This window comes from Rubrivirga litoralis (assembly GCF_031846415.1).
GTDB classification, from domain to species: Bacteria; Bacteroidota; Rhodothermia; order Rhodothermales; family Rubricoccaceae; genus Rubrivirga; species Rubrivirga litoralis.
In genome coordinates, this window is record NZ_JAVRHT010000026.1 from 1 (window position 1) to 53,853 (window position 53,853).

Genomic DNA, 53,853 nt, shown 5'->3' on the forward strand with positions numbered 1-53,853 from the left:
ACCCCGGCATCGCAAAAAACTGGAGGTCCGCCAGGTCGCCCTCCAGGACCGCCCCGCCCGCCGGAGCGGGGAGGTCGCGGGCGAGGGACTGGGCGTCGGCGAGCGCGCTCGCGTAGAGGGCGCGGCGCTCGGCGCCCGAGCACGACTCAGCGTAGGCCGCCCCGCCCAGGGCCGCGTCCAGGCTGAACGCGGGCGGGGCGGACCGCAGGCCGGCGGGGCAGCCGTCGCGGTGCGTCCACGTGCCGGCGGCCAGGTCGAAGTCGTAGAGCGCGAGGAAGCGGGCGCCGTGCGCGGCCACGAAGCGGACGGCGTCGATCACGTAGTCGACCTCGGCCTCGTCCATCGAGTAGTGGAGGCCGACGCGCGCCCACCCCGGCTTTAGCCCGTGGTGGCCGTCCAGGATGCACTGGCGGAACCGGGCGCTCTCCTCGGCCCCGATCCCCAAGAGCCGGTGGCCGTACGGCCCGGCGCACGAGCACCCCGCCCGGCTCTGGATGCCGAAGAGGTCGTCCAGGAGGACCGTCACGAACCGGGGGTGGAGCACGCCGCCCCGCCCGTCGCGGACGTTGAACGAGACGATCGACAGGCGCTCGACGTCGGCGGCCTGGGGGCCGAGGATCTCGACGCGGTCGTCGTCGGCCCAGGCGGCGAGGGCGCGGGCGAGGTGCGCGCGCTCGCGGTCGTGGATGGCGTCGACGCCGACGGCCCGCTTGACTTCGAGCGCGTAGGCCGCGCGGAGCGTCTGGAACAGCCCGGGCGTGCCGGCCGTCTCGCGCGCCTCGACGTCGTCGGTGTAGTCGTGGTCCGCCTCGTTCACGTACGAGACCGTCCCGCCCCCGCCGACGGTCGGCGCCAGGTCGCCGCGGTAGAGCGACTCGTCGAAGACCAGGAGCCCGCACGCGCCCGGCCCGCCGAGGAACTTGTGGGGCGAGAGGAAGACGGCGTCGATCCGCCCGTCCGGGTCGCCCTCGGGCGCCATGTCGATCTCGACGTACGGCCCGGTCGCCGCGTAGTCGAAGAGCGCGAGCGCGCCGCGCGCGTGGAGCGCCCGCGCGATCTCGCGGACCGGCGCGAGGATGCCGGTCACGTTCGACCCGGCCGAGAACGACCCGACGAGCGGCCGCCCCGCCCAGCGCGGGTCGTCCAGGCGCTCCGCGAGGGCGTCGAGGCAGACCTGGCCGCGGCCGTCGAGCGGCACCTCGACGACCGTGCACAGCCCCTCGCGCCACGTCACCTCGTTCGAGTGGTGCTCGTACGGCCCCACGAACACGACCGGCCCGCGCGCGCGGAGCGCCTCCGCCCCGCCCGGGACGAGCGGGGCGAGGGCGTCGAGCGTGGCCGGCGGAATCGCGATCCCGAGGATCTCCTGGAGCTTGTGGATGGCGCCCGTCGAGCCGGTCCCCACGCACACGACCTTCCCGCCCGGCCCGGCGTTCACGGCCCGCTTGATGGCGGCCTCGGCGTCGTGGAGGAGGCCGGTCGCCGCCCGGCCCGTCAGGCTGTCCTCGGTGTGGGCGTTGGCGTAGAGCGGGGCCAGCGCGCGCAGGTGGTCCTCGACGAACGCGAGCTGGCGGCCGGACGCCGTGTAGTCGGCGTAGACGAGCGGGCGCCGGCCGAACGGGGTCTCGACGACGGCGTCGGCGCCGATCGTCTGGGCGCGGAGCGCGGCGGGCGTGAGGGCGGGCAGGGTCATGGGCGGGGCGGCGGGCGTCCCGGAAGGTAGGCCGCCCCGCCCGTTCGTCCGAGACGGCTACCGTCACGCCCCGCCGAGGCCGATCGGGGCGGGGCGGGCGCCGTCGGAGCTCGCGTGGGGCGGGGCGGCGTTTACGCCTCCAGCGCCCGGCGCAGCACGTCGGCCGAGGCGGCGTCGTAGCCCACGAGGAGCACGCGCGGCGACGGCCCGTGCGCGTCCTGCCACGCCCGCACCGCGTCGACGGCGACATGCGCGGCGTCCGCCGGCGGGTAGCCGTAGACGCCGGTCGAGATGGCCGGAAAGGCGACCGACGACGCCCCGCTCTCGGCCGCGAGGTCGAGGCTGCTCCGGTAGCACGAGGCGAGGAGGTCGGCCTCGCCGGCCGCCCCGCCCCGCCACACCGGGCCGACGGTATGGATCACGAACCGGGCGGGGAGGCGGAACCCCGGCGTGACGCGGGCCTCGCCGGTCGGGCACCGGACGCCCGGGCGCACCTCGGGCACGGCCCGGCACGCCGCGAGCAGCTCCGGCCCGGCCGCGCGGTGGATGGCGCCGTCGACGCCGCCGCCGCCGAGCATCCGCTCGTTGGCCGCGTTGACGACGGCGTCGACGTCGAGCGTGGTGATGTCGGCCTGGACGACGGAGAGGGCGGGCATGGGCGGGGACAAATGGGGGCGGGGCGGCGCCGCGCGTGGGGACGGATTAGCGCGTGACGGCCGGCGCCACCTCCCGGCCGACGTCCCGCAAAAACTCCGGGGCGAGGTCGGCCCCGTTCGGCCACGCGACCGTCCCCGTCTCGGCGTCCACGTACACCTCGGCAAACGCGGACTCGTCCCGCAACGGCGCGAACACCTCCCCGTCCAGCTCGCCGCTGAGGTCCACTTCCCGCTCGGTCCCGTCCGTGAACGAGACTGCGAGCCGGTAGCCGCCCAGGTGCTCGACGCTCACGACGTGAAGGAAGGGGTACGGCATCGGTTCGGGAATCAGGTCAGCGGCTCGATCGGTTCCAGCGGCTTACGTGCTCGGGCGAGGTCCCAGTTCCGCATCAGCTCGTCCTCGTGGAGCGCCGCCCATTCGAGCACGAGCCGGAGCGCCCGCTTCGACATCCGCCCCGTTACAGCGCCGCCCCCAATCTCGACCGTCACCTCGTCTTCGCCGTAGCGGACGTGGAAGTGGGGCGGGGGGTGGTCGCGGTAGTTGAGGAAGACGACGATGCCGAAGAAGCGGGAGACGGTGGGCAACGCGACGCTGGGCGGTACGAGGGACCCGAACGTACCGCGCCCTTGACTGAGGGCGGGGCGGCCGCCGCGGGCCTCCGCCCCGCCCCGCTCAGTCCGCCTCCACGAGCTGCCCGTTGTTCACGACGGCCCACGCGCGCCCGACCATCGGGCTCCCCACGAACGGCGTGTTGTGCGACTTCGACCGGACGTGCTCGCGCCCGAACGTCCACTCCGTCGTGTCGTCGAAGACGGTCAGGTTGGCCGCCCCGCCCACGTCGAACGTCGGCACGTCGAGGCCGAGGATCTCGCGCGGCGCCACGGCCAGCTTGTGGACGACCTGGGCCAGCGTGAGCACGCCGGGCCGCACGAGGTCGCGGACCGTCAGGCCCCAGCAGGTTTCGAGGCCGAGGATGCCGAACGGGGCCTCGATAAACTCGACCTCCTTCTCGAAGGCCGCATGCGGCGCGTGGTCCGTCGCGATGGCGTCGATCGTGCCGTCGGCCAGGCCGTCCTTGATCGCCTGCACGTCGGCCGCGGTGCGGAGCGGCGGGTGCATCTTCGTGTTCGTGTCGTAGCCACTCGTCTCGACGGCCTCGTCGGTCAGCGCCCAGTGGTGCGGGCACGCCTCGGCGGTCACAGGCGCGCCCCGCCGCTTCGCCTCGCGGACGACATCGACGGCCCGGGCCGTCGAGATGTGGCAGACGTGGAACCGGCCGCCCGTGAACTCGGCGAGCAGGCAGTCGCGGGCGATCATGGCCTCCTCGGCGAGCCCGGGGATGCCGGGCAGCCCGAGCCGCGTGGCGACGGCCCCCTCGTTCATGTGCCCGTGCGGGTTGAGCGTCAGGTCCTCCTCGTGGCCCAGGACCGGCCGCCCGACCGTCCGCGCGTACTCGAGCGCCCGGCGCATGAGGCCGCCGTGCTGGACCGGCGAGCCGTCGTCGGAGAACGCGACCGCCCCGCCCGCGGCCATGTCCGCCATCTCGGCCAGCGCCTCGCCGCGGCGGCCCTTGGTGACGGCCCCGATGGGGTAGACGTCGACGGCCAGCCCCTCGGCCCGCTTGCGGACGAACTCGACCACGTCGCGCGTGGCAATCGGCGGGTCGGTGTTGGGCATGCAGGCGACGGCCGTGAACCCGCCCCACGCGGCCGCCCGCGCGCCGGTCTGGATCGTCTCCTTGTGCTCCTGGCCCGGCTCCCTCAGGTGGACGTGCATGTCCATCCAGCCCTGCGAGACCGTCTTGCCGGCCGCGTCGTACACGTCCGCCCCGCCCGCGTCGAGGGCGTCGCCGACGGCGGCGATCTTCCCGTCGCGGATGAGGACGTCGGCGCGGCGGGACGCGCCGGTCACGGCGTCGAGGACGGTGCCGCCGGAGATCAGGAGGTCGAGGGACACGGGCGGGGTGGCGAGGACGAGAAGAGGGAGGCACAGAGGCGATCTCCGCGCCCCTTCTCGGTGAGGGCGGGGCGGCCCCGAAGCTACCGCGGGCGGGCGGGGCGGCGCCCGGGACCCTCCCGCCGCCGCCGCGGTTGGGCACCCCTCCCCCACCCCGCCCCATGCCGACCGCGCGCCTCCGCCCCGCCCTCGCCGCCGCCGCGCTCGTCGGCTGCCTGACGGCCCACCCGCGCGTGCCGGCCCCGCCCCGCCCGCCGGGGGCGCCGGCGTTCACGCCCGACGTGTTCTTTGCCGGCTGGACGCGCGGCCTCGGCGTCCTCGACGTGCGGCTGCGCTCGCCCGAGCTCCTGTGCGTGGTCGGCTACGGCGAGGCGCAGCCCGACGGGACGTTCCGGCTCGACCAGACCGTCACGCACGCGGACGGACGGGCCGAGGAGCGGACGTGGACGATGCGCCGCGAGACGCCGACCCGCTACACGGCGACGCTCACCGACGCGGACGGCGAGGTGACGGCTACGGTCGAGGGCGGCGAGCTGTTTATCCGCTACTCGATGGGCGGCGGCCTCTCGATGCGCCAGCGCCTGATCCTCCAACCCGGCGGCCAGACGGCGCTCAACCTGTCGACGGTCTTTGCTCTCGGCGCCCTCCCCGTCGCGCGGCTCAACGAGCAAATCCAGAAGACCGACGCGCGCGTCCCGTGTGCGGGCGGGGCGGGCTCGTAGCGGGCGGACCCAACGGTAACGGGAAACGTAAAATCTCTCCACCCACGGCACCTAGATGTCCGTCACTGTCCAGTTCGACCTGCCCGAGAGCGTGTTCTCCAGCATCCGGAGCGCGCCCGATGACTTCGTGAGCGAGCTCCGCCTCGCGGCCGCCATCAAGTGGTTCGAGAGCGGCCGGATCTCCCAAGGGAAGGCGGCCGAAGTGGCCGGCATCAGCCGCCAGGCGTTCCACGACGCGCTCTCTGAATACGGCGTCTCCGCGTTCCAGGTCTCCTCGGAGGACCTCCGCGACGAGCTGCGGACGCTCTGAATGAGGCGCTGGGTCTTCGACGCCTCTCCCCTCATCGCGCTCGGGAAGATCGGGCTTCTGGATCTCCCAGCGCGGCTCCGAATCGGTGGTGCGATTCCAGAAGCGGTGGCCGCCGAAGTCGCAGCCGGCGACGACGCGGACCCCGCGAAGGTCTGGCTCCTCGGCGCCTCCCCGTTCCCCATCGTACCGGTTCCCGTCTCGCCCGCTGTCGCCGCGTGGGGCTTGGGCGAGGGCGAGAGCGCGGTGGTCTCGTACGCGCTCGACCACCCGAGCGCCGAGACTGTGTTGGACGACCGGGCAGCGCGGGCGTGCGCCCGGACGTTTGGCGTGGGCTCGCGCGGCACGCTCGGCCTCCTCGTGCTTGCCAAACGAGAGGGGGCCATCGCCGGAGTCCGCCCGTACGTGGACGCTCTGCTCGCCGCCGGCTACTACCTGGGAGACGACCTCGTTGCCGCCGTGCTGGCCGAGGCTGGGGAAGCCGCTCCCTGACCCCGCCCGGGCGGGGCGGCCTACCCGCCCACCGCCCCGCCCCGGCCGCCCGCGTCGAACGCCGCGTCCACGCGCGCGGCGACGTCGAGGAGGTGGTCGCGCGTCGCCGCGTCGCGCGTCCGCCCCGCACCGGCCTCGGCGCCCTCGCGGACGCGGCGGAGCGCGCCGCGCGCGGCGGCCCGCACGTCGGACTGGCTCACGTCGACGCCCAGGTGGCGGAGCCCCGCGGGAAGGTCCGGCCCGTCTTCGGTGAGGAGCGCGACGAGCCGCTCGACGTAGCCGCGCTGCAGGTTCCGGCGGTACACGTCGATGGCGGGGCGGCGGGCGTCGAGCTCGGCCCACACGTCGGCGCGGAGGTCGTCCATGAACGCGGCGAGCGGGTACGGCGCCGCCCCGCCCCGCCCGCCGTCGACGGCCTCGGCCTCGACGAGCCGGCCCAGCCGCATCGGGTCGAGGAGCCCGTTCAGGACCGCGACCTGGGCGCGGCGAAGGCCGTCGACGGCGCCCGTCGGCCGAATGCGGCGCAGGATCTCCGGGTCGAGCAGCCACGTCGGCGTCTCGAACACGTTCGCGTCCAGGAACGCGAGCGCCCGCTCCTGCTCCTGGCGCCCTACGGGCTCGAACACCACGCCCGCCTGGTCCGACGCCTTCGGCGTCTCGCGCACGCCGCCGACGACCGTCACCACGTGGCCCATGTAGCGCCGCCACATGCCGAGCGTCTCGCCGTAGATCTCGGCCAGGTCGTCGTAGCCCTCGCCCGGCGTCGACGTCCAGGCCACGAGGTTCGGGACCATGCGCTTCAGGTTCTCGACCGCGTAGCCGCTCGCCGCGACCGGATCGTCGCCCATGTCCTCGGTCTGCGCGTCCGGGTTGTAGCCGCCCCGCCCCGTCGAGAAGCGGTACACGGGGTCGCCCGCGCGCGCTGCCACGAGCGCGTCGAGCGTCGCCGTCTCGTCGTCGGGCGTCGCCACGTCGGGGTACCAGCGGTAGGCCCAGTTGATGGCGTAGTCGTCGTACGGGCCGATCTGGCGCACGAACCGCGTCACGCCGTCGCCGGGCTGGGCGACGTAGTTCTGGCGCGTGTAGTCCATGATCGTCGGGGCCACGCCGAACTCGCTCGTGAACGTCGGGCTGCGGAGGCTGTCGACCGGGAAGGCGCTCGACGCGATCATGTTGTGGGGGAGCCCGAGCGCGTGGCCGATCTCGTGGGCGATCACCTGGCGCATGGTCTCGCCGATGAGCGCCTCGTCGATCTGGAGCGACCGGGCGGCCGGGTTGGCCGCGCCCGTCTCGATCATCAGCCGGTTCCGGTACGAGCGGATGTGGTTGTGGTACCAGATGATGTCGCTCTCGATGATCTCGCCGCTCCGCGGGTCGCTCACGCTCGGCCCCGTCGCGTTCCGCGTCTCCGACGCCACGTAGCGGACAATCGAGTAGCGGACGTCCTCGGGGTCGAACGCCGCCGAGTCGCCCGGCGCCGGCGGCATCTCGCAGCGGATGGCGTTTTGGAAGCCGGCGACCTCGAACGAGCGGTTCCAGTCCTCGACGCCCTGGCAGAAGTACGGCCGCCAGCGCTCGGGCGTGGCCGGGTCGAGCGTGTAGACGATGGGCTCGACGGGCTCCACGAGCTCGCCGCGGAGGTACGCCGCCGTGTCGCGCGGGACGAGCCGCCACCGGCGGACGTACTCGCGCTCGGCCGCCTTCTGGTCGTCGCGCCCGTAGTCGATCTGGCGGACCGTGAAATAGCCCACGCGGTCGTCGGCGAGCCGCGCCGTCATGGGCTCGCGCGGGAGGAGCACGAACGAGTGGAACATCTGGAGCGAGACGGTCCCCGTGCCCGCGTTCGAGGGCGGGGCGGCCGCGTCGTACGTCGTCGTGTAGCGGACGTTGACGTTCTCGGGGAAGCTTTTGGCGCCGTCCACGAACGACCGCGCCTCGTCCAGCCGGCGGACCTTGAACCGCGTCCGCTGCGCGACGGTGAGGCCACTCAGCGCCGGCGTGTCCTTCCCGTACAGGTCGGTCACGTCGACGACCACGCCCGCGCCGTCCGGCGCGACGGCGGCGACCGGAAACGCGGCCACGACCGGCTCGAAGTTGTTGACGCGGACCGACTGCGCGATCGGCAGCGCCTCGTCGGCGACGGCCGCGTACGACTGGGTCCGCAGGAGCACGCGGTCGCCCACGCGCTCCCACCGGAGCACGCCCTCGGCGCGCTTGGCGCCGGCCGGGATGAACCCGCCCAGGTCCGCCGGCACCTGCGCGATGCGGACGACCGAGAGGAGGTCGCGGCCCATGAGCGAGTCCGGAACCTCGAACAGGAGTTTCTCCCCGACCCGGTGGACCGTGAACAGGCCGGCGTCCGTGACCGCCTCGTCCGTGACGACCTCGGCGTACGGCTTCGGGCCGCCCGTTTTCGCCGCCCCGCCCCGCCCGTTCGCGGCCTGCGAAGCGGGCGGGGCGGCGGCCGGCCGGGTGCCGGCGCAGCCGGCGAACAGAACGAGGGCGAGGGCGAGCGGGGCGAGGCGCACGGGCGGACCCAGAGGGCGGGGTGAGCGGGCTCGGATGGTACGGGCCGCCCCGCCCCCGTCGCCAGTCGGCCGCGGGCCAAAGATGCCCCACCCCGCCCACCCCGCGTGAGGGCGGGGCGGTCGTCGTAGCGGCGTTGCATGCAACGCCGTCGGGCCGGCCTCTGGGCGGGGCGGATCCGTAGGGACACCACGCGTGGTGTCCGCATGCGCGGCACGCCGCCCCGCCCCCCGTGTGGGATGGCCGCGCCGGGCCTCAGCCCCTGAACGCGCAGGCGGGGTGGCGGCGGCGACCGCCCCGCCCCGCCCACAAGACGCGAGGGCGGGGCGGTTGGGGCGGCACGCGGACGGCGGGGCGTGGGCGCGCGGCTCAGGGAAAGACCCCCAGACGGGTCAGGGGCGCCGGCCGAAACCTCCACCCTCCGCTCCCCTTCAAGCCCGCACCTCCCTCAGACCACGGCGGCTCCGCCCGTCCACCCCGCCCCCTCGACATGAGCGTTCTCCAGCCCCGCGACACCGTCAGCGACTTCGTCCTCGACCGCCTGATGGAGTGGGGCGTCGACACCGTCTTCGGGTACCCCGGCGACGGGATCGGCGCCTTCGACGGCGCCCTCGCGCGGGCCGACCACGACGACCTCCCGCTCCGCTACATCCGCCCGACGCACGAGGAGATCTGCGGGCTCATGGCGACGGCCTACGCCAAGTGGACGGGCCAGCTCGGCGTGTGCACGGCGACGTCGAGCCCGGGCGCGTTCCACATGCTCAACGGGCTCTACGACGCCAAGATGGACAACCAGCCCGTCGTCGCCGTCATCGGCCAGCAGAACCTGGCGTCGCTGGGGAGCGGCTACCAGCAGGAGTCGAACCTCGAGCGGACGTTCGCGGACGTGGGCGCCTACGTCCAGACGATCGTGACGCCGGAGCAGGCCCAGGTCGTCGTCGACCGGGCGTGCCGGACGGCCCTCACGCACCGCCAGCCATGCGTGATCGTGATCCCCCACGACGTGCAGGCCATGACGCGCGAGGAGCCGCCGCAGAGGATGGAGGTCTCGCGGAGCAGCTCGGCCCCGACCTCGACGGCCATCGCCCCGCCCCCGGACGAGCTCCGGCGCGCGGCCGACGTCCTCAACGCGGGTAAGAAGGTGGCCTTCCTCGTCGGCGCCGGCGCGCTCGGCGCGACCGACGAGGTGCTGGCGCTCGCCGAGAAGACCGGAGCCGGCATCACGACGGCCCTCCGCGGCAAGGACGTGGTCCCGGGTGACGTCCCCTACAACACGGAGCAGCTGGGGCTCCTGGGCACGCTCCCCAGCTACAAGATGATGCAGGAGTGCGACACGCTCCTCATGATCGGGTCGAACTACCCGTACGGCGGCTACCTCCCGGCGACCGGCCAGGCGCGGGGCGTCCAGATCGACCTCCGGCCGAGCCAGCTCGGCGTCCGCTACCCGATGGAGGTCACCCTCTGGGGCGACGCCAAGACGACGCTCCAGGCGCTCCTCCCGCTCGTCGAGCAGACGGCCGACACGTCGTTCCAGGACACGACGGCCGAGCGGATGCGGGAGTGGGAGGGCGTGCTGGCGGCCCTGGCCCAGAACGAGGCCGAGCCCATCAACCCGCGCCAAGTGTTCCACGAGATGAACGAGCGGCTGCCCGCGGGCGCCGTCGTCACGTGCGACGCCGGCTCGACGGCCGACTGGTACGGCCACCACGTCCGCCTCAAGCGCGGGATGCGCGGCGACCTCTCGGGGCGGCTCGCGACGATGCTCGCGGCCATGCCCTACGCCGTCGCCGCCAAGTTCGCGCTCCCCGGCCGGCCCGTCGTGTGCACGATCGGCGACGGCGCCTTCCAGATGCTGGGGATGAACGAGCTCATCACGGTCAAGAAGTACCAGCACCTGTGGGAGAACAAGCAGCTCGTCGTCCTGGTGCTCCACAACGACGACCTCACGCAGGTCTCGTGGGAGATGCGGACCGAGGACGGCAACCCGCGCTGGACCGGCTCGCAGGCCGTCGAGTCGATGGACTACGCGGCCTTCGCCGAGACGCTCGGGTTCCAGGGCCTCAAGGTGACCGACCCGTCCAAGGTCGGCGAGGCGTGGGACGCCGCGTTCGCCCACGACGGCGTGACGGTCCTCGACGTGCACACGGACAAGAACGTGCCGCCGCTGCCGCCCCACATCTCGTTCAAGTTCGCCGCGAACATGGCCGAGGCGCTCCTCAAGGGCGACCCCGACGAGTGGGACGTGGTCAAAAGCTCGGCCAAGGCGCTCGTGACCCAGAAGGCCGCCGAGGTCAAGGAGGCCCTCCACCTCGGCGACGACGACGACGACGCGTGACGCGCGCCGAGGGGGAGACCGCCCCGCCCCCGGCGCCCGCCGCCGCCCGCGAGCGGCCATGCACCACCCCGCCCTCTCGCTCCACGCCTGACGCCCCCGCCCCCATGACGACCGCCCCGCCCACGGTCTCCGACGCCCACCGCGCCGTGGCGCGCGACGCCCGCCGCCTGCTGTCCGAGCAGGCCACGCTGGCCGAGCTGGCGCCGAGCACCGGCCCGCTCGCCGGCGCCGCGGCGACCCCGTTCGGCTGGGGCTACGTGCTCGGCGTGGTCGACGCGCTGTGCGGGGTCCACGGCGCCCCGTTCGACGCGACGGCGCTCGGCGTGTGGGCGGCCGTGCTGGAAGAGGCGGCGGGCCGCCCCGCCCCCGACGCGCTCGACGCGGCGCTCGACGCGCTCCGGGGCGGGGCGGACACGGGCGGGGCGGGGCGGGAGCCGTACGGCTTCGCCGCAGGGCGCGAGTACGGCGGGAACGAGGCGCTGGGGTGGTCGCAGGGCGCGTGCGTGCCCGCCGCGCTCGTCCACCTGTCCCGGGTCCGGTCGTGAGCCCGATTTTTTTCACGCGGGCGCCACGCGCTCGGCGCCCTCCACCCCGCCCCTCGATGCCTCGCCTCCTTCCCCTCTCCCTGCTGCTCGCCCTCCTGCCGCGGCCGGGTGCGCCTCGACGGCTCCGCCGCTGGACGCCTCCGACGTAGCCGACGCGACGGCCAGCGTGGCCGGCCTGCGCGGCTACGTTCAGAATCAAGGCTACACCCTCTTTCCCGACGCGTCGTTCGACCCCGGCCTGTTCTCGACCAACCGCGAGTCGTTCTCGGTCGACGGCGGGCGCGGCCGGCTGAGCGTGTACGCGTTCGAGTCGGAGGCGGCGATGGAGCAGGCGGCGCTCCGGCTCTCGACGGCCGCGTTCTCGCCGGTCTGGAACGTCTACGAGGGCGGCAACCTCGTCGTCGTGTATCTCGGCCGCGACCCCGGGATGCTGGCCGCGCTGGGCCGGGTGATGGACCCCATCGCCTGACGCCCCGCCCCTGGCACCCGCCCCGCCCGAGCGGGGCGGGCGCTGCCCGAAGGTCCCTGTCGCTCGTGTTGTTTCCTCGTCCGTTGCCGTGGGCGGGGCGGCGATCCACCCTGCCCCATCAGGAGGGCGGGGCGGGCCACGACGGAGCGATCACCGACGGCCCCGCCGCGCCCCGTTTTCTCACGCCCCTCTTTCCCGTGTTCTCCAACAAACGCTACCGCTGGTGGCAGGCCGCCGCCGTCGGCCTCCTCGCCAACGCCCCGACCGCGCTCGGCCTCACCGGGCAGAACTCGAAGCCGTTCTACCAGGACCTCGACCAGCCGCCGGGCGCGCCGCCGGCGTGGGCGTTCGGGCCGGCCTGGACGCTCAACAACGTGACCACGCTCTGGAGCAACCTCCGCGTGGCGAACGCGCCCGAGGGGACGCCCGGGCGCCGGGCCTACCTCGCGCTCGAAGGCGTCGGCTGGGGGCTCTTTGCCGCCTTTACGCCGACCTTTTTCGGCCTCCGCAGCCCGGTCCTCGGCGCCGTCGACTCAGTCGCCTTTTTCGGGACGACGCTGGCCAGCACGGCGCTCGCCACGCAGATCGACAAAAAGGCGGCGCTCGCCCTGCTCCCGCGCCTGGCGTGGACCGGCTTCGCGAGCTACCTCGCCCTCGGCGTCGCCCGCCGCAACGACGACCCGCTGTTCGACGGCTGAGCGCCACGAGCCGCCCCGCGCCCGCCCCGTGACCACCCCGCCCGCCGCCCCGCTCCCCGCGCGGCAGATCCGGTTCCGCCGGCTCCTCCTGCTCGCACTCAGCGCCGTCGCGGGCTACGTCGACGTGCTGAGCTACACGCAGTTCGACCGCGTGTTCGTCGCCAACATGACCGGCAACACGGTCCTGCTCGGCATCTCGCTCGTCGACGGCGACCGGGGGGCGCTGCTTCAGCACGCCCTCGCGATCGTCGGCTTCATGGGCGGGGCGGCCTTCGGGACGTGGGTCGGGCACGGGCGGGACGCGCGGAGCGGGCTCCGCCGCGGGCTGACCGTCGAGATCGTCCTCCTCGTGGTGGTGGCGGCCGGCTGGACCCTCAGCGGCGACGCCACGCCGGGACCCGCCGTGCGCGAGGGGCTCATCGCCGCGGCCTCGGCGGCGATGGGCGTCCAAAGCGCGGCGGCCCGGCGGATCGACGTGCTGGGGATCTCGACGACCTACCTCACGGGCATGCTCACGCGCCTCTCGACGCTCGCCTTCGACCGTGCCGTGGGCGAGGCGCCGCCCGGGGAGCCGGTGCCGCGCTGGACGCCGCCGCCGGACGCCGTGCTCCTCGCGGCCACGTGGGGCGTCTACGTGGGCGGGGCGGCGGCGGCGGCGGCCGTGCTCCTCGTCACGAAGTCGTGGGCCGTGGTCGTCCCCATCGTCGTCCTGCTGGCGATGGTGGTCCGGTGGCCGGCGTGGCGGCGGCCGGCCGCCGCCGGGTAGCGCCCGCCCCGCCCTCGCCTGCCCCGAGACTGAGGAGCTGGGCGGGGCGGCCGCAGCACCGTTCATGCTCCCCAGAGTACGTTTACGGCCCTCTTCTCGCGCGGGACGCCCCCGCCCCCTCACGACGCGCGGGCGGGGTGGCCTCGACCTCCCCGCCCTCTCCTTCTCCATGCTCCTCTCCCTACTCCTCCAAAGCGGCGACTCCGGCGGCCTCACGATCGACTGGACGCAGATGCCGACCTACAACACGATCATGGCTGTGGCGACGGGCCCCGGCCTGATCCTCGTCGTGCGCGCCGGCCGCCTGCTCCGCTCGACGCTCCCCGAGCGGGCGCTCGAAGGCTACGCGATGGCGTTCGCCGTGCTCGGCACGATCCTCACGGCCACGGGCCTCCACATGACGCTCACGTGGCCGCTCGCGCGGTACTTCCCGTTCGACAACATCGTCTTCGGCGAGCCCAGCCTCGCGTTCGGCGTGCTCCTGCTGTGGGTCGCGTTCTACGCGTGGACCCGCGGACCGCGGCTGCTCGCCGAGGCGGACCCCGGCGCGGCGTTTACCGAGGTGCTCCGGCCGGTCTCGGTGTTCGTGTTCGGGATGGGGCTGGGCCTGTTCGGGATCGCGGCGGCCGGCGTGGGCTACCAGCTGTTCGCCGCCCCGCCCGAGGAGCCCATCGCGGGCTGGTTCGCGGCGTACCCCTGGATCGAGGCCACGTTCATCTCGGGCCTGTACGCGCTCGTCGGGCTGGGCGCCGTCCTGCTGCCGTGGTCGTTCCGCGAAGGCGTCCGCCGCGTGGTGGGGACAGCGTGGACCGTCGCCGGCGTCGTGTTCCTCCTGTTCGGGGCGCTCAACTTCTTCACCCACATCGGCCTCATCGTGAACACGATGCCCCACGCGCCGTGACGCGCGGAGGCGGGGCGGCGAATTCGGCGTCGAGGCCAGACAAACGAGAGCCCCGCGCCTCGGGGAGACGCGGGGCTCGGCCGGCGGGGACCGCCGGGATGCGGGTGCTCGGGTGAGCTACTCGCAGGTGCCGCCCGGGACGGGGTTCGGCGAGACGCAGGCGTCGAGCGAGCCGGTGCTCGTCCCGATCTGGGCGCCCATGTCGAGGATCGAGTCGGTCTGGGTCGACATCTGGTCCGCCGCGGTGAGCGTGCGGACGTCGCCGATGACCGAAAGGGCGGGGCGGGTGTAGGTCTTCATTGTAGCAGTTGGTTATGTGAGCAAAAAGCCGTCTCCCCAGCGCGCCAGGGCAACGAGCGGAGAGTGTACTGCAAGGGTACGGAAACGCCGATTCGGCCGCCGTAGGGGAATCGCTTTGGCCTCTCCGTTTCTCTCCTCACTCCCCGGTGCTCTTTTGGCGCACATATCCGCACGCGCCGCCCCAGTCGAACAGGGGAATCCCTGGGACCTCAAACGTGCTCGGCTCCGGCTCGCGCGCTACCGCCCCGCCCCGCCCACCGGGAAGTCGATCGAGATGGTGCCGGGGTAGCGGATGGGGCCGACCGGCGTCGACACCGTCGGCCGCGCCTCCAGGCGGACCGTTTGGCGCCGCGTGTCCGCGCCGGCCAGGTTGCGGACGAGCGTGGTGAGGTCGCCCACGTTGCGACCGAAAAAGCGGACGAGGTCGAGCTCCATCTCGATGGGCAGGTCGGCCACCCCGCCCGGCGGGACGAGGCGGTCGTCGTTGTAGACACCCGAGACGGTCTCGGTGCCGTCGAGGAACAGGGTCCAGTCGAGCGACACGAGCTGGGCCGCGGCCGGGTTGTCGGCCGGGTTCTCGGCGCCCACGTGGAGCGTGAACCGGAGCGGCACCTCGCCGCGCGCGGCGGCCGTCCCCAGCCGGGCGAGGTCGGCCGGGCCGAGGTCGCCGCCCCGGGCGATCCGGTCGAGGTCGACGCCGGCGACGAGCCCGTTCGACACGCGGTCGAGGTCGAACTGGACCTGGCGGAGCGCGGCGAGCTGCTGGATCGTCGTGCAGCCCGGCGCGACGAGGAGCGCGGCGAGGAGGGCGACGAAGAACGGGACCGTTCGGGGCATGGGCGGGCGTGGGGTGCGGGGAGCGTGCATACTAACCGAGCGACAACCGTGCCGGCCTCGGCGCCCGCCCCGCCCCCGACTCCGTGGTCCCGCTCCCCCACCCCCTCGTCGTCGTCGTCCACGACGTGCGCTCGGCGTACAACGTCGGCGCCGTGTTCCGCACGGCCGACTCGGCGGGCCTCGCCCGCGTCGTCCTCACCGGGTTCACGCCGACGCCCGCGCACCGCGGCGTGGCCAAGACGGCGCTGGGCGCCGAGGGCGCCGTGCCGTGGGAGCGCTACGACACGGCCGAGGACGCGTTCGCCGCGCTCCGCGCCGAGGGCTTCGCCGTCGCCGCCCTCGAACGGACGCCAGAGGCCGTGGCGCCGGGCGACGTGCCGGCCTCGGCGTTCCCGCTCGCGCTGGTCCTGGGCAACGAGAAAACGGGCGTGCCGCGCTACGTGCTGGACGCGGCCGACCTCGTCGTCGGGCTCCCGCAGTACGGCGCGAAGGCGTCGCTGAACGTGGCCGTCGCGTTCGGGGCCGCGGCCTACCGGCTCGTCGAGCGGTACCAAGAGGTCGGGCGCGGCGAAGGCGGACCGCCCGAGAGGGCCACCTCCCGTTGACCGAGCGGGCGGGGCGTGCGTAGCCCCTTGCCGGCGGGGCGGCGTACCTTGACGGCCGAAGCCAGGGGTGCCGCCCCGCTCCCGCCGCGCGCGGGCCGGGCGGCTGAGACAGACCCTCCGCACCTGATCCGGTTCGCACCGGCGTAGGGAGAGCTTCCGGTCGTGCCCGGCGGCACCCCCGGCTTCCAGACCCCCTCACCTCTGGACCGCCGCCATGGACCTCGCCACCCCGCCCGCCGCCTCGGCCCGCCGCGCCGCCGACGCCGCCACCCACGCCCGCATCGAGGAGCTCTCGGACGAGGTCCGACGCCCGCTCCCCGGCTCGCGCAAGGTCTACGTCGAGGGCTCCCGCCCCGACCTCCGCGTGCCGATGCGGCTCGTCGCGCAGGCGGACACGCCGGCCAGCTTCGGCGTCGAGGAGAACCCCGCGTTCCCGGTGTACGACGCTTCCGGGCCGTACACCGACCCTGACGTCCCGATCGACCTCCGGCGCGGCCTCCCGAGCGTGCGGGGCGCGTGGGTCGAGGAGCGCGGCGACACGGAGCGGCTCGGGGATCCGTCGAGCGCGTTCGGCCGCGAGCGGGCCGCCGACGCCGCGACGGCTCACCTCCGGTTCGAGCACGTCCGCCCGCCCCGCCGCGCCCGGGCGGGGCGGACGGTGACGCAGCTCCACTACGCCCGGCGGGGCGAGGTCACGCCCGAGATGGAGTTCGTGGCCATCCGCGAAGGCCAGCGGCTCGGCGCCCTCCGCGAGTCCCACCCCGCCCTGTTCCAGCAGCACGCCGGCCACGCCTTCGGCGCCGCCATCCCGCGCGAGATCACGCCCGAGTGGGTCCGCGACGAGGTCGCCCGCGGCCGGGCCATTATCCCGGCCAACGTGAACCACCCGGAGCTCGAGCCGATGGCGATCGGCCGGAACTTCCTCGTCAAGATCAACGCCAACATGGGCAACTCGGCCGTCACGTCGAGTATCGCCGAGGAGGTGGACAAGCTGACGTGGGCCATCCGGTGGGGGGCCGATACGGTCATGGACCTCTCGACCGGGAAGCACATCCACGAGACGCGCGAGTGGATCCTCCGGAACAGCCCGGTCCCGATCGGGACGGTCCCCATCTACCAAGCCCTCGAGAAGGTCGGCGGCACGCCCGAGGACCTCACGTGGGACCTGTTCCGCGACACGCTCGTCGAGCAGGCCGAGCAGGGCGTGGACTACGTCACGATCCACGCCGGCGTCCTCCTCCGGTTCGTCCCGCTGACGGCGGGGCGGCGGACGGGGATCGTCTCGCGGGGCGGCTCGATCATGGCCAAGTGGTGCCTCGCCCACCACCGCGAAAGCTTCCTCTACACGCACTGGGACGAGATCTGCGAGATCTGCGCAGCCTACGACGTCTCGTTCTCCATCGGGGACGGGCTCCGGCCGGGCTCGATCGAGGACGCCAACGACGACGCCCAGTTCGCCGAGCTCTACGTGCAGGGCGAGCTGACGAAGCGGGCGTGGGCGCACGACGTCCAGGTCATGAACGAGGGGCCGGGCCACGTCCCGATGCACCTGATCCAGGAGAACATGCAGAAGCAGCTCGACTGGTGCGGGGAGGCCCCGTTCTACACCTTGGGGCCGCTGACGACCGACATCGCTCCGGGCTACGACCACATCACGTCGGGGATCGGCGCCGCCATGATCGGGTGGTTCGGGTGCTCCATGCTGTGCTACGTGACGCCGAAGGAGCACCTCGGGCTGCCAGACCGCGACGACGTCCGCGAGGGGGTCATCACGTACAAGATCGCGGCGCACGCGGCCGACCTCGCCAAGGGCCACCCGGGCGCGCAGGCCCGCGACAACGCGCTCTCGAAGGCCCGGTTCGAGTTCCGCTGGCAGGACCAGTTCAACCTGGGCCTCGACCCGGAGCGGGCCTGCGCCTTCCACGACGAGACGCTCCCGAAGGACTCGGCAAAGGTGGCCCACTTCTGCTCGATGTGCGGGCCGAAGTTCTGCTCGATGAAGATCACCCAGGACGTCCGCGACTACGCGGCCGCGCACGGGGTCGACGTCGAGGCGGCCATCCCCGAGGGGATGCGCGAGAAGGCCGGGGAGTTCGCGGCCGGCGGCGGCACGCTCTACCCCCGCGCCTGACCACCCCGCCCGCGGCGTGTGCGGGCGGGGCGGCCCGGGCGGGGTGGGACAACTCCAGGCGGGACGTCCCGGACGGGGCGGCGCTCGCGCTAAGTTTCCGCTCCCCTTCCACCCGCCCCGCCCCGCCCATGCTCATCAAACCCGGCCGTTCGAGCGGCAACCTCATCGACCGCCGCGGGGGGCGGGGCGGGCGCGGCGGGCGGGTCGGCCTCGGGCTGGGCGGCCTGGTGGTGGTCCTCATCGCGGCCTTTTTCGGGCTCCCCGTCGACCAGTTCCTCGGCGGGGGCGGGGCGGCGACGGGGCCGGTCGAGACGACGCCGAGCGCGCCGCAGGACGAGGCCTCGCAGGTCGTCGACGCCGTGCTCGCCTCGACCGAGGACGTCTGGGGCGCCCTCTACCGCCAGACCGGCGACGTCTACCCCGAGCCCAACCTCGTCCTCTACGAGGGCGCCACGCCGACCGGGTGCGGCTACGGGCAGGCGGCGACGGGGCCGTTCTACTGCCCGTCCGACCAGACGGTGTACCTCGACCTCTCGTTTTTCCGCCAGCTCGCGGCGCTCGGCGCGCGGGGCGACTTCCCGCTCGCCTACGTCATCGCCCACGAGGTCGGCCACCACGTCCAGAACGTCGAGGGGCTCCTGGGCCGGTCGCGCTCGAACGCCATGTCGGTCCAGACCGAGCTCCAGGCCGACTGCCTCGCCGGCGTCTGGGCGCACTACGCCCAGGACGAGGGCGGGGCGGTCACGCTCGACGACGCCGACATTGAGGAGGGCATATCGGCCGCCGCCGCCGTCGGCGACGACCGCCTCCAGGAGCGGGCCGGCGGCGTCGTCCGGCCCGAGTCGTTCACGCACGGCTCGTCGCGCCAGCGCGCCGAGGCGTTCCTGGCCGGCTACCAGGGCGGCGACTACGCCGTGTGCTTCCGGTAGTCCGCCCCGCCAGCGGCCGCCCCGCCCTCGGCGTCACGCGGGAGGCGCCGCCCCGCCCTCGGCCCACGCCACGACCAGCCACAGGCCGCCGACGCGGCCGTAGCGGAGCCGCCACGGCCCGGAGGCCTCGGCCCAGGCCCGCGCCGCCCCGCTCGCGGCAGCCGGGGCGGGGCGGTCCAGCGTCAGGCGGACCGACCGGGCGCCGGCGCGCAGCCCCGTCCGCTGCCCCTTGAGGACGGCCTCCTTCATCGACCACAAGAGCGTCTGCGCCTCGTCGGTCGGGCCGCCCAGGGCGTCGAGCGCGCCCAGCTCGTCGTCGCGGAGCATGCGCCGCCACAGGGCGGGGTGGCGCGGGGCCACCGCCTCGACGTCGACGCCGACCGGGCGGTCGGCGAGGGCCGCCGCGCCGACTGCCGCCCCGCCCCGCCCGGCGTGGGCGATGGACACGAACGCGGGCGGAGCGGGCGGGGCGCCGTCGTGCGCGAGGTCGAGGCGCGAGAGGTCGAGGCGCGGGGCGCCGTCCGGGCCGACGACGAGCGGGACGTCGGGCGGGGCGCAGCCCAGGCGGCCGGCGGCGAGCCTGCGCAGGGCCTCGCGGCCGAGCGCGAAGCGGAGCCGGCGGTCGGCGCTCCCGAACGCGGCAGCCCGCGCGCGCTCGGCGGCCGAGAGCGCGTCGGGGTCCGCCCCGCCCCCGGCGAGGGCGACCTCGACGCCGGATGGGAGGCCGCGCCGGAACGTTTTCAACCCTGACTGAAAGTTATTCGCACGGGCGGGACCGTCTGGAGCAGGAAGAGAGTACGGAGCCACTGGGGAAGTCCACTACACGGCCCGACGGGGAAACCGCTGTCGGACTGGTACCGACGCACTACGGCTCCCCGTTCCTCCCCCGCTATCTTCCGCTCCTCCACACCTCCGCTATGAGCGACTTGCCCGTGCCGCCCCTCGCGCCCCCGATGGACTCCTCCGGAGACGGAGCCGACGTGGCCCCCGGCGCCCTCGGCCGTGTCCGCGAGTCGTTCACCGACTTTCTCGCGGCGTACCGCGAGCGGCTCGACCACCTGTTCGAGGTCCGCGTCGACGCCGGCCGCATGAACCTCCAGCGCGGGCTGCCCCCGTTCGTCGTCCAGCGGTTCCGCGACGTCGACCCGCTCTCGGTCTACGTGCCCGAGGCGTACGGCGGGCGGGGCGGCTCGATCGCCCACAGCATGACGGTGCTCGAAGAGACGAGCTACCACTCGCTCGCGCTCTCGCTCGTCGTCGGGATCAACGGCGGCCTGTTCCTCCAGCCCGTCGCGAAGTACGGGTCCGAGGAGGCCAAACGTCGCGTGCTCCCGGCCTACGTCCAGGGCCGGCGGATGGGCGGGCTCATGATCACCGAGCCCGACTACGGGTCCGAGGCGCTCCGCATGGAGACGTCGTGGACGCAGGACGAGAGCGGGACCTACCACGTCGAGGGCACCAAGCACTGGGCCGGGCTGACGGGCTGGGCCGACTACTGGCTCCTCACGGCCCGCGGCCGGACGTCGTCGGGCGAGCTCCGCCGCGACGTCGACTTCTTCATTGCCGACAGCACGTGCCCGCGCCAGCACGTCGAGGTCGAGGAGGTGTACCCGAACGTCGGGCTCAAGATGATCCCGTACGGCCTCAACCGGGTCAACGTGGACCTCCCCGCGTCCTCGCGGCTCGAGCCCGAGACGACCGGCGTCAAGATGATGCTCGACATCCTGCACCGGAGCCGGCTCCAGATCCCCGGCATGGGCATGGGTTACCTCCGGCGGCTCTACGACGAGGCCCTCGACCACTGCCGCGAGCGGTTCGTCGGCGGCCGGTCGCTCGTCGACTACGACCAGGTCAAGGGACGGCTGGCCCGGCTCCAGTCGTTCGTGACGGGGACGGCCGCCATGTGCCTCTCGACGTCCGAGGTGGCCGGCGTCGAGCGCAATCTGTTTTCCGAGAGCCTCCGCGCGAACGCCTTCAAGACGGTCGTGACGGACTGGATGCAGGAAGCGGCCCAGTCGTTCCTCCAGCTCGCCGGCGCCCAGGGCTACCGCGAGGACCACTTGGCGGGGCGGTCCATCGTGGACTCGCGGCCGTACCAGATCTTCGAGGGCTCCAACGACATCCTCTACCAGCAGGTCACGGAGTCGGTCGTGAAGGCGATGCGCCGGCTCAAGCAGGCCAACCTGGGCGCCTACCTCCGCACCGAGCCGCTCACGGCGCGGGCCGCTGAGACGCTGGGCGACGCGCTGTCGTTCGACGTCGACTGGGCGATGCCGCAGCGGAAGCTCGTCGAGCTGGGCCGCGCCATCAGCCGGCTCGTGACCATGGAGATGACGATCGAGCTCGGCGAGCGCGGCTACTCGGCCGAGCTCGTCCACAACATGCTCGACGAGACGCGGGCCGAGATCCGGGGCCTCCTCGAAACGTACCGGCGGGGCGGCCTGACGGCGCTCGTTGAGGAGCCGTCGACGGCCGACTGGCTCCACCGCGTCCGCCCCGCCACCTCGTGAGCGGGGCGGCCTGGGCGGGGCGGCCCGCGGACGCCGAGCTCGCCCCGTTCTACCGGCGCTACGTCGCGCTCGTCCCCGACGGGGACCTGCTGGAGACGCTGGCGGCGCAGGGCGCCGAGACGGCGGCGTGGCTCCGGTCGCTCCGCCCCGCCCTCGCCAGCTGGGCCTACGCGCCGGACAAGTGGACCGCGGCCCAGGTGGTCGCCCACGTGATCGACACCGAGCGGATCTTTGGCGCCCGCGCCCTCCGCCTCGGGCGGGGCGACCCGGCGCCGCTGCCGGGCTACGACCAGGACGCGTACGTCGCGGCGCTCGGCCCCGAGCGCCGGTCGCTGGCCGACCTCGCGGGCGAGCTCGAACGCCTCCGCGCAACGACCGTCGACCTGCTCAGATCGATCCCCCACCCCGCCCTCGACGTTGTCGGCACGGTGTCGGGCGGGCCGATGAGCGCGCGCGGGGCCGCCTACGTGATCGCGGGACACGAGCGGCACCACGTCCAGATCTTGCGCGAGCGGTACGCCGCGGGCGGGGCGGCGTAACCCGACGGGGCGGGACGCCGTAGGGGCGGGTCCCGCTGCCCCTGCACGCCATGAGCGCCGACGCCTTGAAGCGACTTCTGATCCTGTCGACGGGGGCGGCCTACCTCGCGAGCGTCCCGTGGGCCTACCACGACGCCGAGCAGCGGGGCAAAAGTGGCCCGCTCGTGGCGCTCGGGGTCGGCCTGGTCTCGTGGCCGTTCGGGCTGCTGGCGTGGCTGTTTGCCCGCCCCGCCCGGAGGTCCGGCTAGAGCAACGTGCAGGTAGATACAGAGGTACTCGGTACGAGGTACACGAGCGCCGAGGCCAGATCGAGCCGTACCTCGTACCCAGTAACCCCGTACCCACCCGAAGGGTGCTCTAGCTCTGGCGCCTCGGGCGGGGTGGCTCCGCTCGGGGGACTCTCCTCACCCGCCCCGCCCCGATGCTCCGCTTGCTGCTCCCGCTGGTCGCCCTCGTCGCCGCGTCCGCCGCCGCCCAGTCGCCCGTCGTCGGGGACTGGACGGGCGAGATCGAAGGGGCCGGGCTGACGGTCACGTTCCACGTCGCCGACGCGGACGGCGGCCTCTCGTCCACGTTCGACGTGCCAGCCCAGGGCGCCCTCGGCGTGCCGACGGGCGAGACCACGTTCCGCGGCGACACGCTCACGATCACGGTCCCGCTCGTCGGCGGCCGGTACCAAGGCACGCTCGTGGGCGGGGCGGTCGCGGGCACGTGGAGCCAGGGCGGGGCGAGCCTCCCGCTTCGGCTCACGCGCGCCGAGGGCGGGGCGGCCGCCCCGCCCGAGCGGGCCGACACGCCGCAGCCGCCGTTCCCGTACCGCGACGAGGAGGTGTCGGTCGCGTCCGTCGATGGCGTGACGCTGGCGGGGACGCTCACGGTACCGGACGGCCCGGGGCCGTTCCCGGGCGTCGTCCTCGTGTCGGGCTCGGGGCCGCAGGACCGGGACGCGGACGTGCTGGGGCACCGCCTGTTCGTTGTCCTGGCCGACCACCTCGCCCGGCGCGGGATCGCCGTCCTCCGCTACGACGAACGCGGCGTGGGCGCCTCGACGGGCGACTTCGGCGCGGCGACGACGGCCGACTTCGCGCTCGACGCGCAGGCCGCGGCGGACGCTCTGGCGGGGCGGTCCGAGGTGTCGAGCGTGGGCGTCGTGGGGCACTCCGAGGGCGGCCTCGTCGCCCCGCTCGTCGCGAACGCCCTGGACGCCGTCGACTCCGTGGTCCTTCTCGCGGGTCCGGCCGTGCCCGGGCGCGACGTCCTGCGGTACCAGCTCTCGCGCGGCCTGGGCGGGGCGGAGGTTTCCGACGCCGGCCGAGCGGCGTACGGCGCGGCCCTGGACCGGCTGCTCGACGAGGTCTCGACGGGCAGTCCGGCCGACGCCGCCGAGCGCGCGGCGGCCGCGTTCCGCGACGAGACGGCGGGGCTCGGCCCGGCGGACCGCGAGGCGCTGGGCCTCGATGCTGCCCCGGCCGACCCGCTGGCGGCGGGGCTCGCTGGCCCGTGGGAGCGGTACTTCATCGCCTACGACCCAGCGCCGGCGCTCCGGGCGCTCCGCGTGCCCGCCCTCGCCGTGTTCGGTGGGCTCGACCGACAGGTCCGCGCCGACGACAACGTGCCGGCCATGCGCGCCGCGCTCGCGGACGCGCCCGCGGGCTCCGACGTCGTGGTCTTCGACGGCCTCAACCACCTGTTCCAGCCGACCGAGGCGGGCGACCCGGCGGAGTACGGCCAGATCGACACGTCATACGCGCCGGCCGTGATGGAGGCGGTCGCGGATTGGATCACGGCGCGGACGCCGTAGGCCGCCCCGCCCGAGGCCCCGTCTCCGCCCTGCTCAGGCGGAATCGCCGCCGGCTCCTTGGCTCCGCCCGGTAACCCGTGGCGGGCTCTTCGGCCGCGGCACCCGCGCTATCCGATCAAGCGGTCGTACTGGTCGTGAGGGCCGATCCAGAACCAAACCAACCCTTCGGCTCGGTGGCGGGCAACAGCGCGGTGCCCCCGACCGACGCGCACCGACCAAAAGGCACCGACCTTCTTCAACCGCAGCGAAGGGTGACGCGGGTTCGCGTTGAGCAGCGCGAAGTTCTTGTCGGCCACGCTCCGCACCTCGTCGGAGAGCGCCCGGTAGGCTGACCAGAAGGACGGCGTGGCGAAATGCTTCAAAGAGCCGTCGCTCGACCGGCCTCGAAGTCTTCGTCAGCTTGGCGGCCGAGCGCTTCGAGGCGTCCCGCTGCGACATCCGCCTCGAACTGACGGTCCCACTCGTCGGCCTGGTACTCCTCGAACCATTTGGCGAAGCGCGCCAACTCCTCGGGGTCGAGTTGCGAAACGGCGGCTTCGAGTTCCTGGACGCTCATGGTGGACTCTGGAGTGGGAACCTGGAGAACCAACGTCTCACACGGTTGCCGTGTTATCAAGGCGGTAAGCCCAGAAGGTAGGCAGATGGCGGTAGAAACAGCCCGCGCCGCCCGTACCCAGAGCGCAGCGACCGCCGCCTCAGCAGGCTGCTGCCCGCCCCGCCCGCGCCTTCTCCACCCCGCCCTCGGCCCTGCGGTTCTACCGTGGGCGGGGCGGTCGGGCGGGGCGGCGGCGCCTCTCTTTTCTTCCCGTGGGCGGGGAGGAACCCGCGACGCCCGCCGGGCGGTTCGCGCCCCATGCCCGAGTTCGTCGCCCGCCTCCGCGTCCCCGCCCCCGCGTCGCTCCTGTTCGACTGGCACGAGCGGCCGGGCGCGTTCGAGCGGCTCACCCCGCCCTGGCAGCCCGTCGCGCTGGAGCACGCCGACGGCATCCGGCCGGGCGACCGGGCCGTGATCCGCCTCGGCTACGGGTCGGCGTCGATCCGGTGGACCGCCGAGCACCGGGCCTACTCCGACGCCTGCCGCCGCGGCGACGGCGCGTGCCAGTTTACCGACATCCAGACGAGCGGCCCGTTCGCCGCGTGGCGCCACACGCACTGGATGATCGAGCAGGGGCCGGACGCCTCGCTCCTCGAAGACGACGTGGCGTACACGCTCCCGCTCGCCCCGCTCTCGTCGGCCATGGCGGGGTGGGTGGCGCGCGGCCAGATCGAGCGGATGTTCGCCTACCGCCACCGCGTCACGCGTGAGGACGTGACGCGCCACGCACAGGCCGTTGAGGGCGGGGTGGAGCCGATGACAGTTGCAATAACGGGTTCATCGGGGTTGATTGGGTCCGCCCTCGCCGCCTTCCTCACCGGCGGCGGCCACACGGTCGTCCGCCTCGTGCGCGACCGGGCCGAGGCCGCGCGCGACCGGGGGCCGCAGCAGAAGGCGGTTTACTGGAACGTCGCGGACGGCGAGGTCGACCAGGCCGCGCTCGCCGAGGCGGCGCCGGACGCCTTCGTGCACTTGGCCGGCGAGCCGGTCTTCGGGCTCGCCTACACGACCGAGAAAAAGCGGGCGATCTGGGAGAGCCGAACGAAGGGCACGCAGCTCCTGAGCCGCGCGCTCGCCGCGCTCCCCACCCCGCCCCGCGTGCTCGTCTCCGCGAGCGCGAGCGGGATCTACGGCGACCGCGGCGCCGAGCCGCTCACAGAAGCCTCCGACCTGGGCAGCGGGTTTTTGGCCGACGTGTGCCGCGCGTGGGAGGCGTCGACGGCCGAGGCCGAGGCTGCCGGCATCCGCGTGACGCACGCCCGCGTCGGGCTCGTGCTGTCGCCGGCCGGCGGGCTGCTCGGCCCGCTCCTCCCCGCCACGCTCGCCGGCCTGGGCGGGTGGCCCGGCGACGGGACGGCCTACTGGCCCTGGATTGCTCTGGACGACGTGGTCTACGCCCTCGCCTGGCTCCTCCGCCCCGACGCTCCGGGAGAAACCGCCGGGGCGGTCAACCTGTCGGCGCCGGAGCCGGCGCAGGCGCGGGCGTTTATGAAGACGCTCGGGGCGACCGTCCGCCGCCCCGTCGTGCTCCGCGCGCCCAGCCGGCTCGTCCGCGCGCTGGGCGGGGAGGCCGCCGAAGAACTCGCGCTCAAGAGCGCCCGTATGCTCCCCGAGCGCCTGCTCGCGTCGGGCTTCCGGTTCGCGTACCCGGCGCTCGCCAGCGCCCTCGGCCACGAGCTCGGCCACGCGCCGCCGCCGGAGGAGCCCGCCGCCCCGCCCGAATTGGCCTAGATGCGGGTACGGAGCACGCGGTACCGGGCACGACCCGGAGCCCACGTCGCCGCCCCCGTACCTCGTACCCTGTACCGCGTACCTCGTCCCACCCCGCCATGACCCGCCTCCTCCTGCTGGCCGCCCTTTTGGCCGCCCCGCTCGCGCACGCGCAGACGTCCGACGGCGACCCCGCCCTCGCCGAGACTGCCGCGCTGCTCCGCGACGACTTCGACCACCTGACGCGGATGACGGCTACCGCCGCGCTCCTCCACGAAGCGGACGGCGTGTTTCCGGCGACCGCCTTCGACCTCTTGGGCAGCCGCTCCGCCGAGCGGACCGGGCTCCGCACGACGCCGCTCTCGGCCCTCGACCTGGAGCAGCTCGGCGAGACGCTCCGGCTCGTCTACGTCCCGCTCCCCCAGGACCCGTACGTCCCCGAAGACCACGTGATCACGCTGACCGTCGTGCCCGACGGGGCGGGGCGGTACCGCGGCGAGTACGAGGTCGTCCGCCGCGAGAACCCGGACCGGGGCGGGGCGGCAATCCCGTACGACGTCGCCGGGCAGTACCGGGTCGAGCGCGCGTTCGGGACGCTCTGCGTCGAGACGGCGCTCGTCGAGCCCATGCTGGCCGCGGGCGCGTTCGTGCCCGATCCGGCTGCGCTCAGCACGACGCCGCTCACGCTCCGCGTCCACCCGCCGGGCGAGGACGAGCCGGTGTTCTACGAGACGACGACGCGATGACCGACGTCGTGATCGTCGGGGCCGGGCTCGCCGGCCTCGCGTGCGCCCGCGAGTTGGTCCGGCAGGGCGTCGAGTGCGTGGTCCTGGACGCCGCCGACGCCGTCGGCGGGCGCGTGCGGACGGACCGCGTCGACGGGTTCCAGATCGACCGCGGGTTCCAGGTCTACCTGACGGCCTACCCTGAGGCGCAGCGCGTGCTCGACCACGACGCGCTCGACCTCCGGCCGTTCGAGCCCGGCGCGCTCGTCTGGCGGCGCGGCGCCTTCGAGCGCGTGGGCGACCCGCTGCGGCGCCCGCTCCAGGCCGTCCCCACGCTGCTGGCCGACGTCGGTTCGCCTGCCGACAAGCTCCGCGTGCTCCGCCTCCGGCAGTCCGTCACGCGGGGCGGGGTGGACGCCCTTTGGCGGCGGCCGGAGATGACGACCGAGCGCGCGCTCCGAGACCGCTACGGGTTCTCGGAGCGCATGGTCGACCGCTTTTTCCGTCCGTTCCTGGGCGGCGTCTTCCTCGACCGCTCGCTCGCCGAGTCCAGCCGGTCGTTCGAGTTCTACTTCCGCATGTTCTCGACGGGCGCTGCGGCCGTCCCGGCCGCCGGCATGCAGGCGATCCCGGAGCAGCTGGCGGCTGGGCTCCCCGCCGGCACGGTCCGCCTGGACACGCCCGTCGCCGCCGTCCGCGAGGGGGCCGTGGAGACCGAGGGCGGGGAGGCGCTCGCGTGCCGCGCCGTCGTCGTGGCGACGGACGCCTCGGCGGCGGCCGCGCTCGTGCCCGGCCTCAGCGAGCCTGGCTGGAAGGGGACGCTCCAGCTCGCGTGGGCGGCCCCCGCCCCGCCCCGCGACGAGGCCGTGCTGATGCTGGACGGCGAGGGCGCCGGGCCGGTCAACAACGTCCAGGTCATGAGCGCCGTCGCGCCGACGTACGCGCCGGGCGGGCAGGCGCTCGTCACGGCCAGCATCTTGGGCGAGGCCCCGGCGGCCCGCGCCGCCCCCGACGCGGCCGCCCGCGCCCAGCTCCGCGGCTGGTTCGGCGACGAGGTCGACGCCTGGCGGCTCCTGGCGGTCACGGCCGTGCCGCACGCGCTCCCGCGGCTGCGCTCGCTCGCCCCGCCCGAGCGCCCCGCCCGCGTCTCCGACGGCCTCTACGTGACGGGCGACTGGCGCCGGAACGGCTCGATCAATGGAGCGCTCGTCGCCGGCCGCCACGCGGCGGAGGCGGTCGCGCAGGACGTGGGGGCGGGGCGGAACGGGTAGAGCAGGTAGAGCAAGATCGACCGCCCCGCCCTCCTCGGCCGCCTGAGCGGGGTGGAACAAATCGGGCGCCACCCCGCCCCCTTCTCCCTTCTCCCTTCTCCCTTCTCCCTTCTCCCTTCTCCCTCTTCTCCTTTGAAGCTCGTTTTCCTCCTCAACGTCCTCTCGACGCTCGTGATGGTCGGCGTGATCTGGACGGTCCAAGTCGTCCACTACCCGTTGTTCGCGGGCGTGGGCGGGGCGGGGTGGGCGGCGTACGAGGCGGAGCACCAGGCGCGGATCACACGCGTCGTGGGGCCAGCTATGCTCATCGAGCTGGCGACGGCGGTCTGGCTCGTCGTCGCGCGGCCGGCGGCGCTGCCGGCGTGGGCCGTCGTCGCCGGCGCGGCGCTCGTCGGCGTGATCTGGGCGTCGACGGCGTTCGTGCAGGTGCCGCTGCACGCCGCGCTCGGCGGCGCGTTCGACCCGGCGGCTCACGCTCGACTCGTGGCCACCAACTGGGTGCGGACGCTGGCGTGGACGGCGCGGGGCGGGCTCGTGCTGTGGCTGACCGCGAGGCTCCTCCCCGACCTCTAGATCGACGGTCTGGGTGCGGCTGCGCGGACTCTGCGCGCCGAGACCCGCCGCGACGTCCGTCAGCCGACCGTGGAGCGCGAGCCCGACGGGGGCGGAAGCGCGCCGAGACCACACCATCTCACCCTGCCGTCCTGATTTTTTTGGCCCGGCCGCTTAAGCGACTGCGGGCGGCCCGATAACAAGAGCGTGGCGGCCCACCGAGAGGCCCCACCCCGCCCCTGTCCCCACCGCAGAGCCCCATGCACCCGTCCCTCCGCATGCGCCAGTACGAGCGCCAGTCCGTCGTCACGGCGACGCCCGACCAACTCGTCTCCAAGCTCTACGACCTCGGCGTCTCCGCGTGCTACCGCGACGACCGTTCGAAGGTGCGCGCCGTGCTCGTCGAGCTCGTGGGCTCGCTCGACTTCGAGGCCGGCGGCGAGGTGGCCGACCAACTCCACGCGCTCTACGAGTTCTGCCTGCGCGAGAGCATCGACGGCGACCTCGCCGCCGTCGGCGACCTGCTCGGCGGGCTCCGCGAGGCGTGGGCCGAGGGCGTGCTCGCCCCGCGCGCCGCCGCCTAGAGCGGAGGCGGGGGGCGGGACGGGCACCCCGCCCTCTCCGCTCTACCTGCTCTCTCCGCTCTACCCGCTCCACCCCGCCCCCACCGCCATGCCGATCCGCGCGTACAACAGCGGCGATCCGTACGAGACCCTCATCGCGCAGATGGTGTCCATCGAGCGGCAGCCTCAGCTCGCCCTCAAGGTCGAGCGGAGCAACCAGTCGGTGTTCAAGGGCGTCCTGAGCGACTTCGACCGCTCGCTCTCGGCCCTCGACTCGGCCCTCAAGGGGCTGACCGACACGCTCGCGAACCCCTTTGCCGCCCGATCGTCAAGCGTGCCCGACGACGCCGGGTTCGGCGTCGAGGTCTCGGACGAGGCCGCGCCGGGATCCCACACGATCGCCGTCCGCCGGCTGGCCACGGCCGACCGCCGCGTCTCGCGCCAGTTCGACGCCGGGGGCACCGTGCTCCGGGACTTTTTCGACGCTAACGGCCCGCAGACCTTCGAGCTCACGGTCGCCAGCCCGACGGCCGACGACGCCGGCCGCCGCGTGGCGCTGCCCGTGACCGTCGACCCCACGGGCGCGACGGACGCCGAGGTCTTGGCCGAGGTCCAGAAGGCGATTGCCGGCGCCACGGACGCCGCCGTCGCCGACGGCACGCTCGAGAAGCGGGGCCACGGCGCCGGCGCCTCGGTCGTGAACGAGACCTCGGAGACGGCCCGCCTCTCGCTGCGCAGCGGCGAGACCGGGTTCGCCAACCGGCTGGGCTTTGCCGACTCGGACAACGGGCTCCTCGCCCTCCTCGACGTCGGGGGCGGGGCGGTCGCGAGCGGGACCGGCGGCGGCGCCGTCACGGCCGTCGGAACGGGCGACGCGGACTCGGCGCTCAACGCGCAGTTCGACCTCGACGGCCTCACGCTCTACCGGAGCGCGAACACGGTCGACGACGCCCTCGGCGGCGTCACGCTCTCGCTCGACCGCGTGGGCGACGAGACCGCCTTCCGCGTCGGCGCCGACGGCGACGCCTCGAAGCAGGAGGTCGAGGACTTTATCGAGAAGTACAACGCGGCCCTCACCTTCATCGCTCGCAAGACGGACATCAACCCCGAGAAGGGGACGCGCGGCGACTTTGCCGGCGACTCGGCCGTCCGCGGCCTCCGCTTCGGGATGCGGAACGACCTCGCCGGCGACGTGGCCGGCCAGCCGCCCGGGCTCGGCCGGCTCTCGGACCTGGGCATCGAGGTCCAGGACGACGGGACGCTCAAGCTCGTCGACACGCAGGCGCTCCAGGCCGCCGTCGAGCGCGACCCCTCGTCCGTCCAGCGCCTGTTCGCCGCCGAAGACGGCGGGCTGGGCACGCGGCTCCGCGACCGGCTCGACGCGTTCCTCGGCACGGGCGGCATCGTCGACGCCCGCGAGCGGGTGGTCGACGCGCGGACCAAGCGCCTCGACGCCCGCATCGCGTCCTGGGACGACCGGCTGTCCCAGCGCGAGGACCAGCTCCGCCAGCAGTACGCGAAGCTCCAGGAGACGCTCTCGCTCCTCCAGGGCCAGCAGCAGTCGCTCTCCAGCTTCTTCTACGGGGGCGGCTATTAGCAGTGTTGGGTTCTCGACGGGTCCGCCCTCGCCTGCCGCGTGTCCCGTGCGGCGTGTCCGACGCCTACTACCAGATCGTTGAGTTCGCGCGCCATGCTCCACCCCGCCCGAGCGGGCTCTGCGGTGTCCCTTTCCCGCTGGGAGAAAGACACCGCGCAGCGTCAGTGCAGCCAGGGGCGGGGCGGTTCAGGTGGCGCATCCACGGTGAGACCTGATGTAAGTGCGTGATGAACGTCCCGACCGTCCTCCCCGCGGGGGCGGCGGGGATCTTGTACGCGGAGTCGGAGCCGGGCGCTCGATTCGACAACCACCCTGGCTGCGCCGACGCTGCGCAGTGTCCCCTCCTGGCCAGGAGGGGGACTCCTCCCGCCCCGCCCGGCAGAAGCCGCTCGACGGCGTGCTCAACCCACACCTCTACGACGACTCCCACAATGACGACCACCCCGCCCGCCGAGGCCGCCTTCCAAGCCGGCGCGCGGCTCCTCGCCGCCCTCGACGCCGACGACCTCGACGCCGTCCTCGTTGCCGCCCGCGAGCGGGGCGGGGCGGTCGACCGCCTCGCGCGCTCGGGCGCGGCCCCCGACGCGGCGCTCGCGGCTCGGTTCGCGGAGCAGGACCGGGCGCTCGCCGACCGGCTCGGCCGCGCCCACGACCAGATCGCCGAGGCCCTCCGCCAGTCCGGCCGCACGCAGCGCGCGGCGGGCCGGTACGCCAGCGCCGCCCCGCCCGCCGCCCGGCTCCGGGCGCGGGGCTAGTTTTTCCCGGCGCCGCCCTTAGCGCCGGCCCGCGCCCCTCGATAACGGAGGGTGCCCCCACCCCGCCCCCCCATGAACCTCCACCGCCTCTTTCCCGGCTCCCGCCCCGCCGCGGCGTCCGCCGCCGGCCCCGCGGACAAGGCCGAGCGGGTCCGCCCCGCCCCGCCCGTCGGGCCGTCGTCGGCCCAGGGCGGCTCCGCCGACCGCGTCGAGCTGTCCGACGCCGCCCGCGCCCAGCAGGCCGAGGCCTCGGCGCACCAGGCCGAGGTCGACGCCGCGCGCCGCGCGCTCCACGCCCGCCCCGGCCTGAGCGACGAGCGCCTCGCCGAGCTCCAGCAGCGCGTGGCCGACGGCCACTACGACCGGCCCGAGGTCGTCGACGCCACGGCGGCCCGCCTCGCCGGCGACCTCCGCGGCGAGCCCCTCCCGTAGGGCGGGGCGGGCACGCTCTCCACCCCGCCCACCGGCTCGTCTCTCCGGGAGGAGTCTGCCTGAGAGGTTTCTACCGCCCACGGTCCCGATCTACCCGGCCGTCGGCGGGCGGGGCGGCCCCGCCCAACCCCTCCGCCCCGCCCAGACGACCATTTCGGAGCGAGCGGGCGGGGCGGTCAGCCCAGCGAGGACTCGGGGAGCAGGCCCTCCTCGCGGTAGCGCTTGAGCTTGTTGCGGATCGTCCGGGCGCTGATCCCGAGCTGCTCGGCCGCCCGCTCCTGGTTCTGGTCGTGCTCGCCGAGCGCGCGGAGGATCATGACGCGCTCCATGTCGGCCAGCGTCTGCGGCGCGTCCTCGCCGTCGAGCCAGCCGGGCGCGGAGAGCGAGGGGCCGTCGGAAAAGAACGGGTTGAGCACGTCCTCGCGCTCGATCGTCGTCCGCTCGGCCGCGAGCACGACGCCGCGGTGGAGCATGTTGCCCAGCTCGCGGACGTTGCCGGGCCAGTGGTAGGCCTCGAACTCGCGGAGGAGCGCCGGCGCGAGCGTCTTCTCGGGGAGCCCGTACTGGGTCGCGTACTGGGTCGCAAAGTGGTCGGCCAGGAGCGGCACGTCGCTCCGGCGCTCGCGGAGCGGGGGGACGTGGAGCGGGAACACGGCGAGCCGGTGGTAGAGGTCCTCGCGGAAGAGCCCCTCGGCCACGGCCTGTCCCAGGTCCCGGTTGCTCGTCGCGACTACACGGACGTCGACGCGCGTGGTCTTTTCGGCCCCGACGCGCTGGAACTCGCCCTCCTGGAGCACGCGGAGCAGCTTGGCCTGGACCGGGAGCGCGACCTCGGTCACCTCGTCGAGCAGGAGCGTCCCGCCGTCGGCCCGCCCGAACGCGCCCGTCATGTCGTCGACGGCCCCGGTGAAGGCGCCTTTCTTGTGCCCGAACAGGTGGCTCTCGACCAGTTCCGAGGGGAGGTTCGCGCAGTTGAGCGCGACGAACGGGCCGCCCGCGCGCGGGCTCTGCTCGTGGACCAGCCGGGCGACGACCTCCTTGCCCGTCCCGCTCTCGCCGTGGACGAAGACGGGCGCCTGGCTGCCGGCGAGCCGCGGCAGGAACGCCTTGAGCTCGACGACGGTCGGGTGCTCGCCCACGAACGCCGGCGCCGACGCGGCCCCACCCCGCCCGGCCCGGCTCCGCCCCGCCCCGCCCCGCCCGCCGGCCTTGCTCGCCTTCCCGTTGGTCGCGGGCGGCGCGGGCGGAGCGGCCAGGTGGCGGCGGACGCGCTCCAGGAGCACGTCGGTCGAGAACGGCTTCGGGAGGTAGTCGACGGCCCCCGAGCTCATGGCGCGGACGGCGTGCTGGACGTTGGCGTAGCCCGTGATGATGATGACCGGGAGGGCCGGGTAGCGCTCGCGGATCTGCGCCAGCAGCTCGAGCCCGTCCATCTCCGGCATCTGGAAGTCGGAGAGCACGAGGTCGATCGGCTGCTCGGCGAGCACGTCGAGGGCCTCCGGCCCGCTCGTGCAGCTCGTGACGTCGATCCCGTGGCGGCCCAGGAACCGGGACATCACGTTGTGGAGCAGCCGCTCGTCGTCGACGACGAGGACCTGGGGGCGGTCGGACACGGAGGAGCTAGGCATGGGGCGGGGCAGGACGCGGGGGGGAGCCGGAGCCGGACCGTCACCCGGCCCCGCTCGGAGGTAGCCGTCAGGGTCCCCCGCTGGACTTCGGCGGCCCGTCGCGCAATGGCGAGCCCGAGCCCGAGGCGGTCGGTCTTGGTCGTGTGGAACGGCTCGAACATCTGATCCGGGTCGCCCACGGCGCCGTCGTTGCCGACCTCTACGGTAAGCGCCCCGCCGGGCGACGCCACCCGGAGGTCGACGGCGGTCCCGGGCGGGGCGGCCTCGGACGCGTTCTGGAGCAGGATAACCAGGACCTGGCGCAGAAGCACGGGGTCGGCGGCGTGCCGGTAGTCGGGCGGGAGGTCGAGCGCGAGGCGGACCGGCGCCGGCAGCCCGAGCGCCTCGGGCAGCCCGGCGACCATCGCGGCCACGGGCACGGGGAACGGCGTGGACACGGGCCGGTGCCCGTAGCACACGAGGTCGGCGAGGACGCGCTCGACGGCGGCGGTCCCCTCCAGGATGTGGAGGGCGAGATCGCGGTCCTCGCCGTCGACAGCGTCGGCCAGCAACTCGGCGTTCCCCTGAATGGCCGCGACCACGCTCCGCAGCCGGTGCGCGAGGACGGTCGCGAGCGGGGCGAGGGCGCCCTCGGGCGGTCCCAGGTGGGCGAGCGTCGGGGGCGGGGTGGGCACGGGGCGGGGCGGGTTTTTCCGAGCCGGCGGCGGCACGTTTTTCCGGGCGGTCCGGGACGAGCGGCGGCAGGCGGGGCGGACAGGCTCACATCGAGGGGCGCGGGCGCCGTTAGGCATCGGCGGGGCGGGCGGCGGCCTAAAACGGAGCGGCGGCAGGCGCCCGGTGTAGCCTGATTTCGCTCCCGGACCACCCCGCCCGGGGCGGGGCGGGCGGGCGGCACGGGCGGGGTGGCGCGAGGCTGGCACGGCCCTTGTCCCCCCGAGCCGTCCCCCCCACCGCTGCTCCTGTGGACACGCCCAAGTTTCAGATCCTCCGCCAGGCCATGAACGCCTACGCGCTCCGCACCCGGGCGCTGGCGACGAACGTGTCGAACCTGGACACGCCGGGCTTCCAGCGCGTCTCGGTCTCGTTCGAGGACGCCCTCCAGCGCGCCCGCCGCGGGCCGGGCGGCGTCCAGGACGCCTCCGCACTCCGCGTCCGCGCCCAGACCGAGGACCGCCCGCCGCTCCTGGAGGACGAAATGATGGAGCTGGCCGACACCCAGATGCGGACGCAGCTGGCCACGCGCGCACTCAGCGAGCACTTCTCGCTCATGCGCACGTCGGTCACCGGACGCCCCGAGTAACCCATGCCCATCGGCCCCCGCTTTTTCTCCGTCTTCCGCGCGAGTGCCCGCGGCCTCGAAGCCCAGCGCGTCGCGATGGGCGTGGCGACCGAGAACATCGCCAACGCGACCACGAGCCGCACAGCCGACGGCACGCCGTACCGCGTGCGCCGGGCCGTCCACCGGGCGCGGGGCGGGCCGGCCGGTCTCCCGTTCCGGGCGCTCCTCCAGAGCGACCAGCCGCTCACGCGCTCCGACGCCCGCCACCTGTCCGGGCTCACGGCCCGCCGGTTCTCGGGCTCGCTCGACGCCGGCCCCCAGACTGAGGTCGAGGAGCAGGACTGGGAGCGGCTCGAGTACGACCCTTCCCACCCCGACGCCGACGCCGACGGCTACGTCCACTACCCCGACGTCAACGTCGTGACCGAGATGGCTGGCATGATTTCGGCAAACCGCGTCTACGAAGCCAACCTCTCCACGCTGACCGCGGCCAAGGAGATGCTCAAGCGGACCCTCGAACTCTAGCCCCCACCACCCCATGACGATCCGCCCCCTCGCCACCCCGCCCGCGCGCCCCGGCGCCGTCCGTCCCGAGGCCGCCGCCGTGGCGCCCCGCCCCGCCCTGGCGACCAGCGCTCGCCCGGCGGCCGCCCCGCCCTCGGACGCCGCCCCGCTCTCGGACGCCGAGCGCGAGGCCCTCGGCCAGCAGTTTCCCGCCGCCCCCGACCTCGCGCTCCGGCTCTACGGCCCGCGCGCCTCGTCCCAGCCGGCGCAGGCTCTGGGCGGCCACATCGACCTCCGCGGCTAAGCCATGACCGTCTCCCCCATCCAACTCCAGCGGCTCCAAGGGCTCACCCCCGGCGACGGCCCGCGCCCGTCGTGGACGGCGCCCGGCGCCGGCGGCGGCTTTGCCGACACGCTCCGCGACGCCATCGGCCAGGTCGACGCCTCGCAGAAGACGGCCGACGGCCAGATCGAGGCGTTCGTCGCCGGCGAGCAGGAAAACCTCCACGAGGTCACGATCGCCATGAACGAGGCCCGGCTCCACTTCCAGCTCATGACCGAGGTCCGCAACAAGTCGCTCGAGACCTACCAGGAGCTCATGCGGATGCAGGTGTAAGGACTTGGTCATTGGTTCTTGGTCACTTGTCACTCGCCCTCCGGTTTCACCGAGCGTGGTGCTACTCGAGACCAAGGAGGACGAGTGACAAATGACGAGTGACGAACGACGAGTACTCCCCACCCCATGAGCCCCTACCTCGCCCAGCTCCGCGACTTTTTCGGCCGCCTGGCCCCGCGCCAGCGGGCGACGCTCGCCGCCGTGGTCGCGGGCGGGGTGGCCCTCCTGATGGCCGTGGGCTACTGGGCCAGCCGGCCCGACTACGCCCTCCTCTTCGGCGGCCTCGACGCCCAGAACGCCGCCGCCATCGTCGAGCGGCTCCAGGGCGACGGCGTCACCTACGACCTCCGCGACGGGGGGACGGCCGTGTTCGTCCCGCGCGACGAGGTCTACGAGCTCCGGCTCCAGTTTGCCGCCGAGGGCCTGGTCTCCGACGGGATCGCCGGCTACGAGCTGTTCGACGAAGGCACGCTCGGGATGACGGACTTTATGCAGAAGGTGTCCTACAAGCGGGCGCTCGAAGGCGAGCTCGCGCGGACCGTCATGAACGTCCAGGGCATCACCGGCGCCCGCGTCCACCTCGTGCTCCCCGAGCGCAACCCGTTCCGCGACCGCCAGGTGAGCGCGTCGGCGTCGGTCGTGCTCCACCTAGGGACCGGGGCGCCCGGGCGAGACCAGGTCGACGCAATCGCGGCGCTCGTCGGCGGCGCCGTCGAGGGGCTCAGCCCGTCGAACGTGACGGTCGTGGACGACCAGGGCACGCTGCTCTCGAACCCCTCGGATTCGGCCGACGGGTCGCTCTCGTCGAGCCAGCTCCAGCACCAGCAGGCCGTCGAGGAGCACCTCGCCGAGCAGGGCCAGTCCATGCTCGACCGCGTGCTCGGGCCGGGCCGTGCGATCGTCCGTGTGGCGGCCAACCTGGACTTTAGCACGACCGTCACCGACGTCCAGCGGATCGACCCCGAGAGCTCGACGATCCTTTCGGAGGAGCGGATGGACGAGGAGGGGCCGGGGGGCGGGGCGGCCTCGACCGTCCGCAACTACGAGATGACGCGTGAGCGCGAGCAGCGCGAGCAGGGGGCGGGGCAGATCCAGTTCCTCACGGTCTCGGTCATCCTCGACCACCGCCCGCTCCCGCCCCCGACCGGCGCCGCCGGCGCCGACGTCGAGGACGCGCCCGTCTCGGAGCCCGTCCCCTACACGCCGGCCCAGCTGGCCGAGGTCGACGACCTCGTCCGCAACGCGGTCGGGTTCAGCGAGGAGCGGGGCGACCGCATCACGGTCCACCAGACCCGGTTCGACACCTCGGGCGACGACGCGTTCGCGGCCGAGTGGGCGGCCCAGCGCAAGGACGAGCGGCTCCGGCTCTACCTCCGCTACGGGCTCATGGCGCTGGCGCTCGGCGTCGGCGCGTGGCTCCTCCGCGCGGCGACGGCCCGGGTCGGCGCGCTCGCCGACGAGCCCGACCCCGACGAGCCGGCGGCGCTGCCCCCGGTCGAGACGCCCCAGCTCGCGGCCGGCGACGGCGCCGCCGGCGAGCCGGCCCTCGCGCTCGCCGAGGCCAGCGGCGGCGAGGCCGTCCTCTCCGACATGTACACGAGCCGGCTCTCCGACGAGGCCCGCGCCCAGCTCAACGCCCGCCGACAGTTCTACGAGAAGATCCAGAAGCGCGTCACCGACAACCCCGACGAGGCCGCCGCCCTGATCGGAACGTGGCTCGTCGAGGACCGCTCCGGCTAGCGCCAGCTGGTCAGTGGGCGGGGCGGGGCGGATCCACCGGGAGGGCCTCGCCCGCCGACGCACGGGCCGCGGAGTCACCACCCCGCCCCCACCGATCGACCGACTCACTGATTTACTGACCCACCGACTCACCGCCCATGCCCACCGCCCCGCCCCCTCCGGCCCCCGACGCGGCCTGGGTCGCCCACGGGGCGCCCGCCGACGCCGACGACTCCGCCGCCTTCGTCTCGTCGGCGCTCGCCACCACGCCGGAGTCCGCCGACACGGCCGCCGTGCTCGAGGCCATGAGCGGGGCGCAGCGGGCGGCCGTGCTCCTCGTCGCGCTCGGGGTCGAGGCCGCCTCGCCCATCCTCTCGCGGCTGAGCGACGAGGACGTCGAGGCCGTGTCGGTCGAGATCGCCCGGCTCCAGAACGTGTCGGGCGACCAGGTCGAGGCCGTGCTCGGCGAGTACCACGACGTCGCGCTCGCCCAGAGCTACGTGAGCCAGGGCGGGGCGGCGTTCGCGCGCCAGATGCTCGAGGCCGCGCTGGGCGGCGAGCGGGCCGAGGACGTCATGATGAAGGTGGAGGCGGCCATGGAGGTCTCGGCCTTCCACATGCTCCAGACCGTCGACCTGGTGCCGCTCCTCGACTTCCTCGAGAACGAGCACCCCCAGACCGTCGCCCTCATCCTGACGCAGCTCAACACGCGCAAGGCGTCGGACCTCATCAACCACCTCGACGCCGAGGTCCAGCGCGAGGTGGTCGTGCGCATCGCGAACATGGCCGCCCCGCTCCCCAACGTGCTCCGCGAGGTCGAGGACGTGATCCGCCAGTACATCGGGGCCGGCCTGGGCGCCGACACCGGCTCGCGCGGCGGCGCCGAGCGCGTGGCCGACATCCTCAGCGCGAGCAGCCGGACGACCGAGCAGTCGATCATGGAGGGGCTCCGCGAGCGGGACCCCGAGCTGGCGGCGACCATCAAGGGCCTGATGTTCGTGTTCGACGACCTCGTCCACCTCGACGGCCGGGCGCTCCAGAAGGTGCTCATGGAGGTCGAGCAGCAGGACCTCGCGCTCGCGCTCAAGGCGGCGCCCGACGTCCTCCAGCGGAAGGTGTTCGAGAACGTGTCCGAGCGCGTGGCGCAGACGGTCCGCGAGGAGATCGAGCTGCTCGGCCCCGTCGCCGTCTCCCAGGTCGACGACGCGCAGGCCCGCGTCCTCCAGGCGGCCACCGAACTCGAAGCGCGCGGCGAGGTGACGCTGACGCGGAACCCCGTCGAGACGATCTAGCCGCCATGCTCCCCCGCGTCCTCAAACGGTCCGCCGCCCCGCCCCCGGAGGCTCCCGCCGCCACCTCCGACGACGCCGCGGGCGGGGTGGTCGCCCCGCCGCCCCGCGTCGTCCGCGGCGCCCCGCGGCCGGACGGCCCCGCCGCCCCGCCCGAGCGCCCGCGCGTGCTCGGGCGCGAGGCGGTCGTCCCGGGCGGGGCGGCCGTCTCGGTCCGCGCCGCGCGGCTCGCGCCGCCCCCGGCGCCGGCGCCCGAAGTCCCGCCCGCCCTGCCCGAGCCGTCGGCCGACGAGGTGCGGGCGGCGGCCGAGGCCGAAACCCAGATCCGCCACGCGGCCGCCGTCGAGGCCGCCCGCGCCGAGGGCCGCGAGGCCGGGCTCGCCGCCGGCCGCGCCGCGGCCGAGGCCGAGCTCGGCGGCGCCCTCGACGCGCTCCGCGCGGCGGCCGCGGCCGACCTCGACCGGCTCGCCGCCGTCTGGCGCGGCCACCACGAGCGCGTCGAGCGCCAGCTGGTGGCGCTCGCCGTCGAGGCCGCCGACCTCCTCGCCGCCGCCCCGCTCTCGGCCGCCGCCCGCGAGGCGACCGACCGGGCCGTCGTGCAGGCGCTCGAAGGGCTCGCCGACGGCGACGGCCTGACGGTACGGCTCCACCCCGTCGACTTTCTGCGCCTCCAGGAGGGCGGCGTCGTCGAGGGCGCCTCGGCGGCCTACCCCGCCCTCCGCTGGGCGCCCGACGACGCCTATGCCGAGGGCGACTGGGCCGCCGCGTCGAGCACGGCCGTCGTCCGCCGCGTGCGGACCGAGTTGCTCGACGGGCTCCGCGCCCGGCTCGACCTGCTCCAGGCGGCCCACGACGTGCCGCCCGCCCCGCCCACGCTGGCCCACCCCGCCCCGACCGACCTCGACGCGCCCGCCCTCGACGCGCAGGCCGCGAGCGGGGCGGAGACCGACGCCGCCGCGGGCGGGGTGGTCGAGGACGCGGGCGGGGCGGTCGCCGCCCACTCCGAGACCGCATGACCGCCCCTCCCGCCCTCGAACACGCGCTGGCCCAGCTGCGAACGGCGCCGGCCGGCCCCGCCGCCTACGGCCGCATCCGCTCGGTCGTCGGGCTGCTCGTCGAGGCGACCGGCCTCCAGGCCGCGCTCGGCGAGCTGTGCTACCTCCACGAGGGCGAGCGGCCGGGCGGCCGGCGCGTCAAGGCCGAGGTGGTCGGCATCCGCGAGGCGACGTCCGTGCTCATCCCGCTCGAACCGACGGCCGGGCTCCGGGCCGGCGGGCTCGTCGAGCCGGCCCGGCTCCCGCTGACGGTGCCCGTCGGGCTGGCGCTCCTGGGCCGCGTGGTCGACGGGGCGGGGCGGCCCATCGACGGGCGCGGGCCGCTCCGCGTCGAGGGCCAGCAGCCGGTCCACGCCGAGCCGCCGTCGCCGCTCACGCGCCGCCTCATCGCCGAGCCGCTCGCGACCGGCGTCCGCTCGCTCGACGCGCTCCTCACGCTGGGGAAGGGCCAGCGCATCGGGATCTTCGCCGGCTCGGGCGTGGGCAAGAGCACGCTCCTGGGCATGATCGCCCGGCGCGCCCAGGCCGACGTCAACGTGATCGCGATGATCGGGGAGCGGGGCCGGGAGGTCCGCGAGTTCGTCGAGGACACGCTCGGCCCGGAGGGGCTCGCACGGTCCGTCGTCGTGGCCGTCACGGGCGACCAGGCGGCCATGAGCCGCGTCAAGGGCGCCTCGGTCTCGATGGCGATCGCGGAGCACTTCCGCGACCAGGGCCAGGACGTCCTCCTCATGATGGACTCGGTCACGCGCGTGGCCCAGGCCCAGCGCGAGGTGGGCCTCGCCGTCGGCGAGCCGCCGACGACGCGGGGCTACACGCCCAGCGTGTTCGCCCTCCTTCCCCGCCTCCTGGAGCGCGCCGGGCCGGGCGAGCGCGGGACGATCACGGGCATCTTCACCGTCCTCGTCGACGGCGGCGACATGGACGAGCCGGTCGCCGACGCCGCGCGCGGCATCCTCGACGGCCACGTCGTCCTCTCGCGGACGCTCGCGCAGGCCGGCCACTTCCCGGCCATCGACGTGCTCCAGAGCGTGAGCCGCGTCATGCCGCGCGTGACGACGCCCGAGCACGGCCGCGCGGCCGACGAGGCCCGCCGCCTGCTCGCGGACTACGCCAAGGTCGAGGACCTTATCCGGGTCGGCGCCTACGAGCGCGGCCAGGACCCCGCGACCGACCGGGCCGTCGACGCCCACCCCGCCCTCGCGGCCTTCCTCCAGCAGACGGTCGGCGAGCCGCCCCCGCCCGACGCCGCCGCCGACCTCGCCGCCGTGCTCGCCGGGCTGTAGCGGGCGGGGTGGCGCGGTCAGTGGGTCAGGAGATCGGTGGGTCGGTGAGTTCGTGGCTCGTGCTCATTCCTGAGGCTCGGAGACGGGTGAGGAGGGGGACGGACGTCGGCCGGGGGCGGGGCGGCGGGAGGTGTTGACGATGGACCAGACGCGTGGTGAGGGCGGGGTGGTGACCGCCTCGGCGGCCCGCGAGCGCGGCGGTCTGGGGCGGGCGGGGCGGGTTGGTCCGGCCTTTGCCACTCCCCCCCGTGGCGCCCCCGCGGCCCGCCTCGCCCCCACCCCGCCCCCGTTTCCGGTACGACCTGCCCATGCCTGGAAAAGAGTTCCAGTTCTCGCTCGACCACGTCCTCGCCGTCCGCGGCCACGCGGCGCGGCAGGCCGAGCAGACGCTGGCGGCCGCGCTCCACGCTCGGCGCGGCCACGAGGCCCGGCTCGCCCACGTCGAGGCGGCCCTCCCCGCCCTCGCCGAGCGGGCGCCGAGCGCTGGCGCCGCCGCGCCCGGCGACTTCCGCCGGTTCGCAGCGACCCAGCAGGCCGCGCTCCGAGACCGCGCCTCTGCCCGCCGCGCGCTCGAATCCGCGCACCACCACGAAGACGCCGCCCGCGCCGCGCTCGTCGAGGCGCGCCGGCCCGAGGAGGCGCTCCACACGCTCCGCGACCGCGAGGCGCTCGCCCACCGCCGCGCCGCCGAGCAGGCCGAGCTCGCGTTCCTCGACGACCAGGCCACGGCGGCGTACTGCCGCCGCCTCCGCACGAACGGATGAAAATCGCCGTCATCCTCGCCATCACCCTGGCCGCCTTTGGGGCCGGCCTCTACGGGGTCAAGATGGTCCTGCCCGACGTCGCCGAGGGCGGGGCGGAACTCGCCGCCGGCGACTCGGCCGCGGTCGCCGCCACGCCCGAGGCGCGCGCGCGCCTCGCCGCCGACAGCGCCGCCACCGCCTCCCAGGTGACGCTCGACGAGCTCGGAGAGCTCCGCCAGCAGCTCGCCAGCACGCAGGAGCGCATCCCCACGCTCCTCCAGCGGATCGACCAGCTCGAGCAGGAGCTGACGGTCCGCCAGGACCGCCAGGAGCGGGCAAAGGAGCTCGCGAGCTCGGTCAGCCGGCTCGAAGACGACGAGCTCCGCGACGTCCTCGTCCAGCTCGACGGCCGCGTCCTGGTCGACCTCTACACGCAGGCCTCGTCGCGCAACCGGACGAAGATGCTCGCGGCGCTTCCGGCCGGGGCCAGCGCCGCGCTCGTCGAGCTGGTCGCCTACGGCTCCAGCCGCCCCCGGTCGGCGGCGCCGGCGCGCTCCGCCTCGTCGCGGTCGACCTCGCCGCGGCCCGCGCCGGCGCCCCGCCCGACCACCCCGCCCGCGGACTCCAGCCGCGCTTCTGCATGACGGTGTTTCCCCTGCCCGCGCCTTCGGCGGACGCCCCGGCTCCCCGCCCCGCCTCGTCGGCCGACGGCGACACGTTTGCGCGCCTGCTCCTCGGCGCCGTCGAGGGCTCCGCCGAGAGTCCGTCCGCGCCGGACAACGCGGCGGCCGCGCCCGAGGAGGAGAACGACGCGGCGGCGGGTGCCGTCTGGCCGCTCCCCGCCCTCCTCCTCCCCGCCCCGCCCTCGGCGCCGACGGGCAGCAGCGCCGCCCCGCCCGAAGCCGAGGCCGAGGCCGTCGACGGCGCCGCTACGCGCCCGGCGGGCGGGGCGGCGGAGACAGCCGAGCGGCCTGCAGAGGGCGACGACTCGCCTGCGGCCGAAACGGCTCCTCCCTCGGCACGCCCCGCCACGGCGCCGGCCGACGAGGGCGAGGCCCGACCGACCGCCCCGCCCGCCGCCGATCCGACCCCGCCCGCGGGAGACGCGGCGCGGGCACAGACCCCGACCCGTCCCAGCGACGCCGACGCGGCCTCTGCCCCAGCCACCCCGCCCGCCCGTGTGGCCGAGTCACCTCCTCACGATCCGACCGACCCGCTGGCGACGGGCGGGGCGGTCCCGAGCGGAACGGCCGAGGGCGGGGCGGCCGCGGGCCAAACGGGCGAGGGCGGGGCGGCAGACCCTCCCGCCCCGGGCGCCTCGCCACCCGGTAGGGACATCGTGCGCGGTGCCCCAAGGCTGGACGCCGACGCCGCGCCGGCGAGCCCGCGCGCCGAGAACCACCCCGCCACAACGACGGAGGCACCGTCCGCGCCCACCGTCCCCGCCGTCGCGGAGGAGCAGACAGCCGCCGCCCCGCCCCCCGATCGTGCGGCCGCCACATCCGACCGACCCGAGGCGACCACCCCGCTCCCTGCGGAGGCCACGGTCCGCGTGGCGTCGGGACGACTCGAACCCGCCCGCCCCGCCCAAACGCCGGCGACGCCGGTGGAGGCCGAGGCTCGTGTCTCCACAACGGCCAGCGAGCAGGGCGCCGACTGGCCGACCGCCCCGCCCACGTCTCCGGCGGCACCAGAATCGTCCCCGGCTCCCGCCGCGACGCGCCGCCACACCGCCGCTCCGCCCGCTCCTTCTGACGGCACTGATCCAGCGCTCCCGCCGCCCGCCTCCCCGCCCGACAACGTCCCCGACGCTCCGCTGAGGGCGGGGCGGCCGGTCGCCTCCGACGCCCGTGGGCTCCGCCCCGCCCCCGAGGCCGCACAGGCGCCGGGCGGGGCGGCGCGCGAGACGACGGGCGGAGCCGCGCAGAACGCGCCGGGCGGGGCGGTCCAGGCCGCCGACGCGTCTGCCGACGCCTTCGAGTCTGGGCAGGACGGTGAGCGGGGCGATGCCCCGCCCGACGCGCCCGCCGACGCCGAGGCCGCCGAGGCTCTGCCCGAGGCCGACGTTGCCGCCGCGCCCCGCGCGCCCGACGCGCCGGCCGGCCCCGGCCTCCGCGCAGCGGCCCGACCGGCCGGCACGTGGTCGTCCCTGCTCGCCCAACAGATCGACCCCGCGCTGGAGGCGCCGGCCGAGTGGGCGACGCTCGCCGTCGACCTGGGCGACGGCGACGGCAGCCTGACCGTCCGCGCGCGCCGCGACGACGGCCGCCTCGTCGTCGCCGTCCACCTCAGCGACGCCGCCGTCCGCGCGGCGGCCCAGGGCCAGGCCGACGAGATCCGCGTCCGGCTCGAACAACACTACGGGACCTCCGTCGACCTCTCCTTCGAGCAGGGCGGCAGCGACCGCCCCTCCGACGACGCCCCGCAACCGTCGACCACCCCGCCCCGCCCCGAATCCCCCCACCCCGCTCCCTCGGGCACGCCCGCGCCGTCCCGGCCGGCCGCGTCCCGCCACGAGTGGGTCGGCTGACCCTCCCCTGCCATGACCACGTCCCCCATTCCCTCGGCTCCCCCGGACACCGGCGCCGTCTTCTCCAGCGCCGAAAAGTCGCTCGACCGCGACGCGTTCCTCCAGCTGCTCGTCACCCAGCTCTCGAACCAGGACCCGCTGAACCCCCAGGAGGGCCACGAGTTCGCCGCGCAGCTGGCCCAGTTCACGTCGGTCGAGCAGCTGACGTCGATCGGCCAGACGCTGGGCGCACAGAGCGAGACGCTGGCCGAGCTCGCCGCCGGGCTCGACGACGCCGCCCTGCGCCAGGGCGAGCTGGCCGACTCGCTCACGAAGCGGGGCGACCTCACGTCGGCGGCCAGCCTCATCGGGAAGACGGTCGAGGCCCAGGGCAACCGAGCCGTGTGGGACGGCCAAGCACCGGCCACGGTCGGCGTGACGCTGGAGCGCCCGGCGGCCTACGTCCGCGTCGTCGTCCGCGACGCGGCCGGCCAGCCCGTCCGCGCGCTCCAGCTCGGGCACCTGGGGGCGGGGCGGAACACGGCGGCCTGGGACGGCCTGGACGACGCAGGTCGGCCCGCGGCGCCGGGCGCCTACTCGTTCACGGTCGAGGCCACAGACCCCGCCGGCGACCCCGTCGAGGCGACGCCCTTTACCCAGGGCCGCGTCGACCGCGTGACGATCGAGGCCGACGGCGTCCGCTTCTGGATCGGCTCCCACGGCGTCCCGATGAACGACCTCCTCAGCCTGGTCGGGTAGCGGACCGTCCCGCCTCGCCACCCCGCCCCAACGCCTTCTAACCCTTCACTCATCACCCGTCACTCGTCACCCGCCCGCCGCCCATGAACGTCCGCCACCTCGCCACGCGCACGGCCGGCCCGTCCCGCCCGGGACCGCCTTCGCCGCCGCCGCGCGCCCCCGCCCCGCCCGGCTCGTCGTTTGCCGACGCGCTGCGTCGAGCCCAGGAGGGCGCGCCCCGCCCGCTCACGCTCTCGGCCCACGCCGAGCAGCGGATCGAGCAGCGCGCCATCTCCCTCACCCCGCCCCAGCAGGAGGCGATGAGCGAGGCCGTGGCGACGCTCGACGCCAAGGGCGCCCGCGACGCCCTCCTGCTCCGATCCGACGCCGCCTTCGTCGTCAACGTCCCCAACCGGACGGTCGTGACGGCCCTCGCTGCGGACGACCTCACCGCCCGCGTCTTTACCGGGATCGACAGCGCCCTCGTGCTCTAGCTCCCCCCTTTTTGTCTCACTCCGGCTGGCCCCACGCCCCGCACTCTGGCGGGGCACGGGAGGCCGGGCCGCAGCCGACCGACCGACGCTGCGGACCCGTTAACACCACACCCCATGATCCGCTCCCTCCGCACCGGCGTCTCCGGCCTCAAGTCCAACCAGGTCCGCATGGACGTGATTGGCAACAACATCGCCAACGTCAACACGGCCGCCTTCAAGCGCAGCCGCGTCGCCTTCAACGAGCTGCTCGGGCAGCGCCTGCTCGGGCTCGGCCGCTCCTCGGGCGGGTCGGGCATCAACCCGGCGTCGATCGGGACCGGCGTCGCGATCGGCTCGGTCGACCAGGACTGGAGCCAGGGCACGTTCGAGTACACGAACGTGGGCACCGACCTGGCCCTCTCGGGCGACGGCTACTTTATCGCCAAGGGCGGCGACGGCAACGTGCTCACGCGCGCCGGCAACTTCACGTTCAACGCCGACGGCGAGCTCGTGACCGCCGGCGGCCTCCCGGTCCAGGGCTGGCAGTACAACCCGGACGGGACGCTGAACACGGGCCAGCTCCAGAACATCCGGCTCGACCTCGAGCTCAACGCGGCCCCGAAGGAGACGGACGAGGTCGGCATCGGCGGGAACCTCTCGGCCAACCTCGACGCCGCCCCGCTCGACCCGGCCGCCGACCCGCAGCCGCTCGACAGCCAGATCACCATGTCGCAGGTGGTCTACGACGGCCAGGGCCGCGCCCACACGCTCGTCACGACGCTCCAGAAGACGGCCACGAACGAGTGGGGCGTGGCCTCGGCCCAGCTCGCCGGCGACGCCAACGCCACCCCGCCCGTGCCCGCCACCGACCTCACGGTCTCGGCCGGGGCCGTCACGTTCGACAACGCCGGGAACCTGACGGCGCCCGACCCGGCCACGTTCGACATCACGGGGACCTACCCCGGGACGGCCGGCGACGACGTCGCGCTCACGCTCGACGTCGCCCAGCTGACGCAGTACGGGGGCTCGACGACGGCCACCATCAGCAGCCAGAACGGGCAGGCCGCCGGCCGGCTCGTCGGCTACGGGATCGACCCCTCGGGCACGCTCTCGCTCAACTTCTCGAACGGCGAGCAGCGGGACGTCTCGAAGATCGCGATCGCGCAGGTCAACAACCCGAACGGGCTCGAGCAGCGCGGCGAGAACTTCTACGGCGTCACGAGCGCGGCCGGCGACCTCCTCGTCGGCCGGGCCGGCCAGGAGGTGAACACGTCGGTCGTCGCCGGCGCCCTCGAGTCGAGCAACGTGGACCTGGCCAACGAGTTCACCGACATGATCGTGACGCAGCGCGGCTACCAGGCCTCGGCGCGCGTGATCACGACGTCGGATGAGCTGCTCCAGGAGCTCGTCCAGCTCAAGCGCTAGGAGGCGTGTTAATGGGTAGAGGGACGGGCTGAGGCCGCCCCGCCTGCCACGGTGTGCCCAAAAATGGGGCGCTGGCTGCAATCGCAGCCGGCGCCCCACGCCGTTCCCGACGCTGCACCGCCCCCTTTCGGAGGTTAGAAAGAGCGGGCCGACGGACAAGTTTTAATTCCGCGTCTCCGAACCGCAGATGTCTCCACCACTTTATTCCCTGATATGTATTCGGACCCGACGATGCAGGCCGAAGGAGAGAGAGATAAAGCAGACGCCCGTCGCCGTGTCTAAGAACGTGACGCAAGGATAACGACGACACCGCGCGCCGTGCACGCCATGTTCACAGAATCCCATGGACCCCGCCCCGCCCCGCCTACGGGCGCGTTCTGGAGGCCGAGTCAGCAGCGACCGAAGTTGGCCGCGAACCCCTCGGCGTACCCGGCGCCGAGGGCGGGGTGAGCGCGGGCGGGGTGGAAGAGCGACGCCTACACCGCTCCGCCCGCGGCGTACGGGTGGCGGTCCGCCGAGCGGTACGCGCCGCCCGCGGAGGCGGGCACGGGCGGGGCGGGCAAACAGCGAGCGCCCCGCCGAGAGACGTCGGCGGGGCGCGCGGGCGGGGCGGAACGTCGGGCGCTACGCGGCGGGAAGCCGGATCTGCTGGCCCGGGTAGATCTTGTCGGGGTCCTCGATCACCTCGCGGTTGGCCTCGAAGATCTTGGTGTAGTCGCCGGGGTCGCCGTACTTGTCCTGGGCGATCTTCGAGAGCGTGTCACCGCTCTGGATCGTGTAGTACGTCGAGCGCGAGGCGGCGGGCGCGGCCGCGGTCGTGGCGCCGGCCGTCTGGGCGCGCTGACCGGCCACGCGGAGGCCGTCGTCGTCGACGCTCGTGACGCCCTTGACGTTGCCGGCGATGAGCGCAGCCTTCTCCTTGGCCGCCTGGCTCTTGGCCTCGCCCTGGAGCGTCACGCGGCCCTTGTCGTAGCGGACGCCCAGCGTCGGGACGTTGCTGCCGAGCGCGCGCTCGACCTCTTTCTTGATGGTCTCGGCGGCGTTCTCGTCCTTGTCGAACAGCTGCTTGCCGGCGTCTTTGATAAAGTCGAGGAGTCCCATAAGAGAGGCGGAGCGTGGGGAGAGAGAGGGGGCCGCTCGACACGACGCTCGGGCCTCCGCTGTTCCCCGACGGCGCCGTCAGCGGCGCCCCCACCCCGCCCGTGCGGGGCGGCCTGGGGCGGGGCGGAACGCGCGGCTCGCCCCGCCCTCTCGGACCCCGGGCGGGGCGATCTTCCGGCCCGCTCCGCCCTCGCCATGCCCGCCCCGCCCGGCTCGACCCCGCCCCCCGCCGCCGTCGTGGCCCTCCCCGGAGGCCGCGACTACGCCGTCCACTTCGACCCTCTCGCCGAGCTCGCGCGGCACCTCCGCGAGGCCGGGCTGCGCGGCCCGCGCGCGCTCGTGGTCACCGACGAGACGGTCGGCCCGCTCTACCTCGACGCCGTGCGCGCGGCGCTGGGCGGGGCGGGGTGGGACGTCGAGGCCCTCGCGGTCCCGGCCGGCGAGGCGTCGAAGAGCGTCGGCCAGTGGTCGGGCGTCCTGGACTGGGCGCTCAGGCTCGGGGTCGACCGCCAGACGCCGGTCCTCGCGCTCGGCGGCGGCGTCGTGGGCGACCTCGCCGGGTTCGCCGCGGCCACGCTCCTCCGCGGGCTCCCGCTCGTCCACCTCCCGACGACGGTCATCGCCCAGGTCGACAGCGCGATCGGGGGCAAGACGGGCGTCAACCACGCGACGGGCAAGAACCTCGTCGGCGCGTTCTACCAGCCCCGCTTCGTGCTCGCCGACCCGGCCACGCTCCAAACGCTCCCGGACCGCGAGCTGCGGAGCGGGCTGGCCGAGGTCGTCAAGCACGCGCTGATCGCGGACGCGGCGCTCGTCGAGCGGCTGGAGCGCGACTGGGACCAACTCCTCGACCGCGACGAGGCTGTGCTCGGGCGCGTCGTCCGCGACGCGGCGGCGGTCAAAGTGGGGGTCGTGGCGGCCGACGAGTTCGAGACCGGCGACCGGGCGCTGCTCAACTTTGGCCACACGTTCGGCCACGCCGTCGAGCGCGAGGCGGGCTACGGCGCCCTCACGCACGGCGAAGCCGTGGCGCTGGGGATGCGGGCGGCCGTCCACCTCTCGGCCTCGCTCGCCTCGGGGCGCGTGGCCGGCGTCCTCCCCGCCCCGTTCGACCGGGCCGACGCGCTCGTCGCCCGCCTCGCCCCGCCCGCCCTCGACGCGGCCGTCTCGGACGACGCCCTCACGGACGCCATGCAGACGGACAAAAAGCGGACGTCGCGCGGGCTCCGGTTCGTGGTCCTCGACGACGTCGGCCGCGCGCGGCTGGCCGAGGACGTGCCCGCGGACGCCATCGCCGCGGCCTGGCGCTACGCCCGCGGCGAGTAGGGCAGCGGAAGACCACCGCCCCGCCCCCGGCGTAGGCGGGGCGCCCGTCGTAGCGGCGTTGCATGCAACGCCGTCGGGCGCGGCGTCCGGGCGGGGCGGCGGCGTTCAGGACCGCCCCGCCCTCTGGGTCCGCTCGCGTCGGACACGACGAGTCGTGTCCCTACGGGTGCCCGTCATCGGGCGGGGCGGCGCCTTCTCCGACCGCCCCGCCCGCCCCACAACCACCCCGATCCCCTCTTGGCTGCGCCGACGCTGCGCGGTGGCCAGGAGGGGGACTGCCGCCGCCTCGGGACAGCAACGTGCCCGTCGCGACCGCCCGCGGGACCCTCCGCCCCGCCCCGCGGGTCAGACCCGCCCCGCCCTCCAGGTTCGCCTCCCTTGCCGTCCCATGCCTGACCTCCCCGCCCACGTCCGCGTCGCGATTGTCGGAGCCGGATTCGCCGGGCTCGCCACGGCCATCCGGCTGACGCAGGAGGGCGAGGACGACTTCGTGGTCCTGGAGCGGGCCCACGAGGTGGGCGGGGTGTGGCGCGAGAACCGCTACCCCGGCGCCGCCTGCGACGTCGAGTCGCGGCTCTACGAGCTCGACGCGGCCCCCAACCCCGACTGGTCGCGCCGGTTCGCCGGGGGCGAGGAGATCGGCGCCTACCTCCGCGGGCTCGTCGGCGACTTCGAGCTGGGGCCGCACCTCGCGTTGGGGACCGAACTGGAGGCGGCGCGGTGGGACGAGGACGCCGCGCGGTGGCGCCTCGACACCTCGCGCGGCGCGCTCACGGCCGACGTCCTGGTGGCGGCGCCGGGCGCGCTCGCCGAGCCGCGCCTGCCCGACCTCCCCGGCCTCGACACGTTCGAGGGGCCGGCGTTCCACACGGCGCAGTGGGACGAGTCGGTGGACCTCGACGGCCAGCGCGTGGCCGTGATCGGGACGGGCGCCTCGGCGATCCAGGTGGTCCCCGGGATCCAGCCGCGCGTCGGCCGGCTCACGCTGTACCAGCGGACGCCGGCGTGGGTCATCCCGCGCCGCGACAAGGCGCTCTCGCCGCGCGTGCGGCGGCTGCTCCGGCGCGTCCCGCTCGTGCGGAAGGCGCTCCGCGGGTCGCTCTACGTCCACCACGAGGCGCTCGGGTTCGTGTTCCGCCACGTGAGCCTGGCGCGCGTCGCCGGCCACGTCCTCGGGCTCCACCTCCGGCGCCAGGTCAAGGACCCCGCCCTGCGCGAGACGCTCCGGCCCGACGACACGCTGGGCTGCAGGCGCGTGCTCCTCTCGGACGATTACTACCCCGCCCTCACGCAGCCCAACGTCGAGGTCGTCGCGGGCGGGGCGGTCGAGGTCCGCCCGGGCGGCGTGGTCGGGGCCGACGGCGTCGAGCGGCCGGCGGACGTGGTCGTGTTCGCGACGGGGTTCTACGCGACCGAATTCCCGTTCGCCGAGCACCTCGTGGGCGCCGACGGCCGGACGCTGGGCGAGGTCTGGGGGGCGAGCCCGAAGGCGCACCTGGGCACGACCGTCGCCGGCTTCCCCAACCTGTTCGTGCTCCAGGGGCCGAACACCGGGCTGGGCCACTCGTCCGTGCTCCTGATGGCCGAGGCCCAGATCGAGCACCTGGTCAACGCCCTCGCCTTCCTCGACCGGCCCGACGTGGCCGCCGTCGAGCCGCGGCCCGAGGCGCAGGCCGCCTTCGTGGCCGACGTCGACGCGCAGATGGAGCGGACCGTGTGGCTGTCGGGGTGCGAAAGCTGGTACCTCGACGAGACCGGCCGCAACGCGGCGCTGTGGCCGGGCGGGGTGGGCGCGTTCCGCCGCCGCGTCGGGCCGTTCGACGAGAGCGAGTACCGCCTCCACCCCGCCCCCGCGCCCGTCCATGCCTGAGAGTCCGCCCGAGCCCACGACCACCGACCGCGTGCGCGGCGCCGCCGCCCGCGCCCTCGGCCGCCTCCCCGCCCCGCTCCAGGACGCCCTGGCCGACGCGCTCCCCGGCGGCCCGGCGCCCGCCGTCGACGGCCAGCGGCTGGACCCGGCGGTCCGCCTGCTCCTCGCGCTCAACCCCGACGGCGCGGGCAACGCCTCCCACGTCCGGGCCGACCCCGTCGGCGCGCGCGCACGGCTCCGCCGCGAGGTGCTCGGGCTGGCGGGGCGGCCGACGGCCGTGGGCCGCGTGCAAAACCTCGTCGTGGGCGGGGCGGCCGGCCCGCTCGACGCCCGGCTCTACCGCCCCGCCCACGCCGAGCGGCCGCCCCTCGTCGTTTACTTCCACGGCGGCGGCTACACGCAGGGCGACCTCGACACGCACGACGAGCCGTGCCGGCTCCTGTGCCGGCAGGCCGGGCACGCCGTCCTGAGCGTGGACTACCGGCTGGCGCCGGAGGCCCGGTTCCCGGCCGCCGTCGAGGACGCCGAGGCCGCCTTCCGGTGGGCGCGCGACCACGCCGAGCGCCTCGGCGCCGACCCCGGCCGCGTGGCCGTCGGCGGCGACAGCGCGGGCGGGGCGCTCGCCGCGGTCACGGCCCAGGCCGTGCGCGGGCGGGGCGGTCCCGTGGCGCAGCTCCTGATCTACCCATCGGCGGACCACCCGACGCCCCGCCCCTCGCGGACGCTCTTCGACGGCTACATCCTCCCCGACGCGCTCCGCCGGGCTTATTTCGACGTCTACACGCGCGGGACGGGCGTGGACGACGACGACCCGCGCCTCTCCCCCATCAGCGGTCGCCTCGACGGGCTCGCGCCGGCGTTCGTGGTGACGGCCGGGTTCGACGTGCTCCGCGACGAGGGCGAAGCCTACGCGCGCGCTCTCGACAGCGCGGGCGGGGCGGTCGCGCTCTACCGGCAGGCGGCGCTCCCGCACGGGTTCGTCAACCTCACGGGCGTGAGCCCGGCGGCGCGGCGGGCGACCGTCGCCGTCGCGCGGCGGTGGCGGCGGTTCCTTGCCGAGCACGCGGCGGGCGGGGCGGCGTAGGGGTCCGTCTGACAACGAGATCTGCGAGCGGCGTGCGGACGCATTCGGCCACGGGTGTGCGTAGAATTCGGACCCGCTCGATGCGGACCCAAACCGTGCCGCCGCCCCGCCCCCGACGATGCCCTTCCCGCTCCGAGACAACGTGGCCGCCGTGACGGGCGCGGCCTCCGGCATCGGCCGGGCGACGGCGCTCGCGCTCGCGGCGCGGGGGTGCCACCTGGCCCTGGCCGACCGCGACGAGGCCGGCCTGGACGCCACGATCGAGCAGGCCGAGGGGCACGGCGTCCGCGTAAGCCGCCACGCGTTCGACGTCACCGACGCCGCCGACGTCCGCGCCTTCCCCGTCGGCGTACGGTCGGCCCACGGGCGCGTGGGCGTGCTCCTCAACAACGCCGGCGCCTCGCTCGTCGGCCACTTCGAGGACGTGTCGCTGAAGGAGTTCCGGTGGCTGATGGAGGTCAACTTCTTCAGCGTCGTCGGCCTCACCAAAGCGTTCCTGCCGCTCCTCAGCGAGCAGCCGGAGGCCCGCCTCGTCAACGTGTCGAGCCTGTTCGGGCTCATCGGCCCGGCCGAGCAGGTGGCCTACGCCTCGTCCAAGTTCGCCGTCCGCGGCTTTAGCGAGGCGCTGCGCCACGAGCTCGAGGGCACGCCGGTCGGCGTGACGGTCGTCCACCCGGGCGGGATCCGCACGGGGATCGCGACGAGCAGCCGCGTGGCCGCGCGCATGGACGCCGACGCCGCCGCTCGCAAAACGAAGGCGTTCACGGACCACGCGCTCCGCCTGGAGCCCGAGGTGGCCGCCGACGCCATTGTCCGGGGCATCGAGCGCCGCAAGGCCCGCGTCCTCATCGGCGCCGACGCCCAGGCCGGCGACGCGCTCGCCCGCCTCTCGCCGGGCCGCTACTGGTCGATCATGCGCCGCCAGTACCGGCGGATCACGGGCGAGGTGGGTTGAGGGTTGAGGGTGCTCGCCCATTCCGGCAGCGCGGGGGCGGGGCGGCGGCCCCGGCGGCGCCCGCCCCGCCCGTGGCGCTGAGGGCGGGGTGGTGCCGGGGGGCGCGGCGGGCGAGGACCGGCCGCCCCGCCCGTAGGGTGAGCGGGGGCGTGGGCGGATCCGCGCTGGGCAGGCGCGCAAGCAGCGGGACCGCCCCGCTCGACCCGGACACGACGAGTCGTGTCCCTACGGATGACCCCACCGACCGGATCACGTTGGGAGACAACCGCATGACCGGAACTTTGCCGCCCCGCCCGTTCCCCTCTTCCCCTCTTCCCCTCTTCCCCTCTTCCCC

The 53,853-nt window shown here is 74.8% G+C and carries 56 protein-coding genes; 42 read left to right on the forward strand and 14 right to left on the reverse strand.

All coding sequences use genetic code 11. The features are described from left to right. From RM540_RS11225 to RM540_RS11245, 5 genes are all read right to left on the reverse strand, one after another. The coding region (locus RM540_RS11225; protein ID WP_311664097.1) for an aminotransferase class V-fold PLP-dependent enzyme at nt 1–1,693 on the reverse strand (1,693 nt) is incomplete at its 3' end. Between the two features lie 131 nt (nt 1,694–1,824). Next, the gene (locus tag RM540_RS11230; RefSeq protein WP_311664099.1) at nt 1,825–2,349 is read right to left on the reverse strand and encodes an O-acetyl-ADP-ribose deacetylase; all 525 of its coding nucleotides are present in this window, start codon (nt 2,347–2,349) and stop codon (nt 1,825–1,827) included. 46 nt (nt 2,350–2,395) lie between these two features. Beyond that, nucleotides 2,396–2,665, reverse strand: coding sequence for a DUF2442 domain-containing protein (locus RM540_RS11235; protein WP_311664101.1), 270 nt, complete (start codon nt 2,663–2,665; stop codon nt 2,396–2,398). A gap of 11 nt (nt 2,666–2,676) precedes the next feature. Beyond that, nucleotides 2,677–2,934, reverse strand: a complete 258-nt coding sequence (locus RM540_RS11240; RefSeq protein ID WP_311664103.1) for a DUF4160 domain-containing protein — start codon at nt 2,932–2,934, stop codon at nt 2,677–2,679. Nucleotides 2,935–3,022: 88 nt separating this feature from the next. Further along, on the reverse strand, nt 3,023–4,306 hold the full coding sequence (locus RM540_RS11245) for a dihydroorotase (protein ID WP_311664105.1): 1,284 nt from the start codon (nt 4,304–4,306) through the stop codon (nt 3,023–3,025). Between the two features lie 161 nt (nt 4,307–4,467). Between RM540_RS11245 and RM540_RS11250 the strand changes: the two genes are divergently transcribed. From RM540_RS11250 to RM540_RS11260, 3 genes are read left to right on the forward strand one after another with little or no spacing between them, the layout of a single operon-like run. Continuing rightward, nucleotides 4,468–5,028 (forward strand): DUF3833 family protein, encoded by a 561-nt coding sequence (locus tag RM540_RS11250; RefSeq protein WP_311664107.1) that lies wholly within the window; start codon nt 4,468–4,470, stop codon nt 5,026–5,028. A 55-nt stretch (nt 5,029–5,083) separates the two neighbouring features. Continuing rightward, nucleotides 5,084–5,338 carry a UPF0175 family protein gene (locus tag RM540_RS11255; protein WP_311664109.1) on the forward strand — a complete coding sequence of 85 codons (255 nt, stop codon included), beginning with the start codon at nt 5,084–5,086 and terminating at the stop codon, nt 5,336–5,338. Further along, nucleotides 5,339–5,827 (forward strand): PIN domain-containing protein, encoded by a 489-nt coding sequence (locus RM540_RS11260; protein WP_311664111.1) that lies wholly within the window; start codon nt 5,339–5,341, stop codon nt 5,825–5,827. Between the two features lie 20 nt (nt 5,828–5,847). Here the strand turns inward: RM540_RS11260 and RM540_RS11265 are convergent, their stop codons facing one another. Continuing rightward, a complete protein-coding gene (locus RM540_RS11265) occupies nt 5,848–8,355 on the reverse strand; it encodes a zinc-dependent metalloprotease (RefSeq protein WP_311664113.1) in 2,508 nt (835 codons plus the stop codon). 488 nt (nt 8,356–8,843) lie between these two features. Here RM540_RS11265 and RM540_RS11270 point away from each other — a divergent pair, with 488 nt between their 5' ends. The 6 genes from RM540_RS11270 to RM540_RS11295 all read left to right on the forward strand — a co-directional run bounded on the left by RM540_RS11270 (nt 8,844) and on the right by RM540_RS11295 (nt 14,067). Beyond that, complete coding sequence (locus RM540_RS11270) at nt 8,844–10,688, forward strand: thiamine pyrophosphate-requiring protein (protein WP_311664115.1); 1,845 nt, start codon at nt 8,844–8,846, stop codon at nt 10,686–10,688. Between the two features lie 104 nt (nt 10,689–10,792). Beyond that, entirely contained in the window at nt 10,793–11,233 is a 441-nt protein-coding gene (locus tag RM540_RS11275; RefSeq protein ID WP_311664117.1) for a hypothetical protein, read from the forward strand. Nucleotides 11,234–11,399: 166 nt separating this feature from the next. Further along, nucleotides 11,400–11,702, forward strand: coding sequence for a hypothetical protein (locus RM540_RS11280; protein ID WP_311664119.1), 303 nt, complete (start codon nt 11,400–11,402; stop codon nt 11,700–11,702). Nucleotides 11,703–11,899: 197 nt separating this feature from the next. Further along, complete coding sequence (locus RM540_RS11285; RefSeq protein WP_311664121.1) at nt 11,900–12,400, forward strand: TspO/MBR family protein; 501 nt, start codon at nt 11,900–11,902, stop codon at nt 12,398–12,400. Nucleotides 12,401–12,428: 28 nt separating this feature from the next. After that, nucleotides 12,429–13,166, forward strand: a complete 738-nt coding sequence (locus tag RM540_RS11290) for a YoaK family protein (protein WP_311664123.1) — start codon at nt 12,429–12,431, stop codon at nt 13,164–13,166. A 169-nt stretch (nt 13,167–13,335) separates the two neighbouring features. Next, nucleotides 13,336–14,067, forward strand: a complete 732-nt coding sequence (locus RM540_RS11295) for a DUF981 family protein (RefSeq protein WP_311664125.1) — start codon at nt 13,336–13,338, stop codon at nt 14,065–14,067. 117 nt (nt 14,068–14,184) lie between these two features. Here the strand turns inward: RM540_RS11295 and RM540_RS11300 are convergent, their stop codons facing one another. Then, complete coding sequence (locus tag RM540_RS11300; RefSeq protein WP_311664127.1) at nt 14,185–14,367, reverse strand: hypothetical protein; 183 nt, start codon at nt 14,365–14,367, stop codon at nt 14,185–14,187. Nucleotides 14,368–14,604: 237 nt separating this feature from the next. Further along, nucleotides 14,605–15,204: a hypothetical protein gene (locus RM540_RS11305; protein ID WP_311664129.1), complete on the reverse strand. Its 600-nt coding sequence runs from the start codon at nt 15,202–15,204 to the stop codon at nt 14,605–14,607. An 83-nt stretch (nt 15,205–15,287) separates the two neighbouring features. Here RM540_RS11305 and RM540_RS11310 point away from each other — a divergent pair, with 83 nt between their 5' ends. From RM540_RS11310 to ypfJ, 3 genes are all read left to right on the forward strand, one after another. Beyond that, the gene (locus RM540_RS11310; protein WP_311664131.1) at nt 15,288–15,809 is read left to right on the forward strand and encodes a TrmH family RNA methyltransferase; all 522 of its coding nucleotides are present in this window, start codon (nt 15,288–15,290) and stop codon (nt 15,807–15,809) included. A 214-nt stretch (nt 15,810–16,023) separates the two neighbouring features. Beyond that, nucleotides 16,024–17,940: a phosphomethylpyrimidine synthase ThiC gene (gene thiC, locus RM540_RS11315; protein ID WP_311664133.1), complete on the forward strand. Its 1,917-nt coding sequence runs from the start codon at nt 16,024–16,026 to the stop codon at nt 17,938–17,940. Between the two features lie 128 nt (nt 17,941–18,068). Continuing rightward, nucleotides 18,069–18,869 carry a KPN_02809 family neutral zinc metallopeptidase gene (gene ypfJ / locus RM540_RS11320; RefSeq protein WP_311664135.1) on the forward strand — a complete coding sequence of 267 codons (801 nt, stop codon included), beginning with the start codon at nt 18,069–18,071 and terminating at the stop codon, nt 18,867–18,869. 33 nt (nt 18,870–18,902) lie between these two features. Here the strand turns inward: ypfJ and RM540_RS11325 are convergent, their stop codons facing one another. Then, entirely contained in the window at nt 18,903–19,613 is a 711-nt protein-coding gene (locus tag RM540_RS11325; RefSeq protein ID WP_311664137.1) for a 4'-phosphopantetheinyl transferase family protein, read from the reverse strand. 209 nt (nt 19,614–19,822) lie between these two features. Here RM540_RS11325 and RM540_RS11330 point away from each other — a divergent pair, with 209 nt between their 5' ends. The 4 genes from RM540_RS11330 to RM540_RS11345 all read left to right on the forward strand — a co-directional run bounded on the left by RM540_RS11330 (nt 19,823) and on the right by RM540_RS11345 (nt 23,719). Beyond that, nucleotides 19,823–21,379, forward strand: coding sequence for an acyl-CoA dehydrogenase family protein (locus RM540_RS11330; RefSeq protein ID WP_311664139.1), 1,557 nt, complete (start codon nt 19,823–19,825; stop codon nt 21,377–21,379). Continuing rightward, nucleotides 21,376–21,918: a DinB family protein gene (locus tag RM540_RS11335; RefSeq protein WP_311664141.1), complete on the forward strand. Its 543-nt coding sequence runs from the start codon at nt 21,376–21,378 to the stop codon at nt 21,916–21,918. The genes RM540_RS11330 and RM540_RS11335 overlap by 4 nt, the downstream gene beginning before the upstream one ends. Nucleotides 21,919–21,968: 50 nt before the next feature. Continuing rightward, entirely contained in the window at nt 21,969–22,166 is a 198-nt protein-coding gene (locus RM540_RS11340; protein ID WP_311664143.1) for a hypothetical protein, read from the forward strand. A 173-nt stretch (nt 22,167–22,339) separates the two neighbouring features. Further along, nucleotides 22,340–23,719 (forward strand): alpha/beta hydrolase family protein, encoded by a 1,380-nt coding sequence (locus tag RM540_RS11345; RefSeq protein WP_311664145.1) that lies wholly within the window; start codon nt 22,340–22,342, stop codon nt 23,717–23,719. A gap of 107 nt (nt 23,720–23,826) precedes the next feature. On the opposite strand, the gene RM540_RS11350 is transcribed toward RM540_RS11345, so the two are convergent. Next, entirely contained in the window at nt 23,827–24,081 is a 255-nt protein-coding gene (locus RM540_RS11350) for a type II toxin-antitoxin system RelE family toxin (protein WP_311664147.1), read from the reverse strand. Then, nucleotides 24,078–24,275 (reverse strand): hypothetical protein, encoded by a 198-nt coding sequence (locus RM540_RS11355; protein ID WP_311664149.1) that lies wholly within the window; start codon nt 24,273–24,275, stop codon nt 24,078–24,080. Before RM540_RS11355 ends, RM540_RS11350 begins: the two co-directional genes overlap by 4 nt. 297 nt (nt 24,276–24,572) lie before the next feature. On the opposite strand from RM540_RS11355, the gene RM540_RS11360 reads away from it, so the two are divergent. The 8 genes from RM540_RS11360 (at nt 24,573) to RM540_RS11395 (ending at nt 31,919) form a co-directional block, all read left to right on the forward strand. Beyond that, nucleotides 24,573–26,045 carry a TIGR01777 family oxidoreductase gene (locus RM540_RS11360; RefSeq protein ID WP_311664151.1) on the forward strand — a complete coding sequence of 491 codons (1,473 nt, stop codon included), beginning with the start codon at nt 24,573–24,575 and terminating at the stop codon, nt 26,043–26,045. Nucleotides 26,046–26,143: 98 nt separating this feature from the next. Continuing rightward, on the forward strand, nt 26,144–26,770 hold the full coding sequence (locus tag RM540_RS11365; RefSeq protein WP_311664153.1) for a hypothetical protein: 627 nt from the start codon (nt 26,144–26,146) through the stop codon (nt 26,768–26,770). After that, the gene (locus RM540_RS11370; RefSeq protein WP_311664155.1) at nt 26,767–28,020 is read left to right on the forward strand and encodes a protoporphyrinogen/coproporphyrinogen oxidase; all 1,254 of its coding nucleotides are present in this window, start codon (nt 26,767–26,769) and stop codon (nt 28,018–28,020) included. The genes RM540_RS11365 and RM540_RS11370 overlap by 4 nt, the downstream gene beginning before the upstream one ends. Before the next feature lie 132 nt (nt 28,021–28,152). After that, on the forward strand, nt 28,153–28,593 hold the full coding sequence (locus RM540_RS11375; RefSeq protein ID WP_311664158.1) for a hypothetical protein: 441 nt from the start codon (nt 28,153–28,155) through the stop codon (nt 28,591–28,593). Nucleotides 28,594–28,832: 239 nt separating this feature from the next. Next, a complete protein-coding gene (locus RM540_RS11380; RefSeq protein WP_311664159.1) occupies nt 28,833–29,156 on the forward strand; it encodes a flagellar export chaperone FliS in 324 nt (107 codons plus the stop codon). A gap of 88 nt (nt 29,157–29,244) precedes the next feature. Next, nucleotides 29,245–30,732: a flagellar filament capping protein FliD gene (gene fliD, locus RM540_RS11385; RefSeq protein ID WP_311664161.1), complete on the forward strand. Its 1,488-nt coding sequence runs from the start codon at nt 29,245–29,247 to the stop codon at nt 30,730–30,732. Between the two features lie 431 nt (nt 30,733–31,163). Further along, complete coding sequence (locus RM540_RS11390; protein ID WP_311664163.1) at nt 31,164–31,487, forward strand: hypothetical protein; 324 nt, start codon at nt 31,164–31,166, stop codon at nt 31,485–31,487. A gap of 72 nt (nt 31,488–31,559) precedes the next feature. Beyond that, nucleotides 31,560–31,919: a hypothetical protein gene (locus tag RM540_RS11395; RefSeq protein ID WP_311664165.1), complete on the forward strand. Its 360-nt coding sequence runs from the start codon at nt 31,560–31,562 to the stop codon at nt 31,917–31,919. Nucleotides 31,920–32,095: 176 nt separating this feature from the next. Here RM540_RS11395 and RM540_RS11400 read toward each other — a convergent pair whose 3' ends face one another. Next, on the reverse strand, nt 32,096–33,547 hold the full coding sequence (locus tag RM540_RS11400; RefSeq protein WP_311664167.1) for a sigma-54-dependent transcriptional regulator: 1,452 nt from the start codon (nt 33,545–33,547) through the stop codon (nt 32,096–32,098). Beyond that, the gene (locus tag RM540_RS11405; protein ID WP_311664169.1) at nt 33,475–34,221 is read right to left on the reverse strand and encodes a sensor histidine kinase; all 747 of its coding nucleotides are present in this window, start codon (nt 34,219–34,221) and stop codon (nt 33,475–33,477) included. Before RM540_RS11405 ends, RM540_RS11400 begins: the two co-directional genes overlap by 73 nt. Nucleotides 34,222–34,508: 287 nt before the next feature. Between RM540_RS11405 and RM540_RS11410 the strand changes: the two genes are divergently transcribed. From RM540_RS11410 to RM540_RS11475, 14 genes are all read left to right on the forward strand, one after another. Then, nucleotides 34,509–34,847 (forward strand): flagellar basal body rod protein FlgB, encoded by a 339-nt coding sequence (locus RM540_RS11410; RefSeq protein ID WP_311664171.1) that lies wholly within the window; start codon nt 34,509–34,511, stop codon nt 34,845–34,847. Nucleotides 34,848–34,850: 3 nt separating this feature from the next. Continuing rightward, nucleotides 34,851–35,351 (forward strand): flagellar basal body rod protein FlgC, encoded by a 501-nt coding sequence (gene flgC / locus RM540_RS11415; RefSeq protein ID WP_311664173.1) that lies wholly within the window; start codon nt 34,851–34,853, stop codon nt 35,349–35,351. Between the two features lie 13 nt (nt 35,352–35,364). Further along, on the forward strand, nt 35,365–35,634 hold the full coding sequence (locus RM540_RS11420) for a hypothetical protein (protein WP_311664175.1): 270 nt from the start codon (nt 35,365–35,367) through the stop codon (nt 35,632–35,634). 3 nt (nt 35,635–35,637) lie between these two features. Further along, complete coding sequence (gene fliE / locus RM540_RS11425; protein ID WP_311664177.1) at nt 35,638–35,946, forward strand: flagellar hook-basal body complex protein FliE; 309 nt, start codon at nt 35,638–35,640, stop codon at nt 35,944–35,946. 126 nt (nt 35,947–36,072) lie between these two features. After that, the gene (gene fliF, locus RM540_RS11430) at nt 36,073–37,686 is read left to right on the forward strand and encodes a flagellar basal-body MS-ring/collar protein FliF (protein WP_311664179.1); all 1,614 of its coding nucleotides are present in this window, start codon (nt 36,073–36,075) and stop codon (nt 37,684–37,686) included. Nucleotides 37,687–37,823: 137 nt separating this feature from the next. After that, a complete protein-coding gene (fliG, locus tag RM540_RS11435) occupies nt 37,824–38,957 on the forward strand; it encodes a flagellar motor switch protein FliG (protein WP_311664181.1) in 1,134 nt (377 codons plus the stop codon). Between the two features lie 5 nt (nt 38,958–38,962). Further along, nucleotides 38,963–39,970 (forward strand): hypothetical protein, encoded by a 1,008-nt coding sequence (locus RM540_RS11440; protein WP_311664183.1) that lies wholly within the window; start codon nt 38,963–38,965, stop codon nt 39,968–39,970. Then, entirely contained in the window at nt 39,967–41,295 is a 1,329-nt protein-coding gene (locus RM540_RS11445; protein WP_311664185.1) for a FliI/YscN family ATPase, read from the forward strand. Before RM540_RS11440 ends, RM540_RS11445 begins: the two co-directional genes overlap by 4 nt. Before the next feature lie 308 nt (nt 41,296–41,603). Continuing rightward, complete coding sequence (gene fliJ, locus RM540_RS11450; RefSeq protein ID WP_311664187.1) at nt 41,604–42,059, forward strand: flagellar export protein FliJ; 456 nt, start codon at nt 41,604–41,606, stop codon at nt 42,057–42,059. Further along, complete coding sequence (locus tag RM540_RS11455; protein ID WP_311664189.1) at nt 42,056–42,682, forward strand: hypothetical protein; 627 nt, start codon at nt 42,056–42,058, stop codon at nt 42,680–42,682. Before fliJ ends, RM540_RS11455 begins: the two co-directional genes overlap by 4 nt. Next, the gene (locus RM540_RS11460) at nt 42,679–44,568 is read left to right on the forward strand and encodes a hypothetical protein (protein WP_311664191.1); all 1,890 of its coding nucleotides are present in this window, start codon (nt 42,679–42,681) and stop codon (nt 44,566–44,568) included. The genes RM540_RS11455 and RM540_RS11460 overlap by 4 nt, the downstream gene beginning before the upstream one ends. 12 nt (nt 44,569–44,580) lie before the next feature. Further along, on the forward strand, nt 44,581–45,306 hold the full coding sequence (locus RM540_RS11465) for a flagellar hook assembly protein FlgD (RefSeq protein ID WP_311664193.1): 726 nt from the start codon (nt 44,581–44,583) through the stop codon (nt 45,304–45,306). An 83-nt stretch (nt 45,307–45,389) separates the two neighbouring features. Continuing rightward, a complete protein-coding gene (locus RM540_RS11470) occupies nt 45,390–45,779 on the forward strand; it encodes a TIGR02530 family flagellar biosynthesis protein (RefSeq protein ID WP_311664195.1) in 390 nt (129 codons plus the stop codon). Nucleotides 45,780–45,893: 114 nt separating this feature from the next. Further along, nucleotides 45,894–47,183 (forward strand): flagellar hook protein FlgE, encoded by a 1,290-nt coding sequence (locus RM540_RS11475; RefSeq protein ID WP_311664197.1) that lies wholly within the window; start codon nt 45,894–45,896, stop codon nt 47,181–47,183. A 624-nt stretch (nt 47,184–47,807) separates the two neighbouring features. Here RM540_RS11475 and lysM read toward each other — a convergent pair. Beyond that, the gene (gene lysM / locus RM540_RS11480) at nt 47,808–48,284 is read right to left on the reverse strand and encodes a peptidoglycan-binding protein LysM (protein ID WP_311664199.1); all 477 of its coding nucleotides are present in this window, start codon (nt 48,282–48,284) and stop codon (nt 47,808–47,810) included. Nucleotides 48,285–48,479: 195 nt separating this feature from the next. On the opposite strand from lysM, the gene aroB reads away from it, so the two are divergent. The 4 genes from aroB to RM540_RS11500 all read left to right on the forward strand — a co-directional run bounded on the left by aroB (nt 48,480) and on the right by RM540_RS11500 (nt 53,519). Then, nucleotides 48,480–49,610 (forward strand): 3-dehydroquinate synthase, encoded by a 1,131-nt coding sequence (aroB, locus tag RM540_RS11485; RefSeq protein WP_311664201.1) that lies wholly within the window; start codon nt 48,480–48,482, stop codon nt 49,608–49,610. 388 nt (nt 49,611–49,998) lie between these two features. After that, a complete protein-coding gene (locus RM540_RS11490) occupies nt 49,999–51,480 on the forward strand; it encodes a flavin-containing monooxygenase (protein ID WP_311664203.1) in 1,482 nt (493 codons plus the stop codon). After that, on the forward strand, nt 51,473–52,564 hold the full coding sequence (locus RM540_RS11495; RefSeq protein ID WP_311664205.1) for an alpha/beta hydrolase: 1,092 nt from the start codon (nt 51,473–51,475) through the stop codon (nt 52,562–52,564). The genes RM540_RS11490 and RM540_RS11495 overlap by 8 nt, the downstream gene beginning before the upstream one ends. Nucleotides 52,565–52,682: 118 nt before the next feature. Next, a complete protein-coding gene (locus RM540_RS11500; protein WP_311664206.1) occupies nt 52,683–53,519 on the forward strand; it encodes an SDR family NAD(P)-dependent oxidoreductase in 837 nt (278 codons plus the stop codon). The last annotated feature ends 334 nt before the right edge of the window (nt 53,520–53,853 follow it).

Coding starts and splice junctions, on each gene's coding strand:
- RM540_RS11230 (WP_311664099.1), bottom strand. CDS start 2,349: ATGCCCGCCCTCTCCGTCGTCCAGGCCGACATCACCACGCTCGACGTC.
- RM540_RS11235 (WP_311664101.1), bottom strand. CDS start 2,665: ATGCCGTACCCCTTCCTTCACGTCGTGAGCGTCGAGCACCTGGGCGGC.
- RM540_RS11250 (WP_311664107.1), top strand. CDS start 4,468: ATGCCGACCGCGCGCCTCCGCCCCGCCCTCGCCGCCGCCGCGCTCGTC.
- RM540_RS11255 (WP_311664109.1), top strand. CDS start 5,084: ATGTCCGTCACTGTCCAGTTCGACCTGCCCGAGAGCGTGTTCTCCAGC.
- RM540_RS11260 (WP_311664111.1), top strand. CDS start 5,339: ATGAGGCGCTGGGTCTTCGACGCCTCTCCCCTCATCGCGCTCGGGAAG.
- RM540_RS11270 (WP_311664115.1), top strand. CDS start 8,844: ATGAGCGTTCTCCAGCCCCGCGACACCGTCAGCGACTTCGTCCTCGAC.
- RM540_RS11275 (WP_311664117.1), top strand. CDS start 10,793: ATGACGACCGCCCCGCCCACGGTCTCCGACGCCCACCGCGCCGTGGCG.
- RM540_RS11295 (WP_311664125.1), top strand. CDS start 13,336: ATGCTCCTCTCCCTACTCCTCCAAAGCGGCGACTCCGGCGGCCTCACG.
- RM540_RS11300 (WP_311664127.1), bottom strand. CDS start 14,367: ATGAAGACCTACACCCGCCCCGCCCTTTCGGTCATCGGCGACGTCCGC.
- RM540_RS11305 (WP_311664129.1), bottom strand. CDS start 15,204: ATGCCCCGAACGGTCCCGTTCTTCGTCGCCCTCCTCGCCGCGCTCCTC.
- thiC (WP_311664133.1), top strand. CDS start 16,024: ATGGACCTCGCCACCCCGCCCGCCGCCTCGGCCCGCCGCGCCGCCGAC.
- ypfJ (WP_311664135.1), top strand. CDS start 18,069: ATGCTCATCAAACCCGGCCGTTCGAGCGGCAACCTCATCGACCGCCGC.
- RM540_RS11330 (WP_311664139.1), top strand. CDS start 19,823: ATGGACTCCTCCGGAGACGGAGCCGACGTGGCCCCCGGCGCCCTCGGC.
- RM540_RS11340 (WP_311664143.1), top strand. CDS start 21,969: ATGAGCGCCGACGCCTTGAAGCGACTTCTGATCCTGTCGACGGGGGCG.
- RM540_RS11345 (WP_311664145.1), top strand. CDS start 22,340: ATGCTCCGCTTGCTGCTCCCGCTGGTCGCCCTCGTCGCCGCGTCCGCC.
- RM540_RS11355 (WP_311664149.1), bottom strand. CDS start 24,275: ATGAGCGTCCAGGAACTCGAAGCCGCCGTTTCGCAACTCGACCCCGAG.
- RM540_RS11360 (WP_311664151.1), top strand. CDS start 24,573: ATGCCCGAGTTCGTCGCCCGCCTCCGCGTCCCCGCCCCCGCGTCGCTC.
- RM540_RS11365 (WP_311664153.1), top strand. CDS start 26,144: ATGACCCGCCTCCTCCTGCTGGCCGCCCTTTTGGCCGCCCCGCTCGCG.
- RM540_RS11370 (WP_311664155.1), top strand. CDS start 26,767: ATGACCGACGTCGTGATCGTCGGGGCCGGGCTCGCCGGCCTCGCGTGC.
- RM540_RS11380 (WP_311664159.1), top strand. CDS start 28,833: ATGCACCCGTCCCTCCGCATGCGCCAGTACGAGCGCCAGTCCGTCGTC.
- fliD (WP_311664161.1), top strand. CDS start 29,245: ATGCCGATCCGCGCGTACAACAGCGGCGATCCGTACGAGACCCTCATC.
- RM540_RS11390 (WP_311664163.1), top strand. CDS start 31,164: ATGACGACCACCCCGCCCGCCGAGGCCGCCTTCCAAGCCGGCGCGCGG.
- RM540_RS11395 (WP_311664165.1), top strand. CDS start 31,560: ATGAACCTCCACCGCCTCTTTCCCGGCTCCCGCCCCGCCGCGGCGTCC.
- RM540_RS11400 (WP_311664167.1), bottom strand. CDS start 33,547: ATGCCTAGCTCCTCCGTGTCCGACCGCCCCCAGGTCCTCGTCGTCGAC.
- flgC (WP_311664173.1), top strand. CDS start 34,851: ATGCCCATCGGCCCCCGCTTTTTCTCCGTCTTCCGCGCGAGTGCCCGC.
- RM540_RS11420 (WP_311664175.1), top strand. CDS start 35,365: ATGACGATCCGCCCCCTCGCCACCCCGCCCGCGCGCCCCGGCGCCGTC.
- fliE (WP_311664177.1), top strand. CDS start 35,638: ATGACCGTCTCCCCCATCCAACTCCAGCGGCTCCAAGGGCTCACCCCC.
- fliF (WP_311664179.1), top strand. CDS start 36,073: ATGAGCCCCTACCTCGCCCAGCTCCGCGACTTTTTCGGCCGCCTGGCC.
- fliG (WP_311664181.1), top strand. CDS start 37,824: ATGCCCACCGCCCCGCCCCCTCCGGCCCCCGACGCGGCCTGGGTCGCC.
- RM540_RS11440 (WP_311664183.1), top strand. CDS start 38,963: ATGCTCCCCCGCGTCCTCAAACGGTCCGCCGCCCCGCCCCCGGAGGCT.
- RM540_RS11445 (WP_311664185.1), top strand. CDS start 39,967: ATGACCGCCCCTCCCGCCCTCGAACACGCGCTGGCCCAGCTGCGAACG.
- fliJ (WP_311664187.1), top strand. CDS start 41,604: ATGCCTGGAAAAGAGTTCCAGTTCTCGCTCGACCACGTCCTCGCCGTC.
- RM540_RS11455 (WP_311664189.1), top strand. CDS start 42,056: ATGAAAATCGCCGTCATCCTCGCCATCACCCTGGCCGCCTTTGGGGCC.
- RM540_RS11460 (WP_311664191.1), top strand. CDS start 42,679: ATGACGGTGTTTCCCCTGCCCGCGCCTTCGGCGGACGCCCCGGCTCCC.
- RM540_RS11465 (WP_311664193.1), top strand. CDS start 44,581: ATGACCACGTCCCCCATTCCCTCGGCTCCCCCGGACACCGGCGCCGTC.
- RM540_RS11470 (WP_311664195.1), top strand. CDS start 45,390: ATGAACGTCCGCCACCTCGCCACGCGCACGGCCGGCCCGTCCCGCCCG.
- RM540_RS11475 (WP_311664197.1), top strand. CDS start 45,894: ATGATCCGCTCCCTCCGCACCGGCGTCTCCGGCCTCAAGTCCAACCAG.
- lysM (WP_311664199.1), bottom strand. CDS start 48,284: ATGGGACTCCTCGACTTTATCAAAGACGCCGGCAAGCAGCTGTTCGAC.
- aroB (WP_311664201.1), top strand. CDS start 48,480: ATGCCCGCCCCGCCCGGCTCGACCCCGCCCCCCGCCGCCGTCGTGGCC.
- RM540_RS11490 (WP_311664203.1), top strand. CDS start 49,999: ATGCCTGACCTCCCCGCCCACGTCCGCGTCGCGATTGTCGGAGCCGGA.
- RM540_RS11495 (WP_311664205.1), top strand. CDS start 51,473: ATGCCTGAGAGTCCGCCCGAGCCCACGACCACCGACCGCGTGCGCGGC.
- RM540_RS11500 (WP_311664206.1), top strand. CDS start 52,683: ATGCCCTTCCCGCTCCGAGACAACGTGGCCGCCGTGACGGGCGCGGCC.